Origin of the sequence: uncultured Flavobacterium sp., assembly GCF_963922255.1 — a bacterium.
Classification (GTDB): Bacteria; Bacteroidota; Bacteroidia; order Flavobacteriales; family Flavobacteriaceae; genus Flavobacterium.
The window spans coordinates 1-57671 of sequence record NZ_CAWUIC010000006.1; the positions used below are offsets into that span (position 1 = coordinate 1).

At 29.5% G+C, this 57671-nt stretch carries 43 protein-coding genes (1 of these 43 running past the window's edge); 19 read left to right on the forward strand and 24 right to left on the reverse strand.

From position 1 onward, the window contains the following. The 4 genes from AABJ49_RS06215 to AABJ49_RS06230 all read right to left on the reverse strand — a co-directional run. On the reverse strand, positions 1-1438 hold a 1438-nt coding region (locus AABJ49_RS06215), incomplete at its 3' end, for a hypothetical protein (RefSeq protein WP_338377047.1). A 106-nt stretch (positions 1439-1544) separates the two neighbouring features. After that, the gene (locus AABJ49_RS06220) at positions 1545-2333 is read right to left on the reverse strand and encodes an RNA methyltransferase (protein ID WP_338377049.1); all 789 of its coding nucleotides are present in this window, start codon (positions 2331-2333) and stop codon (positions 1545-1547) included. A 122-nt stretch (positions 2334-2455) separates the two neighbouring features. Beyond that, the gene (locus AABJ49_RS06225) at positions 2456-3742 is read right to left on the reverse strand and encodes an amidohydrolase family protein (protein WP_338377051.1); all 1287 of its coding nucleotides are present in this window, start codon (positions 3740-3742) and stop codon (positions 2456-2458) included. A 56-nt stretch (positions 3743-3798) separates the two neighbouring features. Continuing rightward, a complete protein-coding gene (locus AABJ49_RS06230; RefSeq protein ID WP_338377053.1) occupies positions 3799-6798 on the reverse strand; it encodes an amidohydrolase family protein in 3000 nt (999 codons plus the stop codon). Positions 6799-7057: 259 nt separating this feature from the next. Between AABJ49_RS06230 and AABJ49_RS06235 the strand changes: the two genes are divergently transcribed. Both AABJ49_RS06235 and AABJ49_RS06240 read left to right on the forward strand, forming a co-directional pair. Beyond that, positions 7058-9655: a T9SS type A sorting domain-containing protein gene (locus tag AABJ49_RS06235; protein ID WP_338377055.1), complete on the forward strand. Its 2598-nt coding sequence runs from the start codon at positions 7058-7060 to the stop codon at positions 9653-9655. Positions 9656-9835: 180 nt separating this feature from the next. Then, entirely contained in the window at positions 9836-10192 is a 357-nt protein-coding gene (locus AABJ49_RS06240) for a hypothetical protein (protein ID WP_338377057.1), read from the forward strand. A 9-nt stretch (positions 10193-10201) separates the two neighbouring features. On the opposite strand, the gene AABJ49_RS06245 is transcribed toward AABJ49_RS06240, so the two are convergent. Genes AABJ49_RS06245 through AABJ49_RS06270 form a run of 6 tightly spaced genes read right to left on the reverse strand, consistent with a single transcriptional unit; the run spans position 10202 to position 16405 of the window. Further along, positions 10202-11536 carry a DUF58 domain-containing protein gene (locus AABJ49_RS06245; RefSeq protein ID WP_338377059.1) on the reverse strand — a complete coding sequence of 445 codons (1335 nt, stop codon included), beginning with the start codon at positions 11534-11536 and terminating at the stop codon, positions 10202-10204. 14 nt (positions 11537-11550) lie between these two features. Then, positions 11551-12555, reverse strand: coding sequence for a MoxR family ATPase (locus AABJ49_RS06250; RefSeq protein ID WP_338377061.1), 1005 nt, complete (start codon positions 12553-12555; stop codon positions 11551-11553). Positions 12556-12562: 7 nt separating this feature from the next. Beyond that, positions 12563-13768 carry a DUF4350 domain-containing protein gene (locus AABJ49_RS06255; protein WP_338377063.1) on the reverse strand — a complete coding sequence of 402 codons (1206 nt, stop codon included), beginning with the start codon at positions 13766-13768 and terminating at the stop codon, positions 12563-12565. Position 13769: 1 nt separating this feature from the next. Next, positions 13770-14495, reverse strand: coding sequence for a DUF4129 domain-containing protein (locus AABJ49_RS06260; RefSeq protein WP_338377065.1), 726 nt, complete (start codon positions 14493-14495; stop codon positions 13770-13772). Beyond that, positions 14488-15441, reverse strand: a complete 954-nt coding sequence (locus AABJ49_RS06265; protein ID WP_338377067.1) for a hypothetical protein — start codon at positions 15439-15441, stop codon at positions 14488-14490. Before AABJ49_RS06265 ends, AABJ49_RS06260 begins: the two co-directional genes overlap by 8 nt. Then, complete coding sequence (locus AABJ49_RS06270) at positions 15425-16405, reverse strand: stage II sporulation protein M (protein ID WP_338377069.1); 981 nt, start codon at positions 16403-16405, stop codon at positions 15425-15427. The genes AABJ49_RS06265 and AABJ49_RS06270 overlap by 17 nt, the downstream gene beginning before the upstream one ends. A 20-nt stretch (positions 16406-16425) precedes the next feature. On the opposite strand from AABJ49_RS06270, the gene AABJ49_RS06275 reads away from it, so the two are divergent. Next, on the forward strand, positions 16426-17166 hold the full coding sequence (locus AABJ49_RS06275; protein WP_338377071.1) for an RDD family protein: 741 nt from the start codon (positions 16426-16428) through the stop codon (positions 17164-17166). Between the two features lies 1 nt (position 17167). Here AABJ49_RS06275 and AABJ49_RS06280 read toward each other — a convergent pair whose 3' ends face one another. Continuing rightward, positions 17168-18970, reverse strand: a complete 1803-nt coding sequence (locus AABJ49_RS06280; RefSeq protein ID WP_338377072.1) for a gliding motility-associated C-terminal domain-containing protein — start codon at positions 18968-18970, stop codon at positions 17168-17170. A 100-nt stretch (positions 18971-19070) separates the two neighbouring features. Between AABJ49_RS06280 and AABJ49_RS06285 the strand changes: the two genes are divergently transcribed. From AABJ49_RS06285 to AABJ49_RS06295, 3 genes are read left to right on the forward strand one after another with little or no spacing between them, the layout of a single operon-like run. Next, a complete protein-coding gene (locus AABJ49_RS06285; protein ID WP_338377073.1) occupies positions 19071-20051 on the forward strand; it encodes a GNAT family N-acetyltransferase in 981 nt (326 codons plus the stop codon). Then, positions 20048-21148, forward strand: a complete 1101-nt coding sequence (locus AABJ49_RS06290; RefSeq protein ID WP_338377075.1) for a DegT/DnrJ/EryC1/StrS family aminotransferase — start codon at positions 20048-20050, stop codon at positions 21146-21148. The genes AABJ49_RS06285 and AABJ49_RS06290 overlap by 4 nt, the downstream gene beginning before the upstream one ends. Then, positions 21149-22423, forward strand: coding sequence for an O-antigen translocase (locus AABJ49_RS06295; RefSeq protein ID WP_338377077.1), 1275 nt, complete (start codon positions 21149-21151; stop codon positions 22421-22423). Between the two features lies 1 nt (position 22424). Here the strand turns inward: AABJ49_RS06295 and AABJ49_RS06300 are convergent, their stop codons facing one another. After that, positions 22425-23825, reverse strand: a complete 1401-nt coding sequence (locus tag AABJ49_RS06300; protein WP_338377079.1) for a DUF6056 family protein — start codon at positions 23823-23825, stop codon at positions 22425-22427. Between the two features lie 23 nt (positions 23826-23848). Then, the gene (locus AABJ49_RS06305; RefSeq protein WP_338377081.1) at positions 23849-24988 is read right to left on the reverse strand and encodes a glycosyltransferase; all 1140 of its coding nucleotides are present in this window, start codon (positions 24986-24988) and stop codon (positions 23849-23851) included. A gap of 75 nt (positions 24989-25063) precedes the next feature. Here AABJ49_RS06305 and AABJ49_RS06310 point away from each other — a divergent pair, with 75 nt between their 5' ends. The 3 genes from AABJ49_RS06310 to AABJ49_RS06320 are packed head-to-tail and all read left to right on the forward strand — an operon-like array spanning position 25064 to position 27620. Beyond that, complete coding sequence (locus AABJ49_RS06310; RefSeq protein WP_338377083.1) at positions 25064-26134, forward strand: glycosyltransferase; 1071 nt, start codon at positions 25064-25066, stop codon at positions 26132-26134. After that, on the forward strand, positions 26134-26526 hold the full coding sequence (locus tag AABJ49_RS06315) for an FdtA/QdtA family cupin domain-containing protein (protein WP_338377085.1): 393 nt from the start codon (positions 26134-26136) through the stop codon (positions 26524-26526). Before AABJ49_RS06310 ends, AABJ49_RS06315 begins: the two co-directional genes overlap by 1 nt. Beyond that, positions 26523-27620: a glycosyltransferase gene (locus AABJ49_RS06320; RefSeq protein ID WP_338377086.1), complete on the forward strand. Its 1098-nt coding sequence runs from the start codon at positions 26523-26525 to the stop codon at positions 27618-27620. Before AABJ49_RS06315 ends, AABJ49_RS06320 begins: the two co-directional genes overlap by 4 nt. On the opposite strand, the gene AABJ49_RS06325 is transcribed toward AABJ49_RS06320, so the two are convergent. After that, positions 27602-28480 (reverse strand): glycosyltransferase family 2 protein, encoded by an 879-nt coding sequence (locus AABJ49_RS06325; RefSeq protein ID WP_338377088.1) that lies wholly within the window; start codon positions 28478-28480, stop codon positions 27602-27604. The two genes, AABJ49_RS06320 and AABJ49_RS06325, sit on opposite strands and share 19 nt — an antisense overlap. Then, entirely contained in the window at positions 28480-29163 is a 684-nt protein-coding gene (locus AABJ49_RS06330; RefSeq protein ID WP_338377090.1) for an ATP-binding cassette domain-containing protein, read from the reverse strand. Before AABJ49_RS06330 ends, AABJ49_RS06325 begins: the two co-directional genes overlap by 1 nt. Before the next feature lie 174 nt (positions 29164-29337). Here AABJ49_RS06330 and AABJ49_RS06335 point away from each other — a divergent pair, with 174 nt between their 5' ends. The 8 genes from AABJ49_RS06335 to secDF all read left to right on the forward strand — a co-directional run bounded on the left by AABJ49_RS06335 (position 29338) and on the right by secDF (position 43788). Next, the gene (locus AABJ49_RS06335; RefSeq protein ID WP_338377092.1) at positions 29338-32352 is read left to right on the forward strand and encodes a tetratricopeptide repeat protein; all 3015 of its coding nucleotides are present in this window, start codon (positions 29338-29340) and stop codon (positions 32350-32352) included. A 31-nt stretch (positions 32353-32383) separates the two neighbouring features. Beyond that, complete coding sequence (locus AABJ49_RS06340) at positions 32384-34138, forward strand: TonB-dependent receptor (protein WP_338377094.1); 1755 nt, start codon at positions 32384-32386, stop codon at positions 34136-34138. Between the two features lie 64 nt (positions 34139-34202). Beyond that, positions 34203-34652 carry a hypothetical protein gene (locus AABJ49_RS06345; RefSeq protein ID WP_338377096.1) on the forward strand — a complete coding sequence of 150 codons (450 nt, stop codon included), beginning with the start codon at positions 34203-34205 and terminating at the stop codon, positions 34650-34652. A gap of 191 nt (positions 34653-34843) precedes the next feature. Further along, on the forward strand, positions 34844-36508 hold the full coding sequence (gene asnB, locus AABJ49_RS06350; protein ID WP_338377098.1) for an asparagine synthase B: 1665 nt from the start codon (positions 34844-34846) through the stop codon (positions 36506-36508). 250 nt (positions 36509-36758) lie between these two features. After that, positions 36759-38702, forward strand: a complete 1944-nt coding sequence (gene gyrB, locus AABJ49_RS06355) for a DNA topoisomerase (ATP-hydrolyzing) subunit B (protein WP_338377100.1) — start codon at positions 36759-36761, stop codon at positions 38700-38702. Between the two features lies 1 nt (position 38703). Beyond that, a complete protein-coding gene (locus tag AABJ49_RS06360) occupies positions 38704-39708 on the forward strand; it encodes a DUF6588 family protein (protein ID WP_338377102.1) in 1005 nt (334 codons plus the stop codon). Positions 39709-39734: 26 nt separating this feature from the next. After that, a complete protein-coding gene (gene mdh, locus AABJ49_RS06365; RefSeq protein WP_338377104.1) occupies positions 39735-40667 on the forward strand; it encodes a malate dehydrogenase in 933 nt (310 codons plus the stop codon). A gap of 184 nt (positions 40668-40851) precedes the next feature. After that, positions 40852-43788: a protein translocase subunit SecDF gene (secDF, locus tag AABJ49_RS06370; protein WP_338377106.1), complete on the forward strand. Its 2937-nt coding sequence runs from the start codon at positions 40852-40854 to the stop codon at positions 43786-43788. A 72-nt stretch (positions 43789-43860) separates the two neighbouring features. Here secDF and AABJ49_RS06375 read toward each other — a convergent pair whose 3' ends face one another. The 4 genes from AABJ49_RS06375 to AABJ49_RS06390 form a co-directional block, all read right to left on the reverse strand. Next, the gene (locus AABJ49_RS06375) at positions 43861-46260 is read right to left on the reverse strand and encodes a glycoside hydrolase family 31 protein (RefSeq protein WP_338377109.1); all 2400 of its coding nucleotides are present in this window, start codon (positions 46258-46260) and stop codon (positions 43861-43863) included. 232 nt (positions 46261-46492) lie between these two features. Continuing rightward, positions 46493-48400: a 1,4-alpha-glucan branching protein GlgB gene (glgB, locus tag AABJ49_RS06380; protein WP_338377110.1), complete on the reverse strand. Its 1908-nt coding sequence runs from the start codon at positions 48398-48400 to the stop codon at positions 46493-46495. Between the two features lie 3 nt (positions 48401-48403). Further along, positions 48404-49669: a glucose-1-phosphate adenylyltransferase gene (locus tag AABJ49_RS06385; RefSeq protein ID WP_338377112.1), complete on the reverse strand. Its 1266-nt coding sequence runs from the start codon at positions 49667-49669 to the stop codon at positions 48404-48406. 3 nt (positions 49670-49672) lie between these two features. Next, positions 49673-51082 (reverse strand): glycogen/starch synthase, encoded by a 1410-nt coding sequence (locus AABJ49_RS06390; protein WP_338377114.1) that lies wholly within the window; start codon positions 51080-51082, stop codon positions 49673-49675. Between the two features lie 189 nt (positions 51083-51271). Between AABJ49_RS06390 and AABJ49_RS06395 the strand changes: the two genes are divergently transcribed. Further along, a complete protein-coding gene (locus AABJ49_RS06395) occupies positions 51272-51727 on the forward strand; it encodes a hypothetical protein (RefSeq protein ID WP_338377116.1) in 456 nt (151 codons plus the stop codon). A 59-nt stretch (positions 51728-51786) separates the two neighbouring features. Here the strand turns inward: AABJ49_RS06395 and lgt are convergent, their stop codons facing one another. From lgt to AABJ49_RS06420, 5 genes are all read right to left on the reverse strand, one after another. Next, a complete protein-coding gene (gene lgt / locus AABJ49_RS06400) occupies positions 51787-52710 on the reverse strand; it encodes a prolipoprotein diacylglyceryl transferase (RefSeq protein WP_338377118.1) in 924 nt (307 codons plus the stop codon). A gap of 173 nt (positions 52711-52883) precedes the next feature. Continuing rightward, positions 52884-53111 carry a membrane protein insertion efficiency factor YidD gene (yidD, locus tag AABJ49_RS06405; protein WP_338377120.1) on the reverse strand — a complete coding sequence of 76 codons (228 nt, stop codon included), beginning with the start codon at positions 53109-53111 and terminating at the stop codon, positions 52884-52886. Between the two features lie 144 nt (positions 53112-53255). After that, positions 53256-54737: a cysteine--tRNA ligase gene (gene cysS, locus AABJ49_RS06410; protein ID WP_338377122.1), complete on the reverse strand. Its 1482-nt coding sequence runs from the start codon at positions 54735-54737 to the stop codon at positions 53256-53258. A gap of 127 nt (positions 54738-54864) precedes the next feature. After that, positions 54865-55536, reverse strand: coding sequence for a GTP cyclohydrolase I FolE (gene folE, locus AABJ49_RS06415; protein ID WP_338377124.1), 672 nt, complete (start codon positions 55534-55536; stop codon positions 54865-54867). A gap of 288 nt (positions 55537-55824) precedes the next feature. Continuing rightward, the gene (locus tag AABJ49_RS06420; protein WP_338377126.1) at positions 55825-57018 is read right to left on the reverse strand and encodes a pyridoxal phosphate-dependent aminotransferase; all 1194 of its coding nucleotides are present in this window, start codon (positions 57016-57018) and stop codon (positions 55825-55827) included. Between the two features lie 101 nt (positions 57019-57119). Between AABJ49_RS06420 and AABJ49_RS06425 the strand changes: the two genes are divergently transcribed. Then, positions 57120-57671 carry the start of an aspartyl protease family protein gene (locus AABJ49_RS06425; protein WP_338377128.1) on the forward strand. 789 nt of this gene lie beyond the right edge of the window, so only the first 552 of its 1341 coding nucleotides appear in the window; it begins with the start codon at positions 57120-57122; the stop codon falls past the right edge of the window.

Below are 57671 nucleotides of genomic sequence, written 5' to 3' on the forward strand. Positions count from 1 at the left end.
GATCCCCATTGTTATCTAGTGTCATTTTAGTAAAGCCGTCATCAAAACCGTTATTCCCCACTATACGATTAAGAGAAGTACAGGTGCCAGTTGCAGGGTCAAGAGAAACAAGTATCGCGTCACGTCCATTATTAGAACCTGGTCCAACGACAGATTGTGTACCCCAAGTTAATGAAACTCCATTAAAACTACCCGATAAATATATTTTAGTTGCAGTGTAAAGAATATTGCCATCCAAAAAATTATTGGCTGGATTGTAATAAGATAGCCAACTGTAGGAAGAAACATCAGGATTACATTTCATCACAAAAGCAGCTATTCCTGTGTTTGTACCAGGCAAAGTCCAACCTAAAAAACTATTCACTTCACCAGTAAAATTATAATTATTTGTTATACCAGCAATGTAAACATTATTTTGTGCGTCAAAATCAACGCTAGAAATTCCCATTGAGCTTCCTGTACTTTCTCTATGCCATTGGTATTGGCCTTGGTCGTTAAAGCAAATAATTTTTGAAAAAGTGTTGGAAAGAGTGTTACCTCCGGCTGTTATTGTATTGTTACTATTACTATTGTAAGTATGAATCGCATAAAAGTACCCATTATAAGGATTTCGATACCATCTAACTTCACTACTAATGTAGGATGTTACTTGAAGGTCAAAAGCTGTAGCGTTTATAAAAGTACCGCTGGTATCATATTTGAGTACATAATATAAAAAAGGTAGACTTGTGTTGGTATTACTGAAAGCACCGTTTTCGTAACTACCAGGAGGTAATTGAACTATCCAATGGATAACATCATTCACAATATAAAAATTACGGAGTGAAATTGCTGTTGTGGAACTACTATTTAAAGGGCTATGAGGAAAATGTATCCATTGAAAAACACCATTGGAATTAAACTTACTTAAAAAAATTCGTTGGCAAGAAGTACTAGTATTTGAAAAAGTATAATCAATTCCGCTACTATCCCCAATTCGTGGCATAGAGTACCATGGGTAACTACCATTATTTTCTACACATTGTGATATAATTCCAGATACATACACATTATCTTGATTATCAATAATAATTCCTGATAAAATGTCATCTCCACCCCCTCCAAAAACTTTATGCCAACGATAACTTCCATTACAAGTATAACTAATTAATATAAAATCCGTATGATTTGGATCCACATTATATGTAGTTACTGCTATTGGAGAACTACTATTTACTAGTACATTGTCTTTCGTTACTGTCGACAGCAAATAAATATTACGCTGACTATCTGTTGCCATATCAACTACCTGTTCCTTACTAGAATAATGATTTCCAGTGGTGTTATTATTTCCTCCACCCGATTGTAGCCATTGGTAGCTTTGGGAAAATAGGGTGATGGGTAGTAGGAAAAAGGTAATGGATAATAGGTAATGGGTTATGGGTAGTTTTGATTTCATGTTGGGTGTTTTAATAGTTTTTAAAAATACGAAAAATAATAAGAAAAAAACTGAAAGTCGTACTTTTCGACTTTCAGTTTCTTATTGCTTACTTAGTATTAATAAATCAAAACCCACGTTGCCTCTTAGCTTCAAACAGTAAAATCGCAGCAGCCACTGAAACATTCATAGAATCAATTTCACCTTGCATTGGTATAATTATGTTTTGTGTGCTTTCGTCTCTCCATTTTTGAGTTAAACCTGTGGCTTCTGTTCCTACTACTAAAGCCGTTGGAGTAGAGTAATCCACTTTATGGTATTCGTTTGAGTTTTGTAAGGTTGCACTATAAAAATTGATGTTTTTTTCTTTTAGAAAAGTAATAACTTCTTCGGTTGTTCCTGATGCAATTTGGTTGGTAAATAAACAACCCACACTTGAACGAACGATATTTGGGTTATACAAATCACTTTTTGGATTGGCTAAAATAACAGCATCAATATTAGCTGCATCAGCTGTACGAAGCATAGCACCAATATTTCCTGGTTTTTCGATAGATTCTAAAACTAGAATTAATGGATTTTCTGGTAATTTTAAATCTGAAAGGGCTAGGTTTTTTGTTTTGGCTATGGCTATAATTCCTTCTGTAGTATCGCGATAAGCTAGTTTTTGATAAACTTCTTTTGAAATTTCTATGGTGTTTAACTGTTTAGTTGTTAAACTGTTTAATTGATTTTCGGAAATTAATTCTCGTAGAAATAATATAGTTTCTATTTCGTAATTTCCTTTTATAGCTAATTCAATTTCTCGCTTTCCTTCAATTAAAAATGTACCGGTTTGTTTGCGTGCTTTTGCTTTTTCTTGCAATTGCACAAGTGATTTGATATAAGGGTTTTGTATGGAAGTTATTTGTTTCATGTATGCTGAATTTATTTCAGTATCTATTACAGATGTTCAGATTTTCGGATTTTAGATTTTCGGAAAGATTGTTAGCTAGTATTTATCTAAAAATCTATAATCTGAAAATCCGAATATCTAAATTATTTATTTTCAAACTTTTCTTTATAACGTTCATATAATTCTGTTTGATGACTTTCTAAGCTGATTTGTCTTCCATCAATAAAAGCTGTTGTGACTTTATTGGTTTTCATGTCTAAAGCATCACCTTCTGAAATGAATAAGGTAGCACTTTTTCCTTCTTCTAATGTTCCATAATTGGCATCAATTCCTAATATTTTTGCAGAATTGGAAGTGATTAATTGTAACGCTTTTTCTTTATCCATTCCCCAAGCCACACAAGTTCCTGCATAAAACGGTAAGTTTCTAACTTGCATTCTTTCCATGTCTCCCATGTTTTCTAATCCAACTAAAACACCAGCATCTGATAATAATTTGGCATTTTTGAAAGGTAAATTAACATCTTCATCTTCTAATATTGGTAAATCATGTACTCTTCTTAAAAGCACAGAAACGTTGTTTTCAAGTAATAAAGGAGCATTTTTATACGCATAATAACCACCAATAATTGTCATTTTTTGGATGTTATTTTTCTTTTTGAATAAGATGGCATCAATAATTTCTTTTTCACCATCAGCATGAACGAATAACGTTTTAGTACCATTTTCTAAGCCTTTCATAGCTTCATAAGGAATGTCTTTTACAGTTACATTTGAAGCAGCATAAGCTTTTGCATTGTTAAAGAAATTTTGGATTTCAGTAGTTTGATCATCGTATTTCTTGTTGGGTTGAATTCCACCTGGTTCTGCCCACCAACCTGTTTGAGAATAACTTTTTGGCCAGTTTAGATGAATACCATCATTTTCTTTAATGATTGCATCTTCCCAATTCCAAGCATCTAGTTGAACGATTGATGAAGTTCCAGAAATTCTTCCACCTCTTGGAGTAATTTGGGCAATTAAAATACCATTAGGACGAGCAGCTTCGACCAAACCAGATTCTGCATTGTAAGCAACTATACTTCGAATGTGAGGATTCATTTCACCCATTTCACTTTCATCATCAGAAGCTTTTACCGCATCAATTTCGACTAAACCAAGAGTAGCATTTGGAGAAATAAAACCAGGATAAATTTCTTTACCTGATGCATTAATTACAGTATCATGTTTGGCTGGTTTTACCATCGTTCCATCATAAATGCCAGCAATTTTTCCATCTTTAATAGAAATAAGACTGTTTTCAATGACTGTTCCGTTTCCAACATGTGCTTTTCCCCCTAAAATAAGGATACTTTTAGTTTGTTTTGAAGCTGGAGTTTGTTGTCCAAAAGCAAAACTTGTTAGTAATAATAGAAATATGTATTTTTTCATTTTATAATGTATATTGTAATTTGTATAATGTAAGCTGTTTTAGAATTTGGAATTTTCTAATATTCTTCCACAGTATCACAATGATAGTGTTTGATTTCTTTTTTCTTAGGTGCTTGCGTTTTTAAACCTTTGTTTTTAGCTTCAAGTAGAGCGTTTATCAATTCACTACGTTGTTTTTGAATGGTTGCTAATGTTTCTTTTTCTTTTTCCAAATCGTAGAAAATAGTTCCATCAACCACAGTTTTTTCAGCTTTCGCATAAATGGATAAAGGATTTTCTGTCCAAAGTACTACATCAGCATCTTTACCTGCTTTTATACTTCCCACTTTATCATCTACTTGTAAAAGCTTTGCAGGATTCAATGTCACGAAATTCCAAGCTTCTTCTTCAGAAACGTTTCCGTATTTCACTGCTTTTGCAGCTTCTTGATTCAAACGTCTTGACATTTCAGCATCATCCGAATTGATAGAAACCATTACACCTTGACTTTGCATTAAAGCAGCATTGTAAGGAATAGCATCGTTTACTTCAAATTTATAAGCCCACCAATCCGCAAATGTAGAACCACCAACACCATGTTCGGCCATTTTATCAGCCAATTTATAACCTTCTAAAATGTGTGTGAACGTTTGTATTTTGAAATTGTAACGTTCGGCTAATTTCATCAACATATTGATTTCAGACTGTACGTAAGAGTGACAAGTGATGAATCGTTTTTTATTGATGATTTCGTTTAAAACCTCCATTTCAATATCAAAACGAGGCATTACTTTGTTTTTAGTTTTGCCAGATTTGTATGCTTTCCATTCTTTATCATATTCTAAAGCACGCGTGAAATAATCTTCATAAACTTGTTCTACACCCATTCTTGATTGTGGAAAACGACCACTTCCCCAATTGGATTGTTTTACGTTTTCACCTAAAGCGAATTTGATGTATTTGGGAGCCTCTTTTACAATCATTTCTTCTGGAGAATAGCCCCATTTTAATTTGATAAAAGCAGCACGACCACCAATCGGATTTGCTGAACCGTGTAATAAGTTAGAAGAAGTAACACCACCTGCTAAATTTCTATAAATATTGATGTCATCAGAATTTACAACATCTTCGATAGTTACTTCAGCAGAAGAATTTTGTCCACCTTCATTTACACCATTTGAAATAGCTATATGTGAATGTTCATCGATAATTCCAGCAGTTAAGTGTTTGCCAGTAGCATCAATTTCTTTGGCATTTTTGGCTGAAAGGTTTTTACCAATTTTTACAATTTTACCATTTTCGATTAAGACATCTGTTTCTTTTAAAATTCCATCTGTTTCTCCAGTCCAAACAGTTGCATTTTTGAAGAGTAATGTTTCCTGTTTTGGTTTTTGATCATTTCCGAAAGCTAAATTTGGATATGTAACAGGAACCATAGCTGGAACCTTTGGTTCATCATCTTTTTTGTCATCATCTTTTTTATCATCAGGATTTTCAGCCACTTCTTTTTTTGTAGCTCTCCAAGTTGTTTCTGTACCATTTTCTAGAACAGCTTTTCCTTCTAAATAATTGAAAGTTTTGTTACCTGTTAATCTATAATATCCTGAGTTTATTGAGTCTTTTGTTTTGATGACTAAATTTATCCAAGGTTGGTTATAATTTAATTTTGTCCCATAATTTAAACTGTCTTTAGATACTTTAGCCTCAAGTTTTTCTAGTTCTCCAGAGATTTTTAAGTCGAAATTTTCGTTGTTGAATACTAAATTATAGTCACCACGAATATCTTCTACATGCATTTTGTCTAAAATATTTCTATTTCCTTGTACCCAATTTTCATGAATTTTACTGTCTTTTTCGAAAATATCTCCAGAAACAATAATAAAATTAGCTAAAGCTCCTTTTTTTAAAGAACCCAAACTATTTGATTGATTCATTAGTTTAGCTGGAGTTTCCGTTAGAGCAGCGATAGCTTTTTCCTTTGGTAAACCATAAAAAACAGCTTTTCTTAGGTTTTCTAAAAAGTCTTTAGCTTCTTTATTATCATAAGTCGTTAAAACAAATGGAACGTTATTTTCGGCTAAAATCCTCAAATTGAAAGGAGCTTGATTCCAAAATTTCATGTCACTTAAACTCACTTGTTGCGCTAAATAAGGATCAGAAACATCATAAGCTTCCGGAAAATCTAAAGGAATAATATAAGTTGCTCCTGTGTTTTTGATTTCATTTATTTTTTCAAATTCGTTTCCATTTCCTTTGATTAGGTAGTTTACTCCAAATTCTTTTCCAATTTTCGAAGCTCTTAAACTGTTTAATTTATCACCAGCATTGAAAATTTGAATCAGATTTTTATTGGCATTAAAACTTTCTAAAGCCAAATCTTTTGTTTCAGAAGTTCCTTGTGCATACCATTTTCCATCGTGATACACTTGACGAATTAAAGCCATACTTCCCATCAATGAAGATGGATAAGATTGTCTAGAAAACTTACTTCTTGAGAATGTAAAATGTTGGGAAATTTTATTGTTTAGAATTCGTGTTGCATTATTACCATCATCATTTAATGTCCATAGCAAACCTGTACCAGCAATAACTCCATCATTGTGATGACTTAAAACTGTACCAAAACCAATTGCTCGTAATTTTTCGGCACTTTTTGATTCATAGTTTAAGTTTTCAAAGGCATTATAGTCTGGTTTTACATGGTCGTTCCAATAATACCCTTCGCGAGAAGCATCATATTGTGCTGATGAACCTCTTTCTGGTCTGTCGGTTGGTTTTTTGATTCCAAATTCACTAAAAACATCAATAAATGAAGCATAGACTGTTTTTCCAGTTGCATCAATTATGGTTGCATTTTTAGGAATTGAAACTGATGTTCCAACTTCTAAAATTTTGCCATCTTTAAAAAGAAGTGTGGCATTTTCTAATTTTTGAGTGGATGAAACATAAATAGTAGCATTAGTTATGGCTACATGATTTTTAAAAGATTGTTTTACACCATCATTTTTGGGAAAATAATCTTGAGCATTTCCTGAAAAAGATAAAATACAAACTAGTAAGAACACTAATTTTCTCATAAAATTTTTAGTTAAATAATTAAGGGTTTAAATATAGTAAATATTAATTTTATAAGCAGATTTGAATAATTTATTTGTTTTTTTTTTAATAATTGTTTATGGTTTAAAGTTTAATTAGAGTTTATATTTTGGTGGTTTATTTTTATCATTTCAACTACAGTAATTGTCTATTTAACGAACCAATATCGCCTATAATCTTATAGGCTTGAAAGTATGAGTTTTTAATAAGTAGTTTTGCATTGATTATAAAACATAAAACATGAAAAAAATTACCAATTATTTAGCTAAATATTTAATATATAGTTTGTTATTACTGAGCAGTTGTGCCGTTTTTAGTCAAGAAGAACCTTTTAGTTGCGATTATAATGCTTATTTATTTCAATTTAATGATGTTTATTCCATTGATTTAGCTTCTGGAAATTCCTATTTAGTTGCGTCAGATATTACTTCAGGAAATATTAATGCAGCTGCTTACAATCCTGCTGATGGATATATTTGGGGATACCTAAACGCACCATCAAAGACAATTGTTAGAATTGGTAAAAATTTTACCACTACAAGTTTTTATATAGCTGAATTACCAGGTTCAAATCAATATGTTGGTGATGTAAGTGCTTCTGGATCTTATTATTTAAAAGGAGGAGGAACTACTTATTATAAAATAGATTTAAATCCAAACTCAAATAAATATACGGAGTATATTTCTACTGAAACTTTATCAAAAAACATTTCTGTTCATGATTGGGCTTTTAATGCAAATGATGGTTATTTGTACACCGTTGAAAAAGGTTCAAATTTATTATATAGAATAGATGCTACTACTGGGACAGTAACTTCATTAGGGATTGTGCCTATTTTATCGGGATTGAATTATACTTATGGTGCTGTATACTTTGATGCTTCAGGTAATTTTTATGTTTCTGCAAATGAAACCGGAACAATTTACATAATTACTAATGTACAAAATTATACGGGTTCAAATATGATTAATTCTAATTTATTTGCTTTTGGACCTTCAAGTTCGAGTAATGATGGAGCTCGTTGTCCAACGGCACCCGTTCCACAAGAAGATTGTACAAACGGAATTGATGATGACGGTGATGGTCTAATAGATTGTGATGATCCTTCTTGCTCTGGTTACGCAAGTTGCCCAATTATTGTAGCTCCAGTTTCTGGGGGAAATGAAGGTGGTTTAGAAAGTAATAATAGGTTGGCCGATCAGATTAATAAAAGAAATTTTAATAGAGCTAAAAATAATTATCAGTTTGATAAAAGTAAAGCTAAACGTTTGGTGAAGTCAAATAAATATGCTTTAAGAAATTCCAATTCGAGTTTTATTTTAGCAGATTTTGTTCCTTTAACAACTATAAATGAAGATTATGTTATTGAAACAACACCAACTGATTTATTAGGAATTACTAATGCAACAGATGTTTATTCGGTAGATTATATGATAAATAATATTTCTGTAGCTTCTATATTAGCTTTAAAAACAGAAAATGGTGTGTATGAACATACTAAATATATTTGTGATCGTTTATTAGGAGCTGAGTTAATTTCAGTTTCTACAATTGAAATCAATGATCAAAGCTTTATAAAATCAATTATTAAAAATGCAGATGGAACAACAGAATTTGTTTTAAGCTTATCTGCAAAAGAAATTAATAATGATACGAATTTTGCAATAGAGAGTCACTGGAATTTAGATCAATATGAATCTAATGTAACTTTTTATAATTTTCAAATTTGGTCTAATTCTTTAGATGATTTATATAAATTAGGAAGTGAAGTAGTTTCATTATTAGACACACAAAGACCTATTACTTCTTATAATAATTCAACACCTCCAACGGTTTTTGTTAGAAAAGGAAAGTATACAAACGGAAAGTTAGAATTACAAGTTATTAACTCTAATGGATCAAACACAGTAACTTTTGATGCTGGAATTAGAACTTCAGAGACAAATTCAATTCAAAATGTGAGTTCAACTATTAATTTAGCTCAAAATTACATTACTGAAATTGAATTAAATACTGGAAATTTATTTGATGTTGGGTTTAGAATTGGAGACGGTATTGCAACTCCAGATGATTTATTTATGTCAGACGGCCCATGGGGAATTGATGATTCTGCACCAGGAACTACAGTAACAAATTATACAGTTTCAGCAAACAATACAATATATGATATAAACGAATTTCCTATCGAAAGAAATGTAGTTTTAAAAGCAACAACAAATGAATATGTAGCTGCCTACAGAGCAATTACACCAAGATTTAAGGCTGTTGATTTATCAGATTATAATAGTTTTAAATTAAGCGCAAAAGGAACCGGAACTTTAGATATTAGATTTGTGAAATCGAGTATTGATTCGTGGGAAAATCAATTTAAAACTACAATACAATTGACTAATGAAATGCAAGATTTTGCAATTCCATTTAAGGCTTTTACTTCTTTAACTGGTGAAGAATTACTTTTAAATGATATTAAAACAATTGTATTTACAATGGTTTCTGAAAACGGTACAAACGAGACAAAAGAGATGAATTTACAAGCTGTTCGTTTTTCTAAGAAAGTTACTAAATATTATAATGAATCAGATCTAAATGATGTATCAATTTATCCAAATCCAATGTCTTCAAATGCAACTTTTAATTTTGTAGCTTTAAATAATGAAGAAGTTACATTATATATTTATAATCAATTGGGTAAAGTAGTAAAAGAAATTCTATTCAATGCTAAATATGGACCAAATGAAGTTTTATTAGAAAAGGAAAATATAAGTTCTGGAATCTATTTTTGTAAAATTGTAAGTCAATTTAATAATTATAAATCGGTTAAATTAGTAGTGAAATAATAGTTTTTTTGATTATCAGAAAACCTCAATGTTAATTTAAATTGAGGTTTTTTAAATTTTATCATAGCAATTTAACTTATGATAATTACCAATCGACGACGAAAGATTTCAACTTAACTAAATTTTTGAGACTATAATTCTTAGAAAGGTAAATTTACAGCATCATTTAAAAACTGAATTATGAAAAAATCAACATTATCTTTAAACAAATGTCTTTTATTGATTGTTTTTTTAATGGCAAATATTTCGATGTTTGCTCAAGATTTTTCAACTTCGTATCAATCTAATGAGAAGAAAATAATAGAACTCTATTCGGTAGAAATACTTGAAACCAAAAATGATCTAGATTTAAATAAAAAAGAATTAAATTCTTTGATAGAATTTTTAGAAAAAGGTTCAATGCAAGAGTTATTAATTGATGTGAACTTAGAAACAATTAAAAAAGAATTCAACAGTTTTGATAACAATTATGAGAATGCTAATATTGTAACGGAAACAGTATTTTTTACTTTTAAAGTAAAGTATTATTGGTGTTAAATTAATAAACTATAAAATTCCTCTAGCTTTTATTTCAAGGTATTTGTTGATTACATCTAACGTTAAATTTTCGGGTTGTGTTAAGACTGAATAAATTCCGTATTTTCTTAATTCATTTACAATTAAACGTTTTTCGAATGCAAATTTTTCTGCGATGACTTTGTCATAAATTTCGTGAACTGTGTTAGCTTTTTTGTCTATTAAATCATTTAATTCTGTGTTGCTGAAGAACACTATAACCAATAAATGATTTTTTGCCATTCCTTTTAAATAGGGAAGTTGTCTGTGTAAACTATCAAGAGTTTCAAAATTGGTATAAAGAATTAATAAACTCCTTTGGTTGATTTTGTTTTTAATATCAACATATAATCTACTAAAATCACTCTCAAAAAAATCGGTTTTAATGTTGTAAAGATTTTCTAAAAGCAACTGCATTTGACTTTGTCGTTTTTCGGCAACGACTCTGTTTTCTACTTTTTTAGAAAAGGCAACTACACCAGCTTTATCGTGTTTTTTTAGAATAACATTCGATAAAACTAACGTAGCGTTGATAGCATAATCTAAAAGACTTAGACCGTTAAACGGCATTTTCATCACACGACCTTTGTCAATTATCATGTAAACGTTTTGCGATTTTTCATCTTGAAATTGATTCACCATTAATTGGTCGCGTTTGGCTGTAGCTTTCCAATTAATAGTTCGAATATCATCACCTTGAACATATTCTTTAATTTGTTCAAATTCCATGGTATGCCCAATTCTTCTGATTTTTTTCAATCCATATTGCGATAAGGAATTTGAAAAAGCCATTAAATCATATTTTCGCAATTGAATGTAAGAAGGATAAGTCGGCACTAATTGGTTATTAGCAAAATTGAATCTTTTTGATGTTAATCGCAATGGAGAACTGGCAAAAATATTTAGATTTCCAAAGAAATATTCCCCTCTTTCCGTTGGTCTTAAAAAATATTTGTACTCATCTTTAGAATTTGCATTAATTCGTCTGAAAACATTAAAATTTCTAACTTGAAACTGAAACGGAATTTCATCAATAATTCGTGCGTAAATAGGAAAAGTGTATTTGCTTTTTACTCGAATAATGATTTCATTTTCATCGCCATTTGATAGTTTTTCTGGAGTTTCTCTAACACCATCTATGAGAGATTTGGCTTGAAAAAGCAATAAAATATCAATAAGTGTAAAGACGATTAAAATATATAAAAGATACCAACTTGCATTATAAAAAAATGGAAAAAAATAAGACAACACAAAACAACCTATGATACCCATTAGGCAATAAAAAAAGAAATTAGTAAGGTAGAGTTGTTTAAAAAGGTGTTTCATTTTTTTTGAAATAATTATCTTGGAATTTCTACAGAATCTATAATTTGTTTGATAATTTCAGTACTGCTTAAGCCTTCCATTTCTCTTTCTGGAGTTACCACAACTCTATGTTGCATAACAGGAATTGCCGCTTCTTTAATGTCATCTGGTGTTACGAAATCTCTTCCTTTTATGGCAGCAAAACCTTTAGCAGCATTTAAAATAGCAATAGACGCTCTTGGTGAAGCTCCTAAATATAAAAACGGATTTTCACGTGTGTTTAAAACGATTTTTGCAATGTATTCGATAAGATGAGGTTCAATTAAAATTTGTTTTATCAACCCTTGAAAACTTAAAATATCACTTTGAGAAACAATTTTGGCAATGTCAGCTAATTTGTCTCTGTTTTGTAACTCATTTTCTTTTTGGATAATTGCAACTTCTTCTTGTAAATTTGGATAGCCAATGTTGATTTTGAATAAGAAACGGTCTAATTGAGCTTCTGGTAAACGATATGTTCCTTCTTGTTCAATTGGATTTTGAGTAGCAATTACGATAAATGGTTTGTCTAAAATATAAGTAGTTCCATCTGCAGTGATTTGTGTTTCTTCCATAACTTCAAACAAAGCGGCTTGTGTTTTGGCAGGAGCACGGTTGATTTCGTCAATTAGAATAAAGTTTGAAAATATAGGCCCTTTTTTAAATTCAAAACTCGATTTTGATAAATCATAGACAGAAGTTCCGATAATATCAGAAGGCATCAAATCTGGTGTAAACTGAATTCGATTAAAATCTAACGACAAAGTTTTTGACAATAATTTGGCTGTGATGGTTTTTGCAACACCAGGAACACCTTCCAACAAAACATGTCCGTTTGCCAAAATAGCTACTAATAATTGATCAATCATTTTTGATTGGCCAACAATTACTTTACCTATTTCTTCTCTAACTTTTTGAAGACTTTCTTGTAAAGGTGCTAAATCAATACGATTGTTGAAGTTTAAATTTTCGTTTTCGATTTCTTCTATATTATTTTCCATAAGGTAATTATTTGTCTTGTTTGTGATTTAATTTTTCAATAGCAAGATTTAATGCTACTATATCTTTTTCGTTACAAATTTCTTTTCTTTTCAAATGATTAATTAATTGAAATGCTGTTGCAATATCTTCTTTTTTGTGTCCAGATTTGTGCTGAAAACGATTTATAAAGCTTTCATTGAGTTCTGTTGTGTCAATTAAGTATTCGTTTCTAATTTTTTCTAGGAAATATATTATTTTTTTATCAATTATATTTTTGTGATTTCCCTCTTGGTAATATAAATTTCCAATAGTTTTTGTGAAATCGACAGTTGTATTTTTTAAAGGTTCAATAATTGGAATAACTCGTTGTTTTCTTTTGGCATTAAAAACAATAAATATTAAAATACTAATCAATGCAATATACCAAGCCCATTTCAAACTGGGTTGGCTTAAAATATATCGCATAGGTGATTGATTAAGTTGGCTATCATTATATGATTTGGCAAACCAAAAGATTTTATCTTGCTTTAGATAAGAACTAATTTGTTCAACATATTCATGATTTTTGTCTTTCAACATATAATAATTAGTAAAAACAATGGGTTGTGTATGCAAATAAAAATTTCCGGTTTTGTATGGAATTTTTATAAAGTTTGTTAGGTTTTTTTTCGTACTACTTTGATGACCTAAAACTATTGTATTCGTGGTATCAATTTTTGAAAAATATTTGGTAGAAACTCCTTTAGAGTAATAATAATCTTTTGGATTTAAGTTTTTATTGGAAATATTTAAAGCAAATGAATCCATAAAAATGTTACTCGTTTCAATATCAAAACCAAGTGTGTCTTTTAAACTATTTGAAAAGAAGGTCGAACTTATAAAGACATCATTTCCTCTGCTGGCATAATAAAAAAGCTCGTCAACAGAAGAATTGTCTAGCGCAAAATCTTCATTTATATACAAAATATCACCTTTTACAGTGTAAGTTGAATCATTATAATCATATTTGTCATAAAAATATTCATAAGGTGTGTTATTGATTTTTGTGATTTTTTGATTTGAAAATAAGTTTTCAACTTCTTGACCAAAAACATAGAGTCCAAACGGTATTTTATCATTTAAAGCAAAAGTTGGTGTCCAATTGATGGGCTTTGGCCTGTTTGCATCAACAAATAGTATTCCTATTAAAATAAGAACCAATAAAAAGATATATATTTTTAGGCTTTTATTCATATTAGTTTTGAATGGCTTTTAGGAATGATTTTTCTACTTTTTGGAAATCGGTTTCAGAAACTGCAAATTCACCATACCACGAATACTCATAGATGTATGATAAGAACTGGAATTCAGATTTTATTTCAGGATTTTTAATTTCGTATAAATAATCTGAATTGGTTTTTTCAATATCCCATTCAATGATATTTTTATCAGACATAGACTTTAACAGCCATAAATAATAATATCTAATGGAAGTTCTGAATTCTTTTTCTGATTTTGAATCTGTAATTAATTTTTTGAAATCTATGGTATGAATGTTTTCTTCCACTAAATCAGAAACTTTAATGTTTTTTGAAGATTTTCCAAAAACCCAACCACCTTCTTTGTTAATGATGATTTTTACAATCATAAAAATTACAAAACCAATAATGATAAAAGCAATAATTTTCATAAAGATTGATAAACCTGTTAAAGTTCCATCTGCATTGCTAAAATCAAATAATTCTCTAAAAAAATCACCAACACTTTTCCAAAATCGATTCCAAGCAGATAATTTAGAATCGTCTACCTTAGTTTCGTATTGAAATTCATTTGAAGTATATTTTTCGTTGAATTTTGGACTAAATTCTTTTAATTTGATATTTTCTGTATCAAACATTACTTCTTCTTTTGGATGCAACGAATCGTTTTGTCCAAAACAAAAAGTAGTGATTAAAAATAAAATTGATAAGAATTTATTCACTTTCAGATCCAATTAAGTCAATATCATTTTTAATTACGTTATTTTCTAACTCTTCTTTACTACTATAATAAATAATACCTTGATTTATAAATATCAAATTTTGAAGTGTATAGTTAAAAAGTATAGAAACAATCATAGCAATAGTCATCATAATAGTCATAAAAGAAAGTGTTTCTATAGTCTGTTGCTGATTTCCTTGTAAAGCTTCTGGATTTATAAAAACAGATGCCATTCCAATAATATAAGGAACAAAATAAACCACACCTACTACAATTTGAACAATCACAAACATAATAACAGTTGAACCAATAATTGGCCATATTTTTTCTTTTAAAAGTTTAAAGCCATTAATCAAAGAAGTTAAATAACCATTATCGGAAGAAATATAATCGTAAAAACTTAATGAAACCCAACTAACCATTGCAGGCAATACGAGAAGCATTAATGGAAACCCAATAAGAATAAACATCAAACCAAATAATAAACCTAAAACAATAACGAATATTGGTAAAAATATAATTAAAGAAGCTAAAAAGAATAAAATAGTTTTTCCTATTTTAGATTTAATAAACCCAATTAGGTTTTTAATATTCAATTCTTTTTTTGATTCAATTAAACTTAAATATCCAATAGGATAAGTGTAATTAATGATACTAATAAGTACAATTAAAAAGAACATAGATATTCCTCCAATAATTAGAATTGGTAAATTTGAGGTTAAGTTATTTAACATCAAATTTTCACCATTTTGTCCATTGTTAATACTGGCAAAAATACTTTCAAAAAATATTTTTGTAAAAAAATATAATAAGACGACTAAAATTAGTAAAAAACCACCATTAATGATGAAATAGTTTTTAAAATAATTTTTACCATGAATTTTAAAAAAATCAAAAGTATCACCCACTAATTCATTAAAACCTCTTTTTTTATATAGTTGAAACATGATTTTTATTTATTTTTTTGTGAACTTTAAATGGATAAATTAAGTAATAATAACTTATAGCACTTAGAGTAGAAAGTATAATGAAAACACTTAAAAAATGAGGCATATCAATAGAATATCTTGTAATAAAACCTTCTAAAAAACCAGCTATAATTGTAAACGGCATGGTGCTCAAAAATATTTTAAAAGTATTTTTAAATCCAATTTTAAAAGAATTAAATCTACAAAATGTATTCGGAAATAAGATGCTGGCACCTAATGCAAATCCAGCACCAGCTTCAATTACCATTGCAAAAATTTCCATTGAACCATGAATCCAAATTCCTCTAACACTTTCCCAAAAAACATTTTCCTGATAAAAGAAATATTGGAATGAACCTAGCATGATACAGTTTTTGATTAAAATATAGAAAGTTCCAAAACCTAGAAATATGCCAAAAAAATAGGAGAGAGCACCTACTCGAAGATTGTTAAATGTAATACCAATGAAACTTCCCCAATTACTTCCTGACTTGTAAACTGCAACTGGATTTCCATTTTTAATATTCTCTAAAGACATGTTTACGTATTCATTACCCATGATAAGTCTAACAAAGGTGTCGTCGTTTCTAGCAGAAATAGCTCCAATAGCTGTTAAAATTCCAAAAATCAGAAATGCATATAAAACGTATCGTTTATATTGATAAACCAATAGCGGTACTTCAGTTTTAAAAAAATAAATTAGTTTATTTGTGTCTTCTCTTTTAGTTTTGTAAATCTTTTGATAGGTTTGTGAAGCTAAATGATTAAGATAAACTGTAGTCTTACTTTTTGGATAATAGGTTTGTGCATAAGACAAATCATTAACCAAATGTATGTACAAACTGGCTAAATCGTCAGGATTTTTTTTAAGTTTACCAAAAATAGCTTGTTCAAACTCAAGCCATTTTTCTTTGTTTTGTTTTATGAATGCAACTTCTCTCATTAGAGGCTAAAATAGAAAATATGAGTCAATTATCAATAACTACTACACAAAATGTTACCATAAATTTTACAGCTGCTTCTGTAGGTTCTAGAATTGCCGGTCAATTGCTTGATATATTGGTTCTTGTGGCTTATTCTGTAGTGATGTATTATATAATTGATTTATCTGGTTTGAGTGATAATTTTGCTAATATGGATGGCTGGTCTGTTGGAGCTGTTATGATTATATTGTTTTCTCCGGCTATTTTTTACACTTTACTTTTGGAGAGTTTGTGGGAAGGACAAACCATTGGAAAGAAAATAATGAAGATGAAAGTTATCAAAATAGATGGTTATCAAGCGGGTTTTGGTGATTATCTAATTAGGTGGTTGTTTCGGTTAATTGAAGTATTGATTGGTAATGGAGTAATTGGATTGTTAGCTATAATTTTTAATAAAAAAAATCAAAGAATGGGAGATATGGCGGCAGGAACAGCTGTTATTACTTTAAAAAACAACATTAATATAAATCATACAATTTTAGAAGATTTAAATCAAGATTACGTACCTACTTATCCTTTAGTGATAAAACTTTCGGATAATGATGCCCGAATTATTAAAGAAACATTTGAAGTTGCCGTAAAAACAAGAGATTATGGAACTTTAATAAAGTTAAGAGAAAAAATTATTAGTGTAACCGGTATTAAAAATCAATCAGGAAACGATCAAGATTTTATCAGAACATTATTGAAAGACTATAATTACTATACACAAAACATGTAAGTCATCTGGTTAGATACAAATAACCAACTAAAGGCTGATTGTAATCTGGATCATTTAAGTAAATTATATAATAATACGTTCCGGCTGGAGCATATTTTTCATCAACACCATTTTCCACATAACCATCCCAATCAGGTTTGGAGTGATTTCCTGTCCAAAGCCATTTGCCCCAACGGTTATATATTTTGATCTCAAAGTTTAGAAAAATATCTCTTAAGCCTTCAACAAAAAAGCCATCATTATAGCCATCAAAATTTCCTGAAACGTAATTGTAAATAGTTGGTGGACAATTTTTGGTTGTTAATAAGAAAGAAGTAAAGCCATAACAGTTTTCGTTTTCTAATCGAATATAAATTTCCTTTGGAGTGGAATTAGCCACATAATTTGTAGTGTTGACTATTGGATTAGATTGATTAAAAGCATCTTCAATGGTTTCATAAAAATACACAATTTGATTTGAATCTGTTTTAACTAAATCTTCATAACTTGAAAAATCAAAAGTTCCTTTTGTCAAACCTTCATTGCAAGAAACTAAATCGTCTAAAGTATTGAAAGTAGGTGAACTATTCTGATTAATTGCTACAATGTCTTCATTATTGTCTTCATTAATTTCTATTACAATTCCATTTCCTGTTCCGTCATCATCTACTACAAATTGTAAATCAAAATTTGATGGAATTCCAAATGGTAGTAGTATACTTATTTGATCGCTCCAACTTCCATCAATTGGAATAGGTAATAAGGTTTCAGTATATGCAATAAACTCTCCATTAATGTAAATAGCTATTGGAGTTCCAGCAGGAAGAATTTCAGTCGAATTCATATTATAAACCGTAAAATCAACCAAGAGAATGTTAGAATTACAGGCTTGATTTGTAGCGTCAATAGAAATTGTAGCATCAGGTAGTTGGCTGTTTAATTTGGAAACAATAGCATTTATCATTACAAAATCTTGACTTGAGGTCATTTGAATATCAGCAGAAGTATCTCCAATTGCAATGTTATTTTGGATATTATAGATGTCCAAATCCATATTGTATAAAACAGAACTATTAGTAATAGTATTAGTTCCGTTAAAAGCATTAGTTGGTGGATTTAAGGCATTACTTAAAATGTTTCCATTAATAGAAAGTGTTTCATTATTTGCTAAGCCTACATCTCCTTCCCAAGCTAAAAACCCAATTTTAGCATCATTATTATCAATTACATTAAGAGAATTTAAGGTAATATTTAGTTGAGTTTGTTGTTGAGAAACTACTTGTAAACCATCATATACATTCAGTTGATTTAACGGTAAATTTGAATTGTAATATACTACAACAATAGCCCAACCAGCAAAATTGGTTTTATTATTAAAGTGAAGATTTATAAAACTTGTGACATCTAAATCAGATAAAGTATAAACTCCATTTCCAGTAGTTTGAATTTGCGTTGTTATGTCTGCAAAAGCACTAAAAAAATTAAATTGAGTTTGCAAAACATTACTAAATGTGCGTTGAGCACTTATATCAACACCATTCAATTTAACGTCAAAATCACCTGTTCCGCAACCAGCCCAATATAAAAATGCTTTTTCTACTACATCACCAGGTTGCAAAGTAAGTGTAGCATCAGAAGTTGTAAAAATAGTAGGAGTAAATTGATATGTGTTTTCCTGAGGATTCATGGTGTTTCCTAAAAAAGTAAAATCATACCGACCATTAAATTGTTCATACAAAGAAACATTCTGTCCCTGAATATTTATGGCAAATAACAAAGATAAAATCAGTATTTTTGAAAAAAATAAAGAGTATTTTTGTTTCAAGATTGATTAATTTTGATACTAATTTATTAAAAATTAAGTTATTCAAGTAAGAATTTAACTTAAATCACAAAAAAGAAACATTAATAACAAAAAAATAATTGTGAATAAACTTACAGTAAAACGATATACATCTAAATATTATTCTCTTTGGAATGAGTTTGTAAGCAAAGCAAAAAATGCAACATTTTTATTTCATAGAGACTTTATGGAATATCATACTGATAGGTTTGATGATTATTCTTTACTGATTTTTGACGAAAAAGATACTCTAATTTCAATTTTACCAGCAAATAAAGTAGAACAAGCTCTTTTTTCACATCAAGGATTGACTTATGGTGGATTTATTTTGTTAGAAAATGTTAAGCTAGTTCACGTTATCTCAATATTCAAATCAGTTTTGAATTTTTTACATCAAAATGACATATCAAAATTGCAATTAAAGCAAATTCCTCCAATTTATTGGGATTGTTTTACATCAGAAATTGACTACTGTTTGTTTATTACAAAATCACAATTAATAAGAAGAGATAGTTTAGCTGTTATTGATACTTCTAAACCTTATAGAATTGCAAAATCTAGGAGAGAAAACATTAGACGTGGTGCAAAAAACAATCTGGAAATCAGAGAAGAATTGAATTTTGAGTTGTTTTGGAATGAAATTTTAATTCCAAATTTAGAGAAAAAACACCAAGCAAAACCAGTTCATACGATCCAAGAAATAACATTGTTGCAAAAACGTTTTCCTAAAAACATCCGACACTTTAATGTGTATGATAGAGGTAAAATTGTAGCAGGAACTACCGTTTTTATCTCAGAACATGTGGCTCATCCACAATATATTTCTGGTAATGAAGCAAAAAATGAATTAGGAAGTTTAGATTATTTATACCATCATTTAATGACTGAAGTTTTTAAGAACAAAAAATATTTTGATTTAGGACCTTCTAATGAAAATCAAGGAAAAAACATAAATGAAGGACTATTATTCTGGAAAGAAAGTTTTGGAGCTAAAATAGTGGTTCAAGATTTTTATGAAGTGGAAACTGCAAATTTTGGTTTGCTTGATACAATTATGTTATGATAAAATTCCTCGATTTACAAAAAATAAATGCTCAATATCAAGACGAATTTCATCAAAAAATGCAATTGGTTTTAGATAAAGGCTGGTTTATTCTAGGTGATGAAGTAAAACAATTTGAAACAGATTTTGCAAAATGTACTAAAACAAAATATTGTATTGGAGTTGGAAATGGTTTGGATGCGATAGTTTTAATTTTTAAAGCTTACATTCAGTTGGGATTAATGAAAAAAGGAGATGAAGTTATTGTTCCTTCAAATACATATATTGCTTCCATATTAGCAGTACTTCAAGCAGATTTAGTTCCTGTTTTGGTTGAACCTAAATTGGAAACATATAACCTTGATCCAGATTTAATAACTGAAAAAATAACTTCAAAAACTAGAGCCATTTTACCAGTTCATTTATATGGACAATTATGTGAAATGGATAAAACTTATGAAATTGCTAAAAAACATAATTTATTAGTAGTTGAAGATGCAGCACAATCTCACGGAGCAGTTTCAGAATTTAGAATTCAGAATTTAGAAGTTAGAAATGCGCAAGCATATAGTTTTTATCCAGGAAAAAATTTAGGAGCTCTAGGAGATGCTGGTGCTATTACAACTGATGATGATGAATTGGCTAAAGTAGTGCATTCATTAAGAAATTATGGTTCAGAAAAGAAATATCATAATGAGTTTATTGGTGTAAATAGTCGTTTAGACGAAATTCAAGCTGCTTTTTTGAACGTGAAGTTGCCTTTTTTAAATGAAGAAAATAACAATAGAAGAGCAATTGCAAAACGTTATTTGACAGAAATTAATAATGTAAAAATTAATCTACCTTTTTGGAGTTTTTCTAATGACCATGTTTTTCATTTATTTGTCATTCGAACAGCAAACAGAGATAAATTGCAAGAATATTTAAAGGAAAACGAAATTGAAACCATGATTCATTATCCCATTCCACCTCATAAACAAAAAGCTTTTGAAGCATGGAATAATTTATCATTTCCTATTTCAGAGAAAATTCATGATGAGGTTTTGAGTATTCCTATTTCTCCAATTATGACAAATGATGAAGTAAGTAAAGTGATTCAAATTTTAAACCAGTACTAATTGAATATTTTCAAGCAAATAGCTCAGAAAGAATTATTTAAAATCACTTCTTTAAATAGTATAAGTGTGATTTTAAAGATAATTATTGGATTTGTTTCATCAAAAGTAATTGCCATTTGTATTGGTCCAAGCGGAATGGCTTTGGTTGGGAATCTTCGTAATTTCACAGCTTCTGTAGAGGGAATTGCAACCTTAGGTTTCACTAACGGTATTGTAAAATATGTAGCTCAAAAAGAAGATAATCAAGAGGAATTAAAACAATTCTTATCAACTGTTTTCATTACTTTGTTTTGTGTGATTTTAGTTTTAAGTGGTTTACTTTACTTTTTGGCAAATTATTTAAATCAAGAAATTTTTGGCAGTGATTTTCAATATGAATGGATTTTTAAAGCATTTGGATTAGCTTTGCCTTGGTACATTGCTTCCCTTGTTTTAGTTTCTGTGATAAATGGGTTTGGAGAATTTAAAAAAGTAATTTACATCAATATTATTGGAAACGTTTTAGGTTTACTAATTACTGTTGGATTGATCTTTTTTTACAAAACTTTTGGAGCACTTTTAGCAGTAATTCTATCACCTTCAGTTTTGTTTTTTGTGACTTTATTTTTTATTCATAAGAAGATAAATCTATTTCAATTAATTGCTATAAAATCTTTTGATTTTTCGGTATTAAAACCCATGTCTGAATATTCATTAATGGCTTTGATTTCTATGATTTTTGGACCAATGGTTTACTTGGCTATACGAAATTCAATTATAGAAAATTTTGATATAAATCAAGCAGGTTATTGGGAAGCAATTACTCGAATTTCAAATTATTATTTACTTTTTTTAACAACGGTTTTGACTGTTTATTTTCTGCCAAAATTATCAAAATCTACTTCAAATGCAGAAACAAAAAAAGTAATATGGAGTTACTACAAAGGAATAATTCCAGTCTTTTTAGTAGGATTGATTTTGGTTTATTTATTGAAAAATATTTTGATTCAAATTTTATTTACCAAAGAATTTTTACCAATATCAAAATTGTTTTTCTGGCAGTTATTAGGTGATTTTTTTAAAGCTTTATCTACCATTTTGGCTTTACAATTTTTTGCTAAAAAGTTGACAAAAGCATTTATTGTTACAGAAATATTTTCTTTAACAATATTGTGGTTTTCTAGTATTTATTTATTGAATCTATATGGAATTGAAGGTATCGTTATGGCTCATGCTTTTACTTTTTTTATATATTTTGTGGTCTTAGGAATTTACTTTAGAAGAAGTTGGATTTAATTTATTCAATAATTTCAATTTCTGATGGTTTTACAATTACCGATTTACCGTAGTATTCTGAAATATCTTGATTTTTCCAATTATCCAAATTTGGAGTCAATCCCATAAAAAGATCTTGATAAATAGTTTGTGGTTTTTTAGTCAATGCAGGAACAGTAATTTGTTTTTCACTTGAATTTTTTATTAAGTCAAACCTGCTTTTCATTTGTTGATTATAAGCATATGCTTTTCCGTTTGCTAAATCTTCATAAGCATTTGTGATTGGTGTATCAGAAAAAGTAAAGAAAACAATAACCCAACTTACAGCAATTTTTGATGATTTATTTAGTTTAATCTCAAAATCATACTTGTCTTTTGCAAACTTTAACAAACATAAAATACTGTATAAACCAAAAATAATAAAGTAAAAATAGATGATGTTTAAAGATCGATCAGCAATTATATTATTTTGAATGTAAAAACTAGGAAATAAGCTGATAAATAAAATAGAGAATAATATGAAAAATGCCCAAATTGGATGCATAAATTTAAAATAGCCTCGTTTAAAGGATTGATATATTTTCTTGCTAAATAAAAAGGCAAATAATAAAACTAAAGGAAACCATTTTAGAAAAAATAAGATACTATGAACAATGGATTTATAGGTGGAGTGTATTAAATTATATTGTCCATCGGTGACAATTTGCTCATTTCTAGCTGAGTTTCCTGGAGCAAATAATTCTATACTTGCAAAAATTGCGGCAATCAAAACTACTATGAGCAATGTGTAATCTATCTTTTTACTAGAATAAATTTGATGTAAAAAATAAACGCCAATTAATAAGGAATTTAAAATAGTTATAATTTCATTACAACCCATTGAAAAGATAACAAAAAAAAGAGACAATACTAAATAAACATATCGATTGGTTTTTTTAAATCTTACATAAAATGAAACAAACAATAATGTTAATGAAATTCCAAAATGATAAGTAATAGCAGCTGGTAACCAATAAAAAGCGGAACAAATATCAATTACCTGAATTAGAAAAAGTAGAATGATTAAACTACTTATTGACCATTTTTTTTTATTTGATATAGGGTGAAAAATACTCGAAATAAAATGATGAACTGAAAAAATAAAAATAAAAAGTAATGCAATAGGAATGATTTTATACAGAAAAAAATTTTCTATATACAATGGACTAAAAAACAAAATACCGTTTGAAAAATACCGACCACTCCAGTTATTGTAATGCCAAAAATGAACATCTATTAAACCATGTTTTAAAGATAAATTTGCTAAATAAAAATCATCTGTAGCTGGATTATTAAAAAACGAGATTATTACCAAAGGAATTAACGCTACAATTAATAACCTTAGTAAAAAATTATTGGTTTTAAAAGAAAATAGATTTTTCATGTAAGCAATTTTATTTAATTTTTTTATTTCCATTTAGATAAATAAGCTTTAGCAATTTTTATATGATTATGTTCTTTTTCTATAAAATTTGAAGCATTTTGACCAATATCTCTAATTTTAAACGGATTTTCTATTAAAAAAGACAACTTTTCAACCAAATAATTTACGTCAGGTAACGCATTTATAGCAACTTCATCTTCTTTTAAATTATAATATTCTAAAAATTCCTTATCTGCACCTGTAAAAACAACTTTTCCTTTTGCCATAGCTTCTAAAGCATTATAACCTTGATCGTAACCATAAACTTGATCTAATAAAATATGCGAATCATTATATAATCTTATGTATTGTTGGTAAGGTATATCTTTAGTAATTTTGATGTTTACTTTTTCTGAATATTTTTTGGCAATAATCTCTAATGCTTTTTCAAAAAAAGGAACACCTTTTTTATAGGAGTTACCAGAATTAATTCCCAAGAAAATATTGATTTTATTTGAGATTTTTAATTCTGAATATTCATTTTTAGTACAATTTATGGGATTAGGTATTAGTCCTAAAAATTTAGAATTTGTTTGTAAAGGATTAACATAATCTAAATCAGAAGCTATTACTCCTTTAATATTTGCATATATAAAAGAATGTATTTTTTGATGGGTTTTATTCAAATAATTAAACATATAACTATATTGTATTTTCGCTTCTGAAATTTCTTCAAAATAAGGATTCATTATTGAATAACGTTCTTTTTTTTGAACCATGTGATTCATACTCATATAATCTACACCGCAACAAAGTAAAAACACTTTGTTATTATGCTTAAAAATTTTTTTTAGAAGGTAAAATTCAAAATGTTGAGTAGTTTGTATTGGAGCTTCATTAATTAACTGAACTATATCAAATTTTTTTAATTTGTTTAAATGAATATAAAAGCGAATGCCTCGTTCAATTTTTGAAATATCAAAGTTCGTTATTCTATAGATAATTTGTCGAAAAATATTTCCTAGTTTGCTTTCACTCAAAGTCGCACGATTAGAATAATCAGAAGGATAATTTTTAAATCCATCACCATTATTGATGGTTACAACATCGTGTCCATTTTCTATCAAACCTTCTTTCAAAGAATTATGCAATCTGCTAAACTCACCAACCAATAATATTCTCATATATTACTTATATTTGTTGCTAAAATTAGTCAAAAATTGAATTTTTTAGATAAAAAAGAATATAAACTTTGTATAATGTCTGATATGTTAGCAACAGGTGGCGCTGAAAGATGTGCTGCATTGTTGTCTACTTATTTTCATAAAAACAATTGCAAAGTGCATCATGTTATAGTGCAGGATTATGTCGAATATGAATATAACGGTGAACTTTTAAATTTGGGAAAACTAAAAAATGATAACGAATTTGATGTTATAAATAGATTAAAACGATTTTTTGTTTTATATAGGTTTTTTAGAAAAAATAAATTTGATTTTATCATTGATTTTAGAGTTAGAAGTTCTCAGTGGCAAGAATTTTTAATAGCTAAATTAATTTATAATGCTCCTTTACTTGTTTCCATCAGAAGTTATATGATTGAATTGTACTTTCCTAAAAACAAATTTTTAGCCAATACAATTTACAAAAAATCTAAAAAAATAATTACTGTTTCTAAATTAATTGAAAATAGAATCAGAAATGAATATTCTTATAATCAATTGCAAACTCTATACAATCCAATAGATTTTGATACCAAAGAAAATTTAGCTAACGAAGTTCTGAAAATAGATTTTGAATATGTTCTTGCAGTTGGAAGAATGAATGATGAAGTAAAGCAATTTAACAAATTAATTGAAACTTATGCTACTTCACAATTACCTTCAAAAAATATAAAATTAGTTATATTAGGTGATGGAATTTTAAAACATACTTATCAAAAACAAGTAAATGAGTTAAATCTTCAAGAAATGATTCGCTTTGAAGGAAAAGTAAGTAATCCTTTCAAATTTATGAAAAACGCAAAACTACTGTTGTTAACTAGTAAAAACGAAGGTTTTCCTAATGTTATTTTAGAAGCGTTAGCTTGTGGTACACCAGTCATTGCTTTTGATTGTGCATCTGGTCCAAGTGAAATTATACAAACCAATCATAACGGAATTTTAGTTGAAAATCAAAATTTTGAGGCATTTAAAGTTGCAATGAACAAAATGATTTCAAATAATGATTTATATTTACATTGTAAACAAAATGCTAAAAGTTCTGTAGCACAATTTTCGTTGGAAAACATAGGAACTCAATGGTTGCAACTTTTTAAAGAATTAAATTAATGAATATAGAAATAATAGATATACCGAAAATAGAAGACTATAGAGGGAATTTAGCAATTATAGAAAAAAATGTAATTCCTTTTGAAATTAAACGGGTTTATTATTTATATGATGTGCCAAGCTCTGCTAAAAGAGGTGGTCACGCTCATAAAGAACAATTGGAATTTTTAATTGCATTATCAGGAAGTTTTGATGTAGTGTTAAACGATGGAAAATCTATTCAAAAAGTTTCTTTAAACAAACCAAATAAAGGCTTGCTAATCAAAACAAATATTTGGAGAGAATTAGATAATTTTTCTTCTGGAGCAGTTTGTTTAGTTATTGCCTCTGATACTTTTAAAGAAGAAGATTATATCAGAGATTTTAATTTTTTTATTGAAAATTATAAATGAAAATTTTATTCTTGATTCCTAAATTGAATGTTAGTGGTGGTGTTGCAAAAATTATTTCTGCTAAAGCTAATTTTTTATCTAAGAATAATGAAAATAATGTAGCAATATTGACCCAAAATAAAGGAAATGATCCATTGTTTTTTGATCTTAATCCTAATGTAGATTTGTTTGATGTTTCTTTAAAAGGAAATTTTTTTAACATTTTAGCTGCGTATAAAAAACAAGTAGAATCAGTTTTAAAAGTGTTTAAACCAGATGTTATTGTAATTGCTGATAATGGTTTAAAAGCTATGTTTTTTAATATAATTATAAAAACAGCTATTCCTGTAGTTTTAGAAATTCATTGCTCAAAAATTGTTTCTGAAAAAAAAAATAATACATTTTTTGCTAAACGATCTCATCAAATTGTAGTTAAATTGAGGCAACTTTCCATTAAATATTTTTCAAATATTATAATGCTCTCTGAAGAAAGTAAAAAAGAATGGAATTTAAAAAGTGCTAAAATAATTCCAAATCCAGTGGATCAAAGTTCTGTACATTCAGATTTAAGCGATAAGAAAATAATATGTGTTACTAGAAATAATTATGAAAAGGGATTTGACAGAATTATTCCTATTTGCAAAGCGATAAATAAAAAATATCCATCATGGACATTTGAGGTTTTTTGTGATGAAAAAGGTTATTTTGATATCTTAAAACTAATGAAGAACAACGATATTAGAAATTTAATAATTCATAAATCCACTAAAAATATTAATGAATATTATTTAAATAGTTCAATCTATATATCAACTTCTAGATTTGAAGTTTTTCCGTTAGTTATTCTAGAAGCAATGAGTTTTGGACTGCCTGTTGTAGCTTATAATTGTCCAATTGGTGTAAAGTCAATACTTAACAGTGAATTTGGGTTTTTAATTGAAGATGGTAATCAAAATGAATTTATCAATAAATTAGAAAAATTGATTTTAGATAAAGAAGTGAGAATTAAAATGGGAAAAAACGCTCAATTAGAAAGTTTTAAATATAATACCGAGAAAATTTTAAATGACTATAAAGTTTACCTAAATGAAATAGTTTACAATGAACTTAAGTAACATAATCTATAAAAATCAAACAAATATATAGATGGATTTTTACTTAGTAGATTTTTTTCTAATGGTTTTTGAAAAACTTTATAAATTCCTTTAAAAAACCATTTTATACCTATTGATTTTATCCTTTCCGAAACTTTTAAAAGCTTAACATAATCTGATGAAATCAATTCATTTTTGTATAAGAAATATAAGTTTTCAACAGCTTCTCTAGATTTTTTTAAAAACAATTCGCTTGTGTCTAATCCATTATGAATAATTGGATTATCAATGTGGTTTATTTGGATGTTTTTTTTCTTTAATTCATATGAAAATAAAGTGTCTTCATGTCTTAAATTAGGAATTTCTTCATTAAAGGAAACTGCTTTAAAAACATCTTTTCGAATTAAAAAATTTAAAGTTAAAAAAGACAGATAAGGATTATCATTTCTTTTTTCAGCCGATAAAGCTTCTCTTTCAATTCCATATTTCCATCTTAATAATTGATTTTTTTCAGGGCTCTCTTCTTGATAAACTATCCCACCATTTATGGCATCAAAATTATCGTCAATGTGGTGAAAGTAGTTGGCTAAGAATTGATTGTTTTTAGGAAAAGTGTCAGCGTCAAGAAACAATAACCAGTTGTATGTTGCATTTTTAGCTAATAAATTTCTAGTTTTACTTCTGCCAAAATTTTCTGAATTTACTTTAAAAAAACAATTGTCTAAAGAGTTTATTTTAGAATTTTCTTCCACAAATTTAGTGCTTCCATCATCAAGAACTATAATTTCAAAATTAATATTTAATAGTACAGCTTGGTCATACAATTCTTGAACTAAAGAAAACACATTGTAATTATATGTGGGAATTAATATGGATAGCATTAAACCGTTCTTTGCACTACTTCAAATATAGTTCCGTCTTCTACTTTTAAAGTTTTTGAAGGGAATTTCATGATTAAAGCATAATCATGGGTAGCCATTAAAATTGTTTTGCCGTTTTCATTAATGTTTTTTAGCACATTCATAATCTCAACCGAAGTTTGAGGATCAAGATTTCCTGTAGGTTCATCGGCTAAAATTAAGTCTGGGTCATTCAATAAAGCTCTTGCAATAGCAACACGCTGTTGCTCACCACCAGAAATTTGATGAGGCATTTTGTGCGCTTGCATTTTCATCCCAACTTTATCCAGAACTTCTTCGATTTTTAAATTCATTTCGGCTTTTTCTTTCCAACCAGTTGCTTTTAAAACAAACAATAAATTTTCGTGAATATTTCTATCGGGTAATAATTTAAAATCTTGAAAAACAACTCCTAATTTCCTTCTCAAATAAGGAATATCTTTTTCCTTAAGTTTTTTTAAATCATAATCTACAATACTTCCTTCACCTTCTAACAAAGATAAATCTCCATAAAGTGTTTTTAAAAAACTACTTTTTCCAGCACCAGTTTTACCAATCAAATATATAAACTCACCGCGTTTTACTTCTAAGTTTACGTTGTTTAAAACCCTGTTATTTTCTTGATATATTGCTGCGTCTCGTAAAGTAAGGATAGCTTCTGCCATGATTTTTATGATTTAATGTGTAAAAGTAATAATAGTAAAGTTCTATTCAAAATAATATCAGCCAATTGTAAAAAAATAACAAATTTGTTTAAAACCTTGTTCACAATATAAACTGTCATTCACTCGTTAGTACTCATATATAACTTATATTTGAGATTCTAAAACTGGAATAAAATGAAGCTTACAAAACAGATTTTTTACTTATTGTTATTTTTTCAAACAACTTTTGTTGTGGCTCAACAAACAGCCATTTATTCGCATGAATTAAAAGAGTTTGACCGTGCCGTTGAATTGTATAAAGATAAACAATATCAATCTGCTCAAATTATTTTTGACAAAGTGAATAATTCAGTTTCTAGTACTGATCTAAAAGCAGATTGTGCTTATTATATAGCTAATTGTGCTATTCGATTAAATCAAATGGGTGCAGATCAACTAATGGAAGATTTTGTGGAAAATTACCCAACAAGTACCAAACAAAATCAAGCTTACATTGAAGTGGCTCATTATTATTTTGACCAAAGTAATTATCCTCAAGCGTTAAAATATTTTGATAAAGTAGATGAAAGTGGCTTGACAACTTCTGAAAGGGAAAAATTCAATTTCCAAAAAGGATATGCTTATTTTACGGCTAAAAATATAAAAGAAGCTTCTAATTATTTCAACAAAGTTGTCAATTCAAAAGAATACGGTAACCAAGCAAAATATTATCTTGGTTATTTAGCTTATGAAACTGATGATTATAAGCAAGCAAACGATTATTTTGATAAAGTTTCAGACCAAGATCGTTACAAAGAAAAAATGGGTTATTTCCAAGCTGATATGAATTTCAAATTAGGAAATTTTCAAAAAGCTATTGACTTAGTTTTAGCTCAATTGCCAAAATCTAGAGGAACTGAAGTGAGTGAATTGTCAAAAATCATTGGAGAAAGTTATTTTAATTTAAAGCAATATGAAAAAGCAATTCCTTATTTAGAAGATTACAGAGGAATAAGAGGGAAATGGAATAACACGGATTATTACCAATTAGGTTATGCATACTATAAACAAAAGGATTATGAAAAAGCTATTTCTCAATTCAATAAAATAATTGGTGGAAATGATGCTGTTGCTCAAAATGCTTACTATCATTTAGCAGAATGTTACTTGAATACAGGAAAGAAAAACCAAGCTCTAACGGCTTTTAAGACAGCTTCTGAAATGGAATTTGATTTAAAAATTCAAGAAGATGCTTATTTGAATTATGCAAAATTGAGTTATGAAATTGGAAATTCCTTCAAAAGTACACCAGAAGTCTTACAAGGTTATTTGACTAAATATCCAAATTCTTCATACAAGCAAGAAATCAATAATCTTTTGATTAGTTCATACATTACTTCAAAAAATTACAAAGATGCTTTAGTGCTTTTGGAAAAAAATAAATCTCCAGAAAACCGTCAAGCGTATCAATTAGCCAATTTTTATAGAGGTTTAGAAGTGTATACTGATGGTGATAATGCTCAAGCTTTAGGATTATTCAAAAAAGCCATCGCTGAAAATAAAGATCCAAAGTTTACAGCAAGAGCTTTGTTTTGGAAAGCAGAAACAGAATATAATTTGGACCAATTCAATGAAGCAAAAATCACATTCAAACAATTTCAAAACAGTAGTGCTTCTGCTTCAACACCAGAAAACACAAACATTGACTACAATTTAGGATATACTTATTTTAAATTGAAAGAATACGATAATGCCATTACAAGTTTTGGAAATTATATTGCAAAAAGTAAAAATGATAAAACACGTTTGACAGATGCTTATTTGCGTTTGGGTGATTGTAATTTTATTTCGGCAAAATATTGGCCAGCTATGGATGCTTACAATAAAGTAACAGAATTGAAAAGTCCAGATGCTGATTACGCAGCGTATCAAAAAGGAATCAGCTATGGTTTTGTAGGAAAGAATGATAGAAAAATTGAAGATTTAGAAAATTTTTCAAAAACATATCCAAAATCGCAATATGCAGATGATGCTTTGTATGAACTAGGAAATACTTATGTAAACGAAAATAAAACAGACAAAGCCATTCAAACATTTGATAAATTAATCAATAGCCACAAAACAAGTTCTTATTTGGCAAAAGCTATTTTGAAACAAGGTTTAATTCATTACAACAACGGAAAAGAAGATTTAGCCATCACTAAATTTAAAAAAGTAGCGGCTGATTTCCCAAATTCTCCTGAAGCTTTAGAAGCAGTTTCAACAGCTCGATTAATATATATTGATAACGGTAGAGTAGATGAATATGCTGCTTGGGTAAAAACCTTAAATTTCATTGAAGTTTCAAATGCAGATTTAGATAACACAACTTACGAATCAGCGGAGAAACAATACTTAATGAATAATGCCAAACAAGCAACTTCTGGATTTACTTCTTATCTAGGAAGTTTTCCAAACGGACTTCATGCTTTAAAAGCTAATTTTTACTTGGCTCAATTATATTATGCTGATGGTTTAGAAAATAATTCAATCAAACATTATGAATATGTTATCAGTAAACCAAGAAGTGAATTTACAGAACAAGCTCTAGCACGTTTAGGACAAGTTTATTTAAAGGCAAAATCATTTGATAAAGCTATTCCTGTCTTAAAACGTTTAGAAACGGAAGCTGATTTTCCTCAAAATATCACATTTGCTCAATCTAATTTGATGAAGTCTTATTATGAGAAAAAAGATTACGCAAATGCTGTTACTTACGCTGATAAAGTATTAGCTAATGAAAAAATCGAAGACAGAGTAAAAAGTGATGCTCAAATCATTGTAGCTCGTTCCGCAATTAAAACAGGAAATGAAGATAAAGCAAAAGTAGCCTATCAAAACTTACAAAAAATAGCAAAAGGGGAATTAGCAGCAGAAGCTTTATACTACGATGCTTATTTTAAAAACAAAGAAGGAAAATATGCTGATTCAAACAAAATTGTAGAGAAATATGCGAAAGATTATTCAGGGTACCAGTATTTTGCTGCCAAAAGTTTGATCGTAATGGCTAAAAATTATTTCAAATTAAACGATAGTTTCCAAGCAACTACAATTTTAGATAGTGTTATTGATAATTATGGTCAATATGAAGATGTTGTAACTGAAGCTAAAGACGAATTAGCTAAAATAAAATCAGAAGAAGCAAAACGTAATTCATCAATTCAAGAGTAATAAATTAAGCTTTATTAAAATATAAATCGAAATGAGATATTTAAAAAATATAATCCTAATCACAGTAATTTTTTCATTCCAATTTGGATTAGCCCAAAAAAAAGATGAAAATTTAGGTTCTGAAGTAGTAAATATTGTAAAACCATACAGTCCAACAATTTCAGATGCATTCAAAGTAAAAGAAACACCTACTTTTGAAGATGATGTTGAAGTACAGAAAGAGCAAATTGAATATTCTATTTTTTCATTTCCAGTAGCTTCAACTTTTACACCAGCTAAAGGAAAAGCAGCTGATGTAGAAAAAGCTAAAAAAGAAAAATTATTCAAAAATTATGCAACTTTAGGTTTAGGAAATTACCTAACAATCAACGCAGAATTATTCATTACAGAAGATATCAGTAGGAGTGAATATGTTGGTGGAATGATTCGTCATTTGTCTTCTCAAGGAGATATTGATGGTGTTGTTTTGGACAACCAATTTGCAACAACAAGTGCTGATGTAACTTACGGAAGTCGTGATAAAGATTTGCATTACAATGTAGATTTAGGATATAAAAATCAAGTAAGTAATTGGTATGGTTTACCTTCAGAATATATTGTATTTGATGAAACAGCTTTGAATTCAATTGAAGAAAAGCAATCATACAATACCATTCAATTAGGTGGAAAATTAGGAATGAAAGACGGTTTTCTAGATAATTCAACATTGCTATTCAAACGTTTTTCAGATGCATTAGGTTCTGGTGAAAATAGATTTTACATCAAACCAGAAACTTCATTTGAAATAATGAATACCAAAGTAAATTTAGATGTAATCGTTGATTATGTTGGAGGAAGCTTTGACAGAAATGTAGCTTTTGATGAATCATATAAATACAGTACAATTAATTTTGGAGTAAGTCCAAGTATTTTGTTGCAAGAAGATGATTATTCAGTTCAATTTGGAGCTTCAGTTTTTTACAGCACTCAAAAAACAGATGGAATATCAGATAGTAATGTGTTTATTTATCCAAATATAAAAGCTTCATACAAACTAGTTCCAGAGATTTTAACAGCTTATGCTGGAGCAGAAGGAACGTTGCGTCAAAATTCGTATGCTGATTTTGTTGATGTAAATCCGTTTGTTTCTCCAACACTTTTTGTTTCTCCAACGAATCAAAAATATGATGTTTATGGAGGTTTAAAAGGGAAATTGTCAAATTCAGTTTCATTTAATTTGAGAGCATCTTACAAAGATGAAGAAGCAAAAGCATTATTTACTAGCAATTCATATGATCCACTTTTTGGAAACCCAGAAGGTTATGCTTTTGGAAACTCATTTGATGTAGTTTATGATAACGTAAAAACAATCACAGGATTTGCTGAATTGAAAGCTGATTTTTCTAAAAATGTTTCTTTTGGAATTAGCGGTTCTTATAATAATTATTCTGTTGATGAAGAGCAAGAAGCTTGGAATTTACCACAGTTTGAATTAGCGTCATCAGTAGATTTCAATATTACAGAAAAATGGTATGCTGGTGCAAAAGTATTTTTTGTTGGAGATAGAAAAGACCAAGTATCAGTACCAAGTGATGCTGCTGTTTTTCCACCAATGTATGACAGACAAACGGTAACATTAGACAGTTATTTTGATTTAAATGCTCATGTTGGATATAAATACAATGAAAGATTAACAGGTTTTATTAAAGGAAACAACTTAGCAAGTCAAAATTATCAACGTTGGGTAAACTTTCCAGTACAATCTATTCAAGTAATGATTGGAGCTAATTATAAGTTTGATTTTTAAGAAATAATAAAATTTATAAAAAACGCTAAGTAATTTTTAACTTAGCGTTTTTTATTTAATATTTATGCCAACAAAACCTCGAATACTTTTACAATACAAATCTATAGTTCAAGAAAAAATTGAAATCCTTCAAAAAATGATTTCAGATTTAGCTATTGATGCTCAAAATGATGCCAAAGGTTCAGCTGGAGACAAACACGAAACAGCATTGGCAATGATGCATTTGGAACAAGAAAAACTAACTCAAAAATTAAAAGAAGTTCTAGAGCAAAAAACTATTTTAGACAAAATTGATGCTGCTCAAAATCACAATGTAGTAGCTCTAGGTAGTTTAGTTAAAGCGAATGAAACTTATTTTTTTGTAAGTGCAGCTTTACCAAAAATCACCATTGAAAATAAAGATATTTTCGCACTTTCTCCACAATCACCATTAGGTATAATGTTAATGGGAAACAAAGTTGGTTCTGAATTCCAAATAAACACCACAAAATATAAAATTCAATCCGTTGAATAATATTTTCATTTTAAAATTTCAAAATAATCATATCATAAGCACGATTTTTGATTATAATTTTACACTAAAATTAATTTTAAAGTTTTAATTTATAACTAAAATTAGTTTTTTAGTTTCAATACACTTTATTTATCCCCAGTTTTGTTTAACAATTAAACAGTTACACAAATAAACGATTAAACAATATAATTATGTGCGGAATAGTATGTGCCTTCGACCTAAAACAAAAAGCTGAAACCTTAAGACCTAAAGTTTTAGAAATGTCAAAAACCATTCGTCATCGTGGACCAGATTGGAGCGGAATTTATAGTGATGAAAAAGCAATCATTGCTCATGAACGTTTAGCTATTGTTGATCCAGCTTCAGGAAAACAACCTTTGTTTACAAAAGATAAAAGTTTGGTTTTAGCAGCCAATGGAGAAATTTATAACCACAGACAATTAAGAAAACAATTTGAAGGTAAATATCAATTTCAAACAGAAAGTGACTGCGAAGTTATTTTAGCTTTATACCAAGAAAAAGGAGTTCACTTTATTGATGAAATGAACGGAATTTTTGGATTTGCAATTTATGACGTGGCAAAAGATGAATATTTCATTGCTCGTGATCATATGGGAATTATACCTTTATATATTGGTTGGGACGAACACGGAACATTTTATGTAGCTTCAGAATTAAAAGCTTTAGAAGGAGTTTGTACAAAAATTGAATTATTTCCACCAGGACATTATATGTCAAGCAAAGATGGAGAATTTGTACAATGGTATAAAAGAGAATGGACAGAATTTGAAGCAGTAAAAGAAAACGAAACCAGTATCATTGAAATTAAAACAGCCTTAGAAGCTGCTGTAAAAAGACAATTGATGAGTGATGTTCCTTATGGAGTTTTGCTTTCTGGAGGTTTAGATTCATCTATTACTTCAGCTATAGCTAAAAAATATGCTCAAAAACGAATTGAGTCAGATAGTAAAATAGATGCTTGGTATCCACAATTGCATTCATTTGCAGTAGGATTAGAAGGTTCACCTGATTTAGCTGCTGCTCAAAAAGTAGCCGATCATTTGGGAACGATTCATCATGAAATTAAATTTACTATTCAAGAAGGTTTGGATGCCATTAGAGATGTAATTTATAATATAGAAACGTATGATGTTACAACCATTCGTGCTTCAACACCTATGTATTTAATGGCAAGAGTTATTAAATCAATGGGAATCAAAATGGTTCTTTCGGGAGAAGGTTCAGATGAATTATTTGGAGGTTATTTATATTTTCACAAAGCTCCAAATGCCAGAGAATTTCATGAAGAAACGGTACGTAAATTAAGTAAATTACACATGTACGATTGTTTAAGAGCAAACAAAAGTTTAGCTGCTTGGGGAATTGAAGGTCGTGTGCCATTTTTAGATAAAGAATTTATGGATGTTGCGATGCGAATCAATCCAAAAGACAAAATGATTAACGGAGAGCGTATGGAAAAATGGGTTTTGAGAAAAGCCTTTGAAGATATGTTACCAGAAAGCGTAGCTTGGAGACAAAAAGAACAATTTAGTGATGGAGTAGGTTATAGTTGGATTGATACTTTAAAAGAAGTTGTTGCTAAAGAAGTTTCAGATGAACAATTAGCTAATGCAAAATATAAATTCCCAATTCAAACTCCAACATCTAAAGAGGAATATTATTACCGTTCCATTTTTACAGAACATTTCCCAAGTGATGCAGCAGCTTTAAGTGTTCCGCAGGAAGCAAGTGTAGCTTGTAGTACAAAAATCGCATTAGAATGGGATGAAGCTTTCAAAAACATGAATGATCCATCAGGAAGAGCAGTAGCAAATGTCCATACAGAAGCATACTAGAAGACTAAATTGACAATTATTTTGAAGTCAATAAATCGCTTTTAAAGCACTTTTATAGAATTGCAATTCTTGAACCCGCTAAAAGGGACTAAAATCTAATTTTTGCCTATTTTTATTTGATTTAAGACACTTTTTAGAAATTAACAAATGTTGATAACTTAAAACGATTTAAACCCACTTTTTAGAAACTTTCTCTATCTGAATGACTATATTTGTTTGTTTAATAAAATGAGATTATAAGCGATAAAATATGAGCGAAGAAAACAAGAAGAATAATTATTCAGCTGATAGTATTCAGGCTTTAGAAGGAATGGAGCATGTAAGAATGCGTCCTTCCATGTATATTGGAGATGTAGGTGTTAGAGGACTTCATCATTTAGTGTATGAAGTTGTAGATAATTCTATTGATGAGGCAATGGGAGGTCATTGTGATACAATTAGAGTTGATATTAATGAAGATGGTTCGGTTTCAGTAGAAGATAATGGTCGTGGTATTCCTGTTGGAATTCACAAAAAAGAAGGAGTTTCTGCCCTAGAAGTTGTAATGACTAAAATTGGCGCTGGAGGTAAATTCGATAAAGATTCGTACAAAGTTTCTGGTGGACTTCATGGTGTTGGAGTTTCTGTAGTAAATGCTTTATCTAATAAATTACGTGCTACAGTTCATAGTGCTGATGGAAAAATTTACGAACAAGAATATGAAAGAGGTAAAGCGCTTTATCCAGTAAAACAAATTGGTACTACTGATAAAAGAGGAACAATCGTTACATTTTATCCTGATGATACTATCTTTACACAATCAATTGAGTTTTCTTATGATACTTTGTCTGCTCGTATGCGCGAGTTGTCTTTCTTGAACAAAGGGATTACAATTACTTTTACAGATAAAAGAATAAAAGACGAAGAAGGAAATTTTGTTTCTGAAGTTTTCCATTCCAATGAAGGTCTTAAAGAATATATTAGATATCTAGATGCTAATCGTGAGCCAATTATTGGACATGTGATTTCAATGGATACAGATAAGGGTGAAATTCCTGTTGAAGTGGCATTAATTTACAACACTAGTTATTCTGAAAATATTTTTTCTTACGTAAATAATATCAATACTCACGAAGGAGGAACACATTTACAAGGTTTTAGAACAGGTTTAACTCGTTCTTTAAAGAAATATGCTGATGCTTCGGGAATGCTAGATAAGCTGAAATTTGAAATTTCTGGAGATGACTTCCGTGAAGGATTAACAGCAATTATTTCTGTAAAAGTAGCTGAACCACAATTTGAAGGACAAACCAAAACAAAACTTGGAAATAGAGAAGTGGTTTCTCCAGTTTCTCAAGCGGTTGGAGATATGATTGAAGCTTATTTGGAAGAAAATCCTAATGATGCTAAAATTATTGTTCAAAAAGTAATCTTGGCTGCTCAAGCTCGTCACGCTGCTAAAAAAGCTCGTGAAATGGTTCAAAGAAAAACCGTTATGGGTGGTGGAGGATTACCTGGAAAATTATCGGATTGTTCAGAACAAGATCCAGCAAAATGTGAAGTTTTCCTTGTCGAGGGAGACTCTGCAGGTGGAACCGCAAAACAAGGTCGTGATAGGGCATTTCAAGCTATTTTGCCATTAAGAGGTAAGATTTTGAATGTTGAAAAAGCCATGCAACACAAAGTTTTTGAAAACGAAGAAATTAGAAATATATTTACAGCACTTGGTGTAACTATCGGAACAGAAGAAGATTCTAAAGCGCTAAATCTTTCTAAATTAAGATACCATAAAGTAGTGATTATGTGTGATGCCGATGTCGATGGTAGTCACATTTCTACTCTAATTTTAACGTTCTTCTTCCGTTTTATGAAGGAATTAATTGAAAGAGGACATGTTTATATTGCAACTCCACCTTTATACTTACTTAAAAAAGGTAATAAAAAAGAATATGCTTGGTCAAATGATCAACGTGATTTAATTAATCAAAAAATGGGAGGTTCGGCAGCAATTCAAAGATATAAAGGTCTTGGAGAGATGAATGCTGAGCAACTATGGGATACAACTATGAATCCAGATTTTAGAACATTACGTCAAGTAAATATAGATAGTTTATCCGAAGCAGATAGGATATTCTCAATGTTAATGGGAGATGAGGTTCCACCTCGTAGAGAGTTTATTGAGAAAAATGCAGCTTACGCAAACATTGACGCTTAGGATGAATAAATTTGCTACGATTGTTTTATTTTTATTACTAGGTAGTACTAACCAGTTAAAAGCACAAGATTTAGAAGTATTTCAACAAATAGGGTATCTACTAAATGATGCCCTTTTGTATTCAGATAAATACATAACTCCTGCTACTGATGGAGCTGTTTACCAATCTTCTTCTGGATGGATGACCTCTGCCAAGAAAAAAGAATTAGGTGAAGTTACTTTTGGAGTTAACGCAAATTTGTTTTTTGTGCCAAAAGCAGATAGAACATTTATTGCAAGTAATAGTGATTTTGAGTTTTTCTCCATCGAAGGACAAAATAGTGTTGTTGTTCCGACTGCTCTAGGGAATAATGAGCAATATACTTTAGTAGGAGACTTAGGTGGTTCTGAAGTGCGTTTGAAATCACCAGAAGGAGTTAATGAAGAAACTGTTTTTTATCCTTATCTTCAAGCTGGAGTTGGGTTGTGGTACGGAACAGAGCTTTTAGTAAAGTTCTCTCCAAAAACGCAACTTAAAAAAGGAGATTATCAAGTGTACGGTGCTGGTTTAAAGCATAATTTAGATCAATATTTTTCAGAAAATTTCAATAAAACAATTCACTTATCAGCATTAGTTGCATATTCTAAAGAAAATTTAAGTTTTGATTTTGTAGATATTCAATCAGATTTTGGAACATTAGGAATTAATTCTTTAGGAAGTAGTATTGATACCTATCAAACCCAAATTAATATTTCTAAAACACATAAAAAATTAGAAGTTATTTGGGGAGTTATTTTCAATATTAGTGATTTCAATTATAAGTTTGATGGTGAAAAAGGAACTATTGAAGAAATCATTCCTTTACAAGATATTTTAAATGAAAGAATGAAAGATTTAAGTAAAACTAAACGAAATTTGATAGGAGAATTTTCGGGTAGATACCAATTTAGCAAATTTTTTGTACAAGGTACGCTTGCTTTTGGTAAATTTGTAAACACAAATGTTTCATTACAATACGAATTTTAATTAATAATTACATAAATAACACAAATATGAAAGTTACAATAGTAGGTGCTGGTAATGTAGGTGCTACTTGTGCAGACGTTATCTCTTACAGAGGAATTGCAAGCGAAGTAGTTTTATTAGACATCAAAGAAGGTTTTGCAGAAGGAAAAGCAATGGATATCATGCAATGCTCAACTACAACAGGTTTTAATACTGTAGTTTCTGGAAGCACAAATGATTATTCAAAAACAGCTAAATCGGATGTAGTAGTGATTACTTCTGGAATTCCAAGAAAACCAGGAATGACACGTGAAGAATTAATCGGAATCAATGCTGGAATTGTAAAGTCAGTAGCCGAAAATATTTTACAACATTCTCCAGATGCAATTATCGTTGTAGTATCTAATCCTATGGATACAATGACATACTTAACTTTAAAAGCAACAGGTTTGCCTAAAAACAGAGTTATTGGAATGGGTGGAGCTTTAGATAGTTCTCGTTTCAAATATTTCTTATCACAAGCTTTACAAAAACCATCAAATGATGTGCAAGGAATGGTAATTGGTGGTCATGGTGATACAACTATGATTCCTTTAACAAGATTAGCTTCTTACAATGGTTCTCCAGTTTCTAACTTCATGTCTCAAGAAGAAATGGATAAAGTGGCTGCTTCAACAATGGTTGGTGGTGCAACATTAACAGGTTTATTAGGAACTTCAGCTTGGTATGCTCCAGGAGCTTCTGTAGCGTTTTTAGTAGATTCAATTCTAAACAACCAAAAACGTATGATTCCTTGTTCAGTAATGTTAGATGGTGAATATGGACAAAGCGACATTTGTATTGGTGTGCCATGTATTATTGGTAGAAATGGTGTTGAAGAAATCGTTGATGTTCAATTAAATGATGCTGAAAAAGCTTTATTTGCAAAAAGTGCAGATGCAGTAAGAAACATGAATGCTGATTTAAAATCAGTATTGTAATTTTCTTAAATAGATAAAAATCAGGCTGTTATTTTTTAACAGCCTTTTTTATGAAATATAATTTGACAATTACTTTTTATATTATAGGAATATTTTAACATTAGTACAAAATAAAATTGTTTAATCCTATTGTATATTATATATTTGTCCGTTTTTTAAAATACAATAATTAATTTTTTGAATAATGCAGAATAAAGGACTTATTAAATTTTTCGCAATAATTTTTGCAATCGCATGTATCTATCAATTAACGTTTACATACGTAGCTAATAGTTATGCAGAAAAAGCAAAAGCATTTGCTAATGGAGATTTCGCAAAAGAGCAAAAATACCTAGATTCTATAGGTAAAGAAGAAGTATACTTAGGTAATACTTACAATGAAGTAGTTGCAAAGCAAATCAACAAAGGATTAGACTTAGAAGGGGGTATTAATGTTATTCTTCAAATATCTGTAAAAGATATCTTAAAAGGATTAGCTAATAACACTAAAAACCCTGTTTTTAATAAAGCTTTAGCTGAAACTGCAAAAAACCAAAAAGGGAACCAAACTTACCTTGACGCTTTCTTTGAAACTTTTGATAAAGAAGCAGCTGCATCAAACACTAAAATGTCTAGTCCTGAAATTTTTGGAACAAGAACATTAGATGATGTAATTAAATTTGATATGACTAACGATCAAGTTAAGCCATTAATCAAACAAGAAGTTGCAAAATCAGTTGAAAGTGCTTTTGAAGTTTTAAGAAAACGTATTGACCAATTTGGTGTAACACAACCAAACATTCAAATGTTAGGAGAAACAGGTAGAATTTTAGTAGAATTACCTGGTGCAAAAGATGTGGATCGTATTAAAAAATTATTACAAGGAACAGCTCAATTAGAGTTTTGGGAAACTTACAAAATTGACGAAGTTGCACAATATATAGTTTCAGTAAATGAAGCTTTAAAGAAAACAGAAGTTAAAGAAAAAGATATTAAAGAAACAGTTTCTAAAGGAATTGACTCTTTATTAGTAGACAAAGCTGACTCAACAGCTACTGAATCTAATCCATTATTTGAAAAAATTCAAATTAATCAACAACCAGGAACTTCAGTAATTGGTTATGCAAAACTTTCAGATACAGCAAAAATCAATTCTTATTTTAAAAGAAGTGACATTAAAGCTTTATTGCCAAGTAATTTAGTAGATGTAAAATTTGCATGGGGAAAAGTTAATGAAAAAACTCCAGATATTACTGAATTATATGCATTAAAAGGTAACAGAGAAAATGTTGCTCCAATTAGTGGTGGTGTAATTACTAATGCAACGGATACTTACGACGCATTAGGAAAACCTGCTGTAAGTATGCAAATGAATGGTGCTGGAGCAAAAGCATGGGAAAAAATGACAGGTGAAGTTTCTAAACAAGGAAACGCAATTGCAATTACATTAGATAACACAGTATATTCTGCACCAGGTGTTTCAAAAGGAGCTATCTCTGGAGGTAGTTCTGAAATCTCAGGATCATTCACAATTGAAGAAACTAAAGATTTAGCAAACGTTTTAAGAGCGGGTAAATTACCTGCAAGAGCTGATATTTTACAATCAGATGTAGTGGGTCCATCTTTAGGAAAAGAAGCTATTGAAAGTGGTATGATGTCATTTATTATAGGCTTCTCTTTGGTATTATTATGGATGTTATTCTACTATGGTAAAACAGGTTTTTATGCTAACTTAGCTTTATTAGTAAATATTTTATTCATATTTGGAGTATTAGCAAGTTTCGGAGCTGTATTAACATTACCTGGAATTGCTGGTATCGTTTTAACAATTGGTATGGCAGTTGATGCTAACGTAATTATATTTGAAAGAGCTAAAGAAGAACTTGACTCTGGTAAAACAACTGAAGAAGCAGTAAATTATGCTTATACTTGGAAAGGTGCAATGTCATCTATTATTGATGCTAACGTTACAACTTTTATTACAGCTTTAATTTTATTCTTCTTAGGAACAGGACCAATTAAAGGTTTTGCTACTACTTTATTAATAGGTATTTTAACATCGTTGTTTACTGCAATTTTCATTACAAGAATATTCTTAGATTGGAGTATATCTAAAAGTGAAAAATTAGCGTTTTCAACTTCTATTACAAGAAATTGGTTTAAAAACTTAAACTTCGATTTCTTAGGAAAAAGAAAAATTGCTTATGTAATTTCAGGATTATTAATTGCTTTCAGTTTATTCTCAATTTTTACAAAAGGATTGAATTTAGGAACTGATTTTGTTGGAGGAAGAACTTACCAAGTACGTTTTGATAAAGCTGTGAGTGCTCCAGAAGTTGCTAAAGATTTAGTAGCTACTTTCGGAAGTGCAGAAGCTAAAGTTTTTGGAAACGATAACCAATTAAAAATTACTACTAAATATAAGGTAGATGAAGAAGGTGAAGGAGTAGATAAAGATGTTAATGAAAAATTATATGAGTCTTTAAAGAAATATTTACCAGCTGATTTAACTTACAAGCAGTTTGTAACGTCTTATGATGGTAAAACATATGGTGTAATGCAATCTTCTAAAGTATCTGGAACTATTTCTAAAGATATCAAGACAAACTCTATTTGGGCTGTTTTAGGATCTTTATTTGTTGTTTTCTTATATTTAATGTTATCATTTAGAAAATGGCAATTTGGACTTGGAGCTGTTATTGCAGTTACACATGACGTTATCATTGTATTAGGAATTTTCTCTTTCTTCTATACATTCTTACCTTTCAACATGGAGATTGACCAAGCATTTATAGCAGCTATCTTAACGGTAATTGGTTATTCATTAAATGATACCGTAATTGTTTTTGACCGTATTAGAGAGTATTTAGATTATAATTCAACATCTGACTTTGATGGATTAGTAAATAGAGCAATTAATACAACATTAAGTAGAACAATCAATACTTCTGCTACAACATTAGTAGTATTAGTGGCAATATTCATCTTAGGTGGTGAAACCATTAGAGGATTTGTATTTGCTATTTTAGTAGGTATTTTAGTAGGTACTTATTCTTCTTTATTCGTTGCAACTCCAGTTATGAGAGATTCAATGAGTGAAAAAGAAAAATTAAAAATGGCTCAATTCAAGAAAGAAGACTAGTCAGAAAAATAGAAGTATAAAAAAATCCTGAAATGTAAGTTTCAGGATTTTTTTTGTTTTTTAAATTTAATATTACATTCCAATAATATGAATTTCGGTAAATTCTTTAGAAACAATCATAAAGTTATCAGGAGTTATATTTGATAATTCAAAAATTTCATTGTCTATTTCAATCTTACCAATCTCAAATGGAATTCCGATTAATTTAATTTCAAAAGTGTCATAGGTTGTAATAAATTTACCCGATTTAAATTGTTGAATAGTTATTGAATCTCTTTTTCCAACTAAGGTAAAATTACGTAAACTAAATCTTCCTTTTTTATAATCATACCCATCATGAGCATCTTCATAGACTTCCGATTTTTCTTTTCCTTCTTTAAAATACACATCTAATTGTAATTGTGTAACTTCTTTTTCATCAACATATTGTTGAATTGGATATTTAGGAATAATTGCTCCTTCTTTTACAAAAATAGGCATGCAATCTAAATCTGCATCAACCCACATTTCTTGTTCTCCTTCAATTAATTCATTATTCCAGAAATTGTACCATTTACCTCTTGGAATGTACATTCTTCTTCCTTTTGCATTAGGTTCAGCAATAGGACAAGCTAATATTTTTTCTCCAAAAATAAATTCATCATTTCTATAATGTGTATGTTCGTCTTCTTGGTCAAAAAGTACTAACGATTTTAAAATTGGAACACCTTCTTCAGCATATTTCCAAAAAGCGGTGTATAAATAGGGTAATAATTGATAACGAATTTCGATAAATTTTCTAACAACATCCGTCACAGTTTTATCAAATGTCCAAGGCTCTTGATGTCCATGATCACCAGAAGAATGTGTCCTACAAAACGGATGAAAAATTCCCAATTGAATCCAACGTGCATACAACTCACCATTTGGTTGTTCGGCAAATCCACCAATATCAGAACCAATAAATGAAAAACCTGACATACACATTCTTTGTGCTTGAATGTTTGCAATATTCAAATGATCCCAAGAAGCTACGTTATCACCAGTCCAAGATGAAGTATAGCGTTGAGTTCCAGAATAAGCAGAACGAGTAATAGCAAAAGGTCTTTTTGGATAAGCAAATTTCTTAATTCCTTGATAAGTTGCTCTTGCCATTTGCATACCATAAATATTATGCGCTTTTCGATGACTACAAGGATTTCCATCATAATCATGACGAACATCATCTGGAAAAGTTTTTCCAGGAACATCCATTACGGCTGGTTCATTCATATCATTCCAAACACCAGCAACACCAACATCTTCAATTAACTCCTGAAATAAATCTGCCCACCATTCTCTTACTTCTGGTTTTGTAAAATCTGGAAAATAACATTCTCCAGGCCAAACTTTTCCTTTCATATATGGCCCATCTGCTCTTTTACAGAAATAATCTTTATCCAATGCTTCTTTGAAAACAGGATATTCCATATCAATTTTAATTCCAGGATCAATGATAACTATAGTTTTGAATCCATCATCTGCTAATTCTTTTACCATTCGTTTTGGATCAGGAAAATAATCCTTATTCCAAGTGAAACAACGGAAACCTTCCATATAATCGATATCCAAATAAATAGCATCACAAGGAATTTGTAATTCTCTAAACTTAGCAGCAATTTCTTTTACATTAGATTCAGGGTAATAACTCCATTTGCATTGATGATAACCTAATGCCCATAATGGTGGCATCTCGTGAGGTTTCCCAGTTAAATCAGTGTAATTTGCTACTACATCTGACATTTCTGGGCCATAAATAAAATAATAATTCATTTCGCCACCTTGTGCCCAAAAACTAGTAACATTTCTTCTCTCATGACAAAAATCAAAAAAAGAACGAAACGTATTATCAAAAAATATTCCGTAAGATTTACTATGATGCAAGCCTATATAAAACGGAATTGCCTTATAAATGGGATCTGTATCTCTACCATACGCATATGAATCGGTTGCCCAATTTTCAAAACGTTTTCCTTTTAGATTTATGTGTACAGGTTTATCGCCTAGTCCAAAATAACTTTCAGAAGCTTGAGAAATTTTAGACATTTTTACAATGTTTCCACCGTGTTCATAACTTTCTTCCCAATGAAAACCTAACTCATCATCACAAATAAGTTCGTTGGTTTTAGCATCATACATTTGCGTATGGAGGTCTTTTTTATGAATGTGACAAATTAGTTTTTCGGTTTCAATAAAGTATTTTTCATCATCATCACTAATCTCTAATTTGTTATAACCAATACTTGCATATTTTGTGATTGCATAAGAAAAATCTTTTTCAAAAATAGAAGTTGTAGTATATCGAAAACGTATAACGCTATCTCTAACAATTGTTACTTGTAACACTACATCGTTTTCTGTAGTGAAGTACAATCTATCGACATCTTTTTTGTAAGCTATTATTTTGGATGGAAATAAGTTTCCTTTTTGTTCTAATTCAGTGTTTAAAATCATAAATCAATCTGCATTAATATTTATGTAAACCTACTAAATTTAATACTTTTTAAAGGTTTATTTTTGCTAAAAATAGAAGAAATAATTAAACATTTGATAACTAAATGTATATTTTAATGAATAATTCATATTGGAAAGAAATGAACTTATAACTTCTTTTTTGCCACTGATTCACTGATTTTTTTTGAGTTAAAGTTTATATTTTTATCTGTCAATCTGTGGCTCATTTACTTTATTGAATCGAAAACACAACAATTCCTAATGGTGGAACAATAATTTCTGCCGAAAACGATTTTCCGTTCCAAGATTTATTTTCAATAGTTATTTCTTTAACATTCGAAATTCCTGAACCACCAAAATTTTGATTATCACTATTAAAAATTTCAATTAGATTTCCTTGTTTTGGAATTCCTATTCTATATTTTGAATAAGTATTTGGTGTAAAATTGCAAACTATAACTACATCTTCATTTGGGTTGTCTCCTTTTTTAATATAGGATATGACAGAATTTTCATTATCATCATAATTTATCCATTCAAAACCATCATTGACAAACCCTTTTTCAAATAATGCCGGAGTTTTTCTATAAAAAGCATTTAGTTCTTTTATATAATTTTGTGTGTTTAAATGAGGTTCAAATTCTAATAAATTCCAATCTAAACTACTGTCAAAATTCCATTCTTCATATTGACCAAATTCGGTTCCCATAAAATTTAACTTTGTTCCTGGATGCGTAAACATATAACCATACATCAAACGATAATTGGCAAAACGTTGCCATTCATCACCGGGCATTCTTCCTAAAATGGAGTTTTTTCCATAAACTACTTCATCGTGTGAAAGTGGTAACATAAAGTTTTCCGTAAAAGCATAAGCTAAACTAAAAGTAATTTCATTTTGATGGTATTTTCGATAAACGGCATCTTTTTTAAAATATTCTAAAGTATCGTGCATCCAACCCATCATCCATTTCATTCCGAAACCCAAGCCACCTAAATGTACTGGTTTAGTCACTCCATTAAAAGCAGTAGATTCTTCTGCAATTGTCTGAACATCTGGAAACGATTTGTAAATTTCGACATTCAATTCTTTTAGGAAAGAGATTGTATCTAAATTTTCATTTCCTCCAAATTCGTTGGGTTCCCATTCACCAACTTCTCTAGAATAATCTAAATATAACATTGACGCAACCGCATCAACTCGCAAACCATCAACATGATATTGGTCTAACCAAAAAATAGCATTACTAATTAAAAACGAACGAACTTCATTGCGACCATAATTGAAAATTAGACTTTTCCAATCTTGATGATACCCTTTTTGTGGATTGGGATGTTCGTATAAATGAGAACCATCAAAAAATCCTAATCCATGAGCATCTTCCGGAAAGTGGGAAGGAACCCAATCGAGAATAATTCCGATTTCGTTTTGATGTAAACAATCTACTAAATACTTGAATTCTTCGGGATAACCAAAGCGAGAAGTAGGAGCAAAGTAGCCTGTAATTTGATATCCCCAAGAAGGATCATAAGGATATTCCATAATTGGCATGAATTCTACGTGTGTGTAATTCATGTCTTTTAGATACTTGACTAAATCGGTTGCCAACTCAAAATAAGAAAGCGATCTATTTTCTTCAATGACTTTTTTCCAAGAGCCTAAATGCATTTCGTAAACCGAATAAGGTGCGTTTAAGGAATTGTATTTGTGTCTGTTTTTTAACCAATTTTCATCATTCCATTTATAATCATCTTCCCAAACTACGGATGCTGTTTTTGGTGGATGTTCGCATCTTCTGGCATAAGGATCAGCTTTTTCGGTAATACCATTATCAATTTTTGAATGGATTTTGTACTTATAAATAGTTCCTTTTCCGATATTTGGAATAAATCCTTCCCAAATTCCTGATGAATCCCAACGTACATTTAATGAGTGTTCTGCATCAGTCCAATGATTAAAATCTCCAACTACAGAAACCTGATTGGCAGTTGGAGCCCAAACGGCAAAATACGTTCCTTTTACACCATCAATAGTTGTGATGTGCGAACCCATTTTTTCGTATAAACGATAATGCTTTCCACTTTTAAAAAGGTCAATATCGAAATCGGTAAAAAGACTAAACGGTGTTGTATTTGCCATAATTTATAGTGTAAAACCTGAAGGTATTACGGCTTCTTTCTTAATGACAACTATTCCGTCTTTAACAACATAAGTGTCAGTTTCGTCATCTTTTAAATGTGTTCCACCATTTATTTTTACATCATCACCAATCCTACAATTTTTATCGATTATAGCATTGTTAATGTAACAACGTTCACCAATTCCTAACAATATTTTAATGTTGTTTTTTTCAATTTCTTCTAGAGATTCATAATAATCTGTTCCCATCATATAGGTGTTTGAAACTTCAGAATCAGCTCCAATTCTAGAACGGATTCCAATTACTGAATGTTCAATTTTTTTTGCCTGAATAATACAACCTTCTGCTACAACTGATTTATTCAATATTGTTCCAGAATATTTTGTTGTTGGAAGCATTCTTGCTCTAGTATAAATGGCATTACCTTTATCATATAAATTAAACTTAGGAATATCATCTGTTAATCCAAGATTGGCTTCAAAGAAAGAATCGATGTTACCTATATCTGTCCAATATCCTTCATATTGATAGCTAAAAACCTTTTGATTATCTATTGCGTTTGGAATGATTTCTTTTCCAAAATCATTTGTTTCTGGGTTATTCATTAACTCTACAAGAAGTTCTCTATTAAAAATATAAATTCCCATTGAAGCTAAATAGTTTTTACCTTCAGCTTTCATTTCATCACTGGTTTCAGAAGTCCAATTTGGTAATAAATCCGCTGCAGGTTTTTCTATAAAAGAAGTTATTTTGTGTTTAGAATCTGTTTTTAAGATACCAAAACACGGAGCATCTTTTGAATTAACAGGAATGGTTGCAATTGTAATATCTGCTTCGTTCTTTTTATGATTTTCAATCATAGCTTCAAAATCCATTTGGTATAATTGGTCACCAGATAAAATTAATGCATATTTAAAATCGTGACTTAAAAAATGATGCATACTTTGACGTACAGCATCTGCAGTTCCTTGAAACCATGTTTTGTTATCTGGAGTTTGTTCAGCAGCTAATACATCAACAAAAGCACTACTAAAAAAACTAAAACTATAGGTGTTTTTGATGTGTTTATTAAGAGAAGCTGAATTAAATTGTGTCAAAACAAATATTCTTTTGATATCTGAGTTAATACAGTTTGAAATTGGAATATCAACTAATCTATATTTTCCTGCAATAGGTACAGCTGGTTTTGAACGATTTTTTGTTAAAGGATAAAGTCTTGAGCCTTGTCCACCACCTAATATAATTGAAAGCACATCGTTGTTAATCATAATTTATTTTTTAAGTAATGATTGATATAGTTTATTGTATTCATTTGCAGAAACATTCCATGAGTGATCAATTTCCATGATTTCTTTTCTAATTTTATTAAATTTAGTTTTAGAGCTATATAAATTAAGAGCTCTTAAAATGGCATGTAAAATTTGATTGACTTCAACTTCTTCATGAATAATTCCAAAACCGTTATTGTCAATGTCTATCACAGTATCTTTTAAACCACCTATATTTCTCACTATTGGAATTGTACCATATCGTAAAGCGTACATTTGGTTCAAGCCACACGGTTCAACTCTTGAAGGCATTAATAAGAAATCTGCACCAGCATAAATGATGTGTGATAATTTTTCATCGTAACCAATGAAAGCATAGTAATAATTCTTGTGCTTTGAAATTAACGTTTTTAATTTGTTTTGAGTATCTTCATTACCTGAACCTAATACTAAGACTGAAATGTTTTTGTTTTTTAAAGCTATTTCAAGCACTTCTGGAAGTAAATCTGTTCCCTTTTCATAAACTAATCTTCCAATAAATGCAAAAAGAGGTTTCTCGAAATCTAAATTAAAAGTTTCACAAAGCCATTTTTTATTTGCAAGTCTACCAGAATTCAAAGTTCGGTTTTTATAATTTTTAATAATAAATTCATCTGTTTCAGGGTTCCAAACACTTGTATCAATTCCGTTTAAAATTCCATTACATTTTTTGCTTTCGTGTTGTAAAAGACTTTCTAAACCATTGGCATTTTGTTTTAATTCTTCCATATAACTTGGAGAAACTGTGGTAACAGCCCAAGCACATTTTATCGCTGCAGCCAAAGGATTTATCTGATTATTCCAATCCAATAAACCTATGTTGTTTAAATCAAATTTTGGAATTAAATTGATTTTATCATGTGCAAACCAACCTTGATATTGTGCATTATGAATGGTTAAAACAGTTGGAATTTTGTTTAACGATTTAAAATTATGTGCTTCTTGCAACATAAAAGGAATTAAACCCGTATGATGATCGTGACAATGAATAATTGACGGTTTCTTTTTCCATGTCAAAATCCAATCTAAAGTTGCAATTTGAAAAGCCAAGAAACGATTAGTATCATCAGATGAATATACATACTCTTTGAAAAGCAAATCAGGAACATCAATTAAAAAGACATCAAAGTCTAAAGCATTCTTTTTGAATTCTAACACACGAAAAGAAAAGTCTTTACTTCCTAATTTTAATTTTGACTCATATATAGTTTTAAATTCATTAGAACTTGTAAACTTGTTATCATAAAAAGGCATAATAACTTGCGAAGTAATTTTAGAAGATTTTTGATATTTTGGTAATGCTCCAACAACATCTGCAAGACCACCAACTTTAGCAATTGGATAGCATTCTGCACTAATATGAGTAATTTTCATTTTTAAACTTTAATTAGATTAAAAAGGTAAGAAAAAAAAAAGTATTTTAAGAATGAAAAAAAACTTTTGAATATATTTCAATTGAATACCTATTCTCATTAGTCTTAATGAATTTAATTTATGAAAATGCTGTGTTTGAATAAAATATACTAAATTTTATTTGTTTTCGTTAATAGTAAAAAAGATTTTATGAGAAGAATAATTCTATTTGTAGCTTTTTCATTTTTAATTTCATGTAATGAAAATCGAGTTTATCATCAATATGATAAGAAATTTGAATCCAATCGATGGTTAGAATCCGATGTGAAAAATTATAATTTTGAAATTACAAAGGAAAATAATTATGATGTAATTATTGAGTTTTCTCATATCTACGATTATGATATGCCAACAATTCCATTAGTTATAAAAATAAAAACTCCTGATGAAAATGAAACGATTGAAAATTTAGATCTATCAATTAAAGATGAAAATGGAAAACATTTAGCAGATTGTTCAGGAGATATTTGCGATTTATATTATACTTATAAATCAAGCCAAAAATTATCTGTTGGAAATTATTCTATATCAATTTCTAATATTTCCAAATATGGATTTTTACCTAATGTAATTGGTGTTGGACTTACAGTGAATAAGTCAAAGTAAAACAAAAAGCATCCAGTAACTGAATAGAATCTTGATGCTTTATTCATATCATAAAATATTTAAGCTACTTTCTTGGTTCTAAAAATAAAGTAAAAACCAACAATAATAAACGGAATACTCAACCATTGACCAGTTGAAAGTAAACCAAGACTTTCCTCGAAACCACCTTGACTTTCTTTAACGTATTCCACAATGAATCTTACTGTCCAAAGTAAAACTAAAAACGTTCCAAAAAGTAAACCTTGTTTGTTTCTTGCATCTGTTTTCCAATACATATATAATAGGATTGCAAAAACAAAAACATAACCAAAAGCTTCATATAACATAGCGGGATGTTTTGGAGTAACTTCAGCTAAAACATCTGCAAACTGTGGATTTGTCTCAATAGCTTTATAAGCATCGTTTATGTCTGAAATATTAGTCTTTTCAAAAGCTTCTCTTGGTGTAAATTTGTCTCTTATAAATCGAATTCCAAAAGAAGAAGTAGTTTCTGTACCCACAATTTCCGAGTTGAAAAAGTTTCCTAAACGAACAAAAATGGCACCACTTGCAACTGGCAAAACAATTCTGTCTAAAACCCATAAAATTGGTTTTTGAACCACTTTTTTACTGTAGAAATACATCACAATAATAATTGCAATGGCAGCACCATGACTCGCTAAACCTGCAAATCCTGTAAATTCCCAGCCATCAGCAGTTTCTCGCATTGGTAATAAAATTTCCAACAAATGATTTTTGAAATAAGCCCAATCATAAAAGAAAACATGTCCTAAACGAGCACCAACTAAAGTTGCAACAACAGTATATACAAATAGATTGTCTAATTTTTCAATAGATTGTCCTTCGCGATTGTAGATGCCTTTCATTACATACCAACCTAAACCGAAGGCAACAACAAACATTAAACTATAAAAACGAAGTGTAATAAAACCTAAATCAAACCCTTCAGAAGGATTCCAAACCATATATAATGCGTTGTTCATGTATGTTTTCTTTTAAAAAGGTAAAAATAAAGATTATTATTCGGTTAGATGTTAAAAAAGATTCAAAATTCAAATTCAATAGCAATTACAAAAATCATTTTCAATTTAATAGCCACTTGTTAATTATCGATTTATTTTGCTGCACTCGCAAAACGGAGCACTGAACACTAAAATCAAGGAACAGGATCATAACCACTTTTTCCCCAAGGATGACAACTAATAATTCTTTTTATTGCCAACCAACCACCTTTAAACAATCCATGTTTTTGTAAAGCTTCAACAGTATAATGAGAACAAGTAGGTTCAAAACGACAAGCAGCAGGTGTAAACGGAGAAATTGCTCCTTGGTAAAAACGTACCAAAAGTACAAAAGGAAAAATTAATATTTTTTTTAAGCTCAAAATTATTCTTATTCATTGCCGTTCGGCTTAAGCCAACGGATTTGTTTTCAATTTAAATCTCAATTTCAAAAAAAGATTATTCAAATTTCTATAATTTCTCAAATCTGTGTTCCAAATAATTTTTCTATTCAGCAGTCTTGTATTTTAAATCGAAAAACTCGTTCCGTCTTTTCCATCTTTTAAAATAACTCCTATAGTGGCAAGTTTATCACGAATTTCATCTGATAAAGCCCAGTTTTTATTAGCTCGAGCTTCATTTCTCATTGTGATAAGCATTTCAACTACACCTGTTAATTTATCAGCATTGTTACTAGATGATTTTACATTTTTAATTCCCAAAACATCAAACACAAAAGCAGTTATAGTTCCTTTTAAAGTTGCCATATCTTCGGCAGTTAGAGACTCTTTTTTATCATTAACTAGATTGATGAATTTTACACCTTCAAACAAATTTGCTATTAGAATTGGTGAGTTGAAATCATCATTCATCGCATCATAACATTGCTGTTTCCATTTTTCAATAGAAAGAGTAGAAGTAGTGCTAGGAATTAATTTATCTAGTAGCGAAATTCCTTCCATCAAACGATTAAAACCTTTTTCGGCAGCAATCATCGCATCATTAGAAATATCTAGAACACTTCTATAATGTGCTTGAAGAAAGCAAAAGCGAACCACATTTGCCTCAAAACTTTTTTCAAAAAACGGATTATTTCCACCTAATAATTCCATAGGTAAAATATAATTTCCGGTTGATTTACTCATACGAAGACCATTCATAGTCAACATATTAGTATGCATCCAATAATTCACCGGAGAATGACCAAAACTAGCTTTAGCTTGAGCAATTTCACACTCATGATGCGGAAATTTCAAATCCATTCCACCACCGTGAATGTCAAAATTTTCACCTAAATATTTTGTACTCATTGCAGTACATTCCAAATGCCATCCCGGAAAACCAGCTCCCCAAGGAGAATTCCATCGCATAATGTGTGCTGGAGAAGCATTTTTCCAAAGGGCAAAATCTTGAGGGTTTTTCTTTTCACTTTGTCCGTCTAAATCTCTTGTGTTTGCTATTAAATCTTCAATATTACGGTTGTTTAATTCACCATAATTAAGACCTTTTTCGTTGTATGCTTTAACATCAAAATAAACAGAACCATTACTTTCATAAGCAAAACCATCAGCAATCATTTTTTGAGTCAATTCTATTTGCTCAATAATATGTCCTGTTGCAGTGGGTTCAATCGTAGGTTCTAAAAAGTTAAATTCTTGTAAAACCTTATGAAAATCAACCGTATATTTCTGAACAATTTCCATGGGTTCTAATTTCTCCAATTTCGATTGTTTCACAAAACGGTCATTTTCTACATCACCATCATCCGTTAAATGTCCAGCGTCAGTAATGTTTCTAACATACCTTACTTTATATCCAAGATGTAATAAATATCTATAAATCACATCAAAACTCATAAAAGTTCTAACGTTACCTAAATGCACATTACTATAAACCGTTGGTCCACAAACATACATTCCCACATTTCCATCCGAAATAGGAGTAAATAATTCCTTTTTTCCAGAAGTAGTATTATATAGGTGTAACGAATTGTTTTTGTAAAGTTGCATTTTCTTTATTTTTTTTGAAGCTAATCCTGCTATTCACTATATCTTTTTATTTTGAAGGCAAAATAAAAAGGATACCGTTCCTATCAGGGCTAGGGCAATTATTTTTAGTTGAAATTATTTGGTAAAATTAAAAAGTAGTTTCCATTTTAATATAATCTAAAAACTCTCTTCTTACTTTGTCTTCTTTGAATTTCCCACCAAATTCAGCAGTAACCGTACTACTTTCGATGTCTCTAATTCCTCTTGAATTCACACATAAATGTTTAGCATCAATTACACAAGCCACATCTTCTGTACCTAAAACTTTCTTAAGTTCTTCCACAATTTGTATATTCAAACGTTCTTGTACTTGAGGTCTTTTAGCAAAATAATCAACAATTCGATTCATTTTAGATAACCCAACAACAGTACCATTAGAAATATAAGCCACATGAGCACGTCCTACAATAGGTAATAAATGATGTTCGCAAGTAGAATAAACAACAATGTTTTTCTCTACCAACATTTCATTGTATTTATACTTGTTGTCAAATGTAGATGAACTTGGTTTTTTTGCTGGGTTTAATCCTCCAAAAATCTCCTTTACAAACATTTTAGCAACACGATTTGGAGTTCCCTTTAAACTATCATCAGTTAAATCCATTCCAAGTGTATTCAAGATATTTTCAACATCTTTTTTTATGGATTCAATTTTTTCTTCATCAGAAATAGCAAAAGCATCAGCTCTTAATGGAGTGTTTGCACTGGTTCCTATATGGTTTTCACCTATTTCTAAATTAAAATCTTCGTTTTTAGACATATTAATATGCAATAAGTTTTTAGCAATTTTTCTTAAAGTGCAAAGATAAATAATAAACTTCAAATAACTGTAGAAATGTTAAAACTAAACAAATTTATAGGTTTTGTTTAACTTAAACTATTTATGTAGAACGAATCTGTTGTTTAGAAATACTAAAAGAGTGGGCTGAATTTTAGTAAAGTGTATATTAATATAAAAGTGTAAAGAAATTTAAATTTGTTTACAATCAGTCAATTATAAGATAAAAAAAAGGTTACTCATTGAATAACCTTTTTTTATTTACTGGAATTATTTTTTATTGTAAACTGCTAAAGCTTCCTTTAAAATGCGAACAGACTTAATCAAATCTTCTTTTTTAAGTACATAAGCAATTCTTACTTCATCAATTCCAACATTAGGCGAGGAATAAAAACCTGCAGCTGGAGCAACCATTACAGTTTCACCATCCAAATCATAACTTTCTAATAACCATTGAGCAAAATCATTTGCACTAACTATAGGTAATTTAGCAATGCAATAAAAAGCTCCTTTTGGAGTCGCTACCTGAACACCTTCAATTTTTAATAATTCTTCAATTAAAATATCTCTACGCTCTTTATATTCCGCAATTACTTCATCAAAATAACTTTGAGGAGTATCTAAAGCAGCTTCACTGGCAATTTGAGCGTAAGTTGGAGGACTTAACCTAGCTTGTGCAAATTTCATAGCGGCTGCCATTACTTCACTGTTTTTTGAAACAATACATCCAATTCTAGCACCACACATACTAAAGCGCTTAGAAACAGAATCAATCATAATAGCATGATTTTCTAATTCTTTTACATTTAAAACAGAAAAATGTTTGAAACCATCATATGTAAATTCTCTGTAAACTTCATCGGCAATTAAAAACAAATCGTGTTTAATTACAATTTTTGCCAGTTGATTTATCTCTTCTTCTGAATATAAATAACCTGTTGGGTTGCCAGGGTTACAAATTAAAATTGCTTTTGTTTTTGGAGTAATTAGCTTTTCAAAATCTTCTATAGGAGGTAAAGCAAAACCAGTTTCAATAGTAGATATAACAGGAACTACTTTTACACCAGAAGCAACGCTAAAACCATTGTAATTAGCATAAAATGGCTCAGGTATGATAATTTCATCGTCAGTATCCATTGTGCTTCCTAAAGCAAATAATAAGGCTTCAGAACCACCTGTAGTGATTATAATATTTTGTGTATCTACTGGAAGGTTTTGATTTTTATAATATTTAGAAAGCTTTTCTCTATAGCTCTCAAAACCAGCAGAATGACTGTATTCTAAAACGTCAATATTTGCATTTTTAACAGCGTCTAAAGCCAATTGCGGGGTTTTAATATCAGGTTGTCCAATGTTTAAATGATAAACTTTATGTCCTTTTTTCTTTGCAATTTCTGCGTAAGGCACCAATTTTCTAATTGGTGATTCAGGCATTTGTATACCTTTTTGTGAAATTTTTGGCATCTTAAATTATGTTTGATTTGCAAAATTGCAACTTTTTTTTTAAATTATTTCATCTTTCTAGTTTTAAAAAATCTATTTTGTAGAATTACTTTAGTAACTTTATGAAAACTTTATTGTTTATGTTGAGTAGATTAATATTAATTATATTTTTTGTTTTTTCCAATATCACTTTTAGTCAAGTAGATTCTACTTGGTTTTCAAAAAGAAATAAAATAATTATTCCTTTTGAATTTTCTAATAATTTAATTATTTTAAAAGTTAAAATTAATGGAACTGAATTAAAATTACTTTTAGATACTGGAGCAGAAAAAAATGTGTTATTTAGTTTTGAAGAAGAAGAAAAAATTGTAATAAATAATGCAAAAAAAATAAAAATTACTGGTGTGGGAAATGGTGAGCCAATGGAAGCTACTGTCTCTTCAAAAAATCAATTAAAAATAAAAAAATATATAGATAATAATTTTTCAGTTTACATTTTAAATGAAGAAATTGTTGATGTAATTAATAAATTAGGAATTGAAATAAATGGAATATTAGGCTACAGTTTTTTTAAGGAAAGATTAATAGAAATTAATTATGAAAAAAAGAAAATCATTATACATAAGGACAGAACAATTTTAAATTCAAATAAAATAAAAAAATTTACAACTGAA

Excerpts from the sequence above, each read along its gene's own strand:
- glgB (WP_338377110.1), bottom strand. The coding sequence starts at position 48,400 with ATGGCAAATACAACACCGTTTAGTCTTTTTACCGATTTCGATATTGAC.
- AABJ49_RS06275 (WP_338377071.1), top strand. The coding sequence starts at position 16,426 with ATGAGTCAATTATCAATAACTACTACACAAAATGTTACCATAAATTTT.
- AABJ49_RS06305 (WP_338377081.1), bottom strand. The coding sequence starts at position 24,988 with ATGAGAATATTATTGGTTGGTGAGTTTAGCAGATTGCATAATTCTTTG.
- AABJ49_RS06360 (WP_338377102.1), top strand. The coding sequence starts at position 38,704 with ATGAATAAATTTGCTACGATTGTTTTATTTTTATTACTAGGTAGTACT.
- AABJ49_RS06345 (WP_338377096.1), top strand. The coding sequence starts at position 34,203 with ATGCCAACAAAACCTCGAATACTTTTACAATACAAATCTATAGTTCAA.
- AABJ49_RS06310 (WP_338377083.1), top strand. The coding sequence starts at position 25,064 with ATGTCTGATATGTTAGCAACAGGTGGCGCTGAAAGATGTGCTGCATTG.
- AABJ49_RS06385 (WP_338377112.1), bottom strand. The coding sequence starts at position 49,669 with ATGATTAACAACGATGTGCTTTCAATTATATTAGGTGGTGGACAAGGC.
- AABJ49_RS06235 (WP_338377055.1), top strand. The coding sequence starts at position 7,058 with ATGAAAAAAATTACCAATTATTTAGCTAAATATTTAATATATAGTTTG.
- AABJ49_RS06265 (WP_338377067.1), bottom strand. The coding sequence starts at position 15,441 with ATGTTTCAACTATATAAAAAAAGAGGTTTTAATGAATTAGTGGGTGAT.
- AABJ49_RS06330 (WP_338377090.1), bottom strand. The coding sequence starts at position 29,163 with ATGGCAGAAGCTATCCTTACTTTACGAGACGCAGCAATATATCAAGAA.
- AABJ49_RS06320 (WP_338377086.1), top strand. The coding sequence starts at position 26,523 with ATGAAAATTTTATTCTTGATTCCTAAATTGAATGTTAGTGGTGGTGTT.
- AABJ49_RS06230 (WP_338377053.1), bottom strand. The coding sequence starts at position 6,798 with ATGAGAAAATTAGTGTTCTTACTAGTTTGTATTTTATCTTTTTCAGGA.
- secDF (WP_338377106.1), top strand. The coding sequence starts at position 40,852 with ATGCAGAATAAAGGACTTATTAAATTTTTCGCAATAATTTTTGCAATC.
- AABJ49_RS06250 (WP_338377061.1), bottom strand. The coding sequence starts at position 12,555 with ATGGAAAATAATATAGAAGAAATCGAAAACGAAAATTTAAACTTCAAC.
- mdh (WP_338377104.1), top strand. The coding sequence starts at position 39,735 with ATGAAAGTTACAATAGTAGGTGCTGGTAATGTAGGTGCTACTTGTGCA.
- AABJ49_RS06270 (WP_338377069.1), bottom strand. The coding sequence starts at position 16,405 with ATGAGAGAAGTTGCATTCATAAAACAAAACAAAGAAAAATGGCTTGAG.
- AABJ49_RS06255 (WP_338377063.1), bottom strand. The coding sequence starts at position 13,768 with ATGAATAAAAGCCTAAAAATATATATCTTTTTATTGGTTCTTATTTTA.
- AABJ49_RS06390 (WP_338377114.1), bottom strand. The coding sequence starts at position 51,082 with ATGAAAATTACTCATATTAGTGCAGAATGCTATCCAATTGCTAAAGTT.
- AABJ49_RS06335 (WP_338377092.1), top strand. The coding sequence starts at position 29,338 with ATGAAGCTTACAAAACAGATTTTTTACTTATTGTTATTTTTTCAAACA.
- AABJ49_RS06395 (WP_338377116.1), top strand. The coding sequence starts at position 51,272 with ATGAGAAGAATAATTCTATTTGTAGCTTTTTCATTTTTAATTTCATGT.
- folE (WP_338377124.1), bottom strand. The coding sequence starts at position 55,536 with ATGTCTAAAAACGAAGATTTTAATTTAGAAATAGGTGAAAACCATATA.
- AABJ49_RS06245 (WP_338377059.1), bottom strand. The coding sequence starts at position 11,536 with ATGAAACACCTTTTTAAACAACTCTACCTTACTAATTTCTTTTTTTAT.
- AABJ49_RS06300 (WP_338377079.1), bottom strand. The coding sequence starts at position 23,825 with ATGAAAAATCTATTTTCTTTTAAAACCAATAATTTTTTACTAAGGTTA.
- AABJ49_RS06315 (WP_338377085.1), top strand. The coding sequence starts at position 26,134 with ATGAATATAGAAATAATAGATATACCGAAAATAGAAGACTATAGAGGG.
- AABJ49_RS06325 (WP_338377088.1), bottom strand. The coding sequence starts at position 28,480 with ATGCTATCCATATTAATTCCCACATATAATTACAATGTGTTTTCTTTA.
- AABJ49_RS06375 (WP_338377109.1), bottom strand. The coding sequence starts at position 46,260 with ATGATTTTAAACACTGAATTAGAACAAAAAGGAAACTTATTTCCATCC.
- gyrB (WP_338377100.1), top strand. The coding sequence starts at position 36,759 with ATGAGCGAAGAAAACAAGAAGAATAATTATTCAGCTGATAGTATTCAG.
- asnB (WP_338377098.1), top strand. The coding sequence starts at position 34,844 with ATGTGCGGAATAGTATGTGCCTTCGACCTAAAACAAAAAGCTGAAACC.
- AABJ49_RS06420 (WP_338377126.1), bottom strand. The coding sequence starts at position 57,018 with ATGCCAAAAATTTCACAAAAAGGTATACAAATGCCTGAATCACCAATT.
- AABJ49_RS06220 (WP_338377049.1), bottom strand. The coding sequence starts at position 2,333 with ATGAAACAAATAACTTCCATACAAAACCCTTATATCAAATCACTTGTG.
- cysS (WP_338377122.1), bottom strand. The coding sequence starts at position 54,737 with ATGCAACTTTACAAAAACAATTCGTTACACCTATATAATACTACTTCT.
- AABJ49_RS06290 (WP_338377075.1), top strand. The coding sequence starts at position 20,048 with ATGATAAAATTCCTCGATTTACAAAAAATAAATGCTCAATATCAAGAC.
- AABJ49_RS06240 (WP_338377057.1), top strand. The coding sequence starts at position 9,836 with ATGAAAAAATCAACATTATCTTTAAACAAATGTCTTTTATTGATTGTT.
- AABJ49_RS06340 (WP_338377094.1), top strand. The coding sequence starts at position 32,384 with ATGAGATATTTAAAAAATATAATCCTAATCACAGTAATTTTTTCATTC.
- AABJ49_RS06225 (WP_338377051.1), bottom strand. The coding sequence starts at position 3,742 with ATGAAAAAATACATATTTCTATTATTACTAACAAGTTTTGCTTTTGGA.
- lgt (WP_338377118.1), bottom strand. The coding sequence starts at position 52,710 with ATGAACAACGCATTATATATGGTTTGGAATCCTTCTGAAGGGTTTGAT.